This window comes from Paenibacillus agricola (genome assembly GCF_011440305.1).
Taxonomy (GTDB): Bacteria; Bacillota; Bacilli; order Paenibacillales; family NBRC-103111; genus Paenibacillus_S; species Paenibacillus_S agricola.
This window is the reverse complement of record NZ_JAAOIW010000011.1, coordinates 1-57,498: the sequence shown is the minus strand read 5'-3', so window position 1 is coordinate 57,498 and position 57,498 is coordinate 1. Positions and strand designations below refer to the sequence as shown.

At 40.5% G+C, this 57,498-nt stretch carries 67 protein-coding genes and 1 pseudogene (1 of these 68 only partly in view); 51 read left to right on the top strand and 17 right to left on the bottom strand.

What is annotated here, in order from left to right:
- Together G9U52_RS25515 and G9U52_RS25510 are read right to left on the bottom strand one after the other, a co-directional pair.
- Positions 1-655 carry the 5' portion of a helix-turn-helix domain-containing protein gene (locus G9U52_RS25515; RefSeq protein WP_311764926.1) on the bottom strand. It extends 452 nt beyond the left edge of the window, so only the first 655 of its 1,107 coding nucleotides appear in the window; the start codon lies at positions 653-655; the stop codon falls past the left edge of the window.
- Between the two features lie 93 nt (positions 656-748).
- Positions 749-1,330 carry a recombinase family protein gene (locus tag G9U52_RS25510; protein ID WP_166153490.1) on the bottom strand — a complete coding sequence of 194 codons (582 nt, stop codon included), beginning with the start codon at positions 1,328-1,330 and terminating at the stop codon, positions 749-751.
- Positions 1,331-1,520: 190 nt separating this feature from the next.
- Here G9U52_RS25510 and merR point away from each other — a divergent pair, with 190 nt between their 5' ends.
- The 6 genes and pseudogenes from merR (at position 1,521) to G9U52_RS25480 (ending at position 6,804) form a co-directional block, all read left to right on the top strand.
- A complete protein-coding gene (merR, locus tag G9U52_RS25505) occupies positions 1,521-1,946 on the top strand; it encodes a mercury resistance transcriptional regulator MerR (RefSeq protein WP_166153489.1) in 426 nt (141 codons plus the stop codon).
- Entirely contained in the window at positions 1,943-2,194 is a 252-nt protein-coding gene (locus G9U52_RS25500; RefSeq protein ID WP_166153488.1) for a transporter, read from the top strand. Before merR ends, G9U52_RS25500 begins: the two co-directional genes overlap by 4 nt.
- An 11-nt stretch (positions 2,195-2,205) precedes the next feature.
- A complete protein-coding gene (gene merT, locus G9U52_RS25495; protein ID WP_166153487.1) occupies positions 2,206-2,511 on the top strand; it encodes a mercuric transport protein MerT in 306 nt (101 codons plus the stop codon).
- Between the two features lie 16 nt (positions 2,512-2,527).
- Positions 2,528-2,860: a mercury resistance system substrate-binding protein MerP gene (gene merP, locus G9U52_RS25490; protein WP_166153486.1), complete on the top strand. Its 333-nt coding sequence runs from the start codon at positions 2,528-2,530 to the stop codon at positions 2,858-2,860.
- Between the two features lie 3 nt (positions 2,861-2,863).
- On the top strand, positions 2,864-4,504 hold the full coding sequence (gene merA, locus G9U52_RS25485; RefSeq protein WP_166153485.1) for a mercury(II) reductase: 1,641 nt from the start codon (positions 2,864-2,866) through the stop codon (positions 4,502-4,504).
- A 1,146-nt stretch (positions 4,505-5,650) separates the two neighbouring features.
- Positions 5,651-6,804 (top strand): annotated as a pseudogene (locus G9U52_RS25480) (IS3 family transposase).
- 131 nt (positions 6,805-6,935) lie between these two features.
- Here the strand turns inward: G9U52_RS25480 and G9U52_RS25475 are convergent.
- Genes G9U52_RS25475 through G9U52_RS25465 form a run of 3 tightly spaced genes read right to left on the bottom strand, consistent with a single transcriptional unit; the run spans position 6,936 to position 8,385 of the window.
- Complete coding sequence (locus G9U52_RS25475) at positions 6,936-7,298, bottom strand: hypothetical protein (RefSeq protein WP_166153484.1); 363 nt, start codon at positions 7,296-7,298, stop codon at positions 6,936-6,938.
- 19 nt (positions 7,299-7,317) lie between these two features.
- Positions 7,318-7,980 carry a hypothetical protein gene (locus tag G9U52_RS25470; RefSeq protein ID WP_166153483.1) on the bottom strand — a complete coding sequence of 221 codons (663 nt, stop codon included), beginning with the start codon at positions 7,978-7,980 and terminating at the stop codon, positions 7,318-7,320.
- 18 nt (positions 7,981-7,998) lie between these two features.
- A complete protein-coding gene (locus G9U52_RS25465; protein ID WP_166153482.1) occupies positions 7,999-8,385 on the bottom strand; it encodes a helix-turn-helix transcriptional regulator in 387 nt (128 codons plus the stop codon).
- A 916-nt stretch (positions 8,386-9,301) separates the two neighbouring features.
- Here G9U52_RS25465 and G9U52_RS25460 point away from each other — a divergent pair.
- From G9U52_RS25460 to G9U52_RS25415, 10 genes are all read left to right on the top strand, one after another.
- Positions 9,302-9,745, top strand: coding sequence for a cell wall hydrolase (locus tag G9U52_RS25460; protein ID WP_166153481.1), 444 nt, complete (start codon positions 9,302-9,304; stop codon positions 9,743-9,745).
- A gap of 504 nt (positions 9,746-10,249) precedes the next feature.
- Entirely contained in the window at positions 10,250-10,675 is a 426-nt protein-coding gene (locus G9U52_RS25455; RefSeq protein ID WP_166153480.1) for an arsenate reductase ArsC, read from the top strand.
- A gap of 14 nt (positions 10,676-10,689) precedes the next feature.
- A complete protein-coding gene (locus G9U52_RS25450; RefSeq protein ID WP_166153479.1) occupies positions 10,690-11,013 on the top strand; it encodes an ArsR/SmtB family transcription factor in 324 nt (107 codons plus the stop codon).
- 15 nt (positions 11,014-11,028) lie between these two features.
- The gene (locus G9U52_RS25445; RefSeq protein WP_166153478.1) at positions 11,029-12,321 is read left to right on the top strand and encodes an arsenic transporter; all 1,293 of its coding nucleotides are present in this window, start codon (positions 11,029-11,031) and stop codon (positions 12,319-12,321) included.
- 22 nt (positions 12,322-12,343) lie between these two features.
- A complete protein-coding gene (gene arsC / locus G9U52_RS25440) occupies positions 12,344-12,766 on the top strand; it encodes an arsenate reductase (thioredoxin) (protein ID WP_166153477.1) in 423 nt (140 codons plus the stop codon).
- A gap of 15 nt (positions 12,767-12,781) precedes the next feature.
- Positions 12,782-13,249: an ArsI/CadI family heavy metal resistance metalloenzyme gene (locus G9U52_RS25435; protein WP_375790288.1), complete on the top strand. Its 468-nt coding sequence runs from the start codon at positions 12,782-12,784 to the stop codon at positions 13,247-13,249.
- 3 nt (positions 13,250-13,252) lie between these two features.
- Entirely contained in the window at positions 13,253-13,699 is a 447-nt protein-coding gene (locus G9U52_RS25430) for a protein-tyrosine phosphatase family protein (protein ID WP_166153475.1), read from the top strand.
- Between the two features lie 150 nt (positions 13,700-13,849).
- Complete coding sequence (locus G9U52_RS25425; RefSeq protein ID WP_166153474.1) at positions 13,850-14,302, top strand: MarR family winged helix-turn-helix transcriptional regulator; 453 nt, start codon at positions 13,850-13,852, stop codon at positions 14,300-14,302.
- Positions 14,303-14,354: 52 nt separating this feature from the next.
- Positions 14,355-15,407, top strand: a complete 1,053-nt coding sequence (locus G9U52_RS25420) for a flavin-containing monooxygenase (RefSeq protein WP_166153473.1) — start codon at positions 14,355-14,357, stop codon at positions 15,405-15,407.
- A 77-nt stretch (positions 15,408-15,484) separates the two neighbouring features.
- Entirely contained in the window at positions 15,485-16,270 is a 786-nt protein-coding gene (locus G9U52_RS25415) for an arsenite methyltransferase (protein ID WP_166153472.1), read from the top strand.
- Positions 16,271-16,651: 381 nt separating this feature from the next.
- On the opposite strand, the gene G9U52_RS25410 is transcribed toward G9U52_RS25415, so the two are convergent.
- Together G9U52_RS25410 and G9U52_RS25405 are read right to left on the bottom strand one after the other, a co-directional pair.
- The gene (locus G9U52_RS25410) at positions 16,652-17,785 is read right to left on the bottom strand and encodes a hypothetical protein (RefSeq protein ID WP_166153471.1); all 1,134 of its coding nucleotides are present in this window, start codon (positions 17,783-17,785) and stop codon (positions 16,652-16,654) included.
- 389 nt (positions 17,786-18,174) lie between these two features.
- Positions 18,175-19,149 (bottom strand): hypothetical protein, encoded by a 975-nt coding sequence (locus G9U52_RS25405; protein ID WP_166153470.1) that lies wholly within the window; start codon positions 19,147-19,149, stop codon positions 18,175-18,177.
- A 438-nt stretch (positions 19,150-19,587) separates the two neighbouring features.
- Here G9U52_RS25405 and G9U52_RS39380 point away from each other — a divergent pair, with 438 nt between their 5' ends.
- The 14 genes from G9U52_RS39380 to G9U52_RS25350 all read left to right on the top strand — a co-directional run bounded on the left by G9U52_RS39380 (position 19,588) and on the right by G9U52_RS25350 (position 31,165).
- Positions 19,588-20,103 carry a hypothetical protein gene (locus G9U52_RS39380; protein ID WP_207953191.1) on the top strand — a complete coding sequence of 172 codons (516 nt, stop codon included), beginning with the start codon at positions 19,588-19,590 and terminating at the stop codon, positions 20,101-20,103.
- Complete coding sequence (locus G9U52_RS39375) at positions 20,100-20,369, top strand: GNAT family N-acetyltransferase (protein WP_207953190.1); 270 nt, start codon at positions 20,100-20,102, stop codon at positions 20,367-20,369. Before G9U52_RS39380 ends, G9U52_RS39375 begins: the two co-directional genes overlap by 4 nt.
- A 594-nt stretch (positions 20,370-20,963) precedes the next feature.
- The gene (locus G9U52_RS25395; RefSeq protein WP_166153469.1) at positions 20,964-21,623 is read left to right on the top strand and encodes an HD-GYP domain-containing protein; all 660 of its coding nucleotides are present in this window, start codon (positions 20,964-20,966) and stop codon (positions 21,621-21,623) included.
- A gap of 17 nt (positions 21,624-21,640) precedes the next feature.
- On the top strand, positions 21,641-21,859 hold the full coding sequence (locus G9U52_RS25390) for an aspartyl-phosphate phosphatase Spo0E family protein (RefSeq protein ID WP_166153468.1): 219 nt from the start codon (positions 21,641-21,643) through the stop codon (positions 21,857-21,859).
- A 17-nt stretch (positions 21,860-21,876) separates the two neighbouring features.
- Entirely contained in the window at positions 21,877-23,073 is a 1,197-nt protein-coding gene (locus G9U52_RS25385) for a RepB family plasmid replication initiator protein (RefSeq protein ID WP_166153467.1), read from the top strand.
- A gap of 1,138 nt (positions 23,074-24,211) precedes the next feature.
- Complete coding sequence (locus G9U52_RS25380; RefSeq protein ID WP_166153466.1) at positions 24,212-25,573, top strand: hypothetical protein; 1,362 nt, start codon at positions 24,212-24,214, stop codon at positions 25,571-25,573.
- A 565-nt stretch (positions 25,574-26,138) separates the two neighbouring features.
- Positions 26,139-26,537: a hypothetical protein gene (locus G9U52_RS25375; RefSeq protein WP_166153465.1), complete on the top strand. Its 399-nt coding sequence runs from the start codon at positions 26,139-26,141 to the stop codon at positions 26,535-26,537.
- A 292-nt stretch (positions 26,538-26,829) separates the two neighbouring features.
- Positions 26,830-26,958, top strand: a complete 129-nt coding sequence (locus tag G9U52_RS41005) for a hypothetical protein (RefSeq protein WP_279538744.1) — start codon at positions 26,830-26,832, stop codon at positions 26,956-26,958.
- A 372-nt stretch (positions 26,959-27,330) separates the two neighbouring features.
- Positions 27,331-27,576, top strand: coding sequence for a hypothetical protein (locus G9U52_RS25370; RefSeq protein WP_166153464.1), 246 nt, complete (start codon positions 27,331-27,333; stop codon positions 27,574-27,576).
- Positions 27,577-27,605: 29 nt separating this feature from the next.
- Complete coding sequence (locus G9U52_RS25365; RefSeq protein WP_166153463.1) at positions 27,606-27,827, top strand: hypothetical protein; 222 nt, start codon at positions 27,606-27,608, stop codon at positions 27,825-27,827.
- An 18-nt stretch (positions 27,828-27,845) separates the two neighbouring features.
- Positions 27,846-28,979: a Rad52/Rad22 family DNA repair protein gene (locus G9U52_RS25360; protein WP_166153462.1), complete on the top strand. Its 1,134-nt coding sequence runs from the start codon at positions 27,846-27,848 to the stop codon at positions 28,977-28,979.
- A gap of 87 nt (positions 28,980-29,066) precedes the next feature.
- Positions 29,067-29,897, top strand: coding sequence for a hypothetical protein (locus G9U52_RS25355; protein WP_166153461.1), 831 nt, complete (start codon positions 29,067-29,069; stop codon positions 29,895-29,897).
- 45 nt (positions 29,898-29,942) lie between these two features.
- Entirely contained in the window at positions 29,943-30,173 is a 231-nt protein-coding gene (locus G9U52_RS39370; RefSeq protein ID WP_207953189.1) for a hypothetical protein, read from the top strand.
- A gap of 170 nt (positions 30,174-30,343) precedes the next feature.
- The gene (locus tag G9U52_RS25350; protein ID WP_166153460.1) at positions 30,344-31,165 is read left to right on the top strand and encodes a hypothetical protein; all 822 of its coding nucleotides are present in this window, start codon (positions 30,344-30,346) and stop codon (positions 31,163-31,165) included.
- 198 nt (positions 31,166-31,363) lie between these two features.
- On the opposite strand, the gene G9U52_RS25345 is transcribed toward G9U52_RS25350, so the two are convergent.
- The gene (locus tag G9U52_RS25345) at positions 31,364-31,993 is read right to left on the bottom strand and encodes a hypothetical protein (protein WP_166153459.1); all 630 of its coding nucleotides are present in this window, start codon (positions 31,991-31,993) and stop codon (positions 31,364-31,366) included.
- A gap of 319 nt (positions 31,994-32,312) precedes the next feature.
- Between G9U52_RS25345 and G9U52_RS25340 the strand changes: the two genes are divergently transcribed.
- From G9U52_RS25340 to G9U52_RS25250, 19 genes are all read left to right on the top strand, one after another.
- Positions 32,313-32,711, top strand: a complete 399-nt coding sequence (locus G9U52_RS25340) for a hypothetical protein (protein ID WP_166153458.1) — start codon at positions 32,313-32,315, stop codon at positions 32,709-32,711.
- Positions 32,712-32,787: 76 nt separating this feature from the next.
- Positions 32,788-33,090, top strand: coding sequence for a PrgI family mobile element protein (locus tag G9U52_RS41805; RefSeq protein WP_375790287.1), 303 nt, complete (start codon positions 32,788-32,790; stop codon positions 33,088-33,090).
- Between the two features lie 3 nt (positions 33,091-33,093).
- Positions 33,094-33,948 carry a hypothetical protein gene (locus G9U52_RS25330; RefSeq protein WP_166153456.1) on the top strand — a complete coding sequence of 285 codons (855 nt, stop codon included), beginning with the start codon at positions 33,094-33,096 and terminating at the stop codon, positions 33,946-33,948.
- The gene (locus G9U52_RS25325) at positions 33,945-36,068 is read left to right on the top strand and encodes a VirB4 family type IV secretion system protein (protein WP_166153455.1); all 2,124 of its coding nucleotides are present in this window, start codon (positions 33,945-33,947) and stop codon (positions 36,066-36,068) included. Before G9U52_RS25330 ends, G9U52_RS25325 begins: the two co-directional genes overlap by 4 nt.
- Positions 36,065-38,275 carry a hypothetical protein gene (locus tag G9U52_RS25320; protein ID WP_166153454.1) on the top strand — a complete coding sequence of 737 codons (2,211 nt, stop codon included), beginning with the start codon at positions 36,065-36,067 and terminating at the stop codon, positions 38,273-38,275. Before G9U52_RS25325 ends, G9U52_RS25320 begins: the two co-directional genes overlap by 4 nt.
- 52 nt (positions 38,276-38,327) lie before the next feature.
- Positions 38,328-40,238 (top strand): glucosaminidase domain-containing protein, encoded by a 1,911-nt coding sequence (locus G9U52_RS25315; protein ID WP_166153453.1) that lies wholly within the window; start codon positions 38,328-38,330, stop codon positions 40,236-40,238.
- A gap of 6 nt (positions 40,239-40,244) precedes the next feature.
- Positions 40,245-40,802, top strand: a complete 558-nt coding sequence (locus G9U52_RS25310; protein ID WP_166153452.1) for a hypothetical protein — start codon at positions 40,245-40,247, stop codon at positions 40,800-40,802.
- A 75-nt stretch (positions 40,803-40,877) separates the two neighbouring features.
- Positions 40,878-41,132: a hypothetical protein gene (locus G9U52_RS25305; RefSeq protein WP_166153451.1), complete on the top strand. Its 255-nt coding sequence runs from the start codon at positions 40,878-40,880 to the stop codon at positions 41,130-41,132.
- Between the two features lie 221 nt (positions 41,133-41,353).
- Positions 41,354-42,355 carry a hypothetical protein gene (locus G9U52_RS25300; RefSeq protein ID WP_207953188.1) on the top strand — a complete coding sequence of 334 codons (1,002 nt, stop codon included), beginning with the start codon at positions 41,354-41,356 and terminating at the stop codon, positions 42,353-42,355.
- Positions 42,356-42,492: 137 nt separating this feature from the next.
- Positions 42,493-43,149 (top strand): WxL domain-containing protein, encoded by a 657-nt coding sequence (locus tag G9U52_RS25295; RefSeq protein WP_166153449.1) that lies wholly within the window; start codon positions 42,493-42,495, stop codon positions 43,147-43,149.
- Between the two features lie 61 nt (positions 43,150-43,210).
- Positions 43,211-43,429: a hypothetical protein gene (locus G9U52_RS25290; protein WP_166153448.1), complete on the top strand. Its 219-nt coding sequence runs from the start codon at positions 43,211-43,213 to the stop codon at positions 43,427-43,429.
- A 150-nt stretch (positions 43,430-43,579) separates the two neighbouring features.
- Positions 43,580-43,786: a hypothetical protein gene (locus G9U52_RS25285; protein ID WP_166153447.1), complete on the top strand. Its 207-nt coding sequence runs from the start codon at positions 43,580-43,582 to the stop codon at positions 43,784-43,786.
- A gap of 193 nt (positions 43,787-43,979) precedes the next feature.
- Positions 43,980-44,351: a hypothetical protein gene (locus tag G9U52_RS25280; protein ID WP_166153446.1), complete on the top strand. Its 372-nt coding sequence runs from the start codon at positions 43,980-43,982 to the stop codon at positions 44,349-44,351.
- A 9-nt stretch (positions 44,352-44,360) separates the two neighbouring features.
- On the top strand, positions 44,361-45,395 hold the full coding sequence (locus tag G9U52_RS25275; protein WP_166153445.1) for a hypothetical protein: 1,035 nt from the start codon (positions 44,361-44,363) through the stop codon (positions 45,393-45,395).
- 64 nt (positions 45,396-45,459) lie between these two features.
- A complete protein-coding gene (locus tag G9U52_RS25270) occupies positions 45,460-46,188 on the top strand; it encodes a hypothetical protein (protein ID WP_166153444.1) in 729 nt (242 codons plus the stop codon).
- A gap of 65 nt (positions 46,189-46,253) precedes the next feature.
- Positions 46,254-46,730: a hypothetical protein gene (locus tag G9U52_RS25265; protein ID WP_166153443.1), complete on the top strand. Its 477-nt coding sequence runs from the start codon at positions 46,254-46,256 to the stop codon at positions 46,728-46,730.
- Positions 46,731-47,355: 625 nt separating this feature from the next.
- Entirely contained in the window at positions 47,356-47,826 is a 471-nt protein-coding gene (locus tag G9U52_RS25260; RefSeq protein WP_166153442.1) for a DinB/UmuC family translesion DNA polymerase, read from the top strand.
- A 2-nt stretch (positions 47,827-47,828) separates the two neighbouring features.
- On the top strand, positions 47,829-48,311 hold the full coding sequence (locus G9U52_RS25255) for a YhjD family protein (RefSeq protein ID WP_166153441.1): 483 nt from the start codon (positions 47,829-47,831) through the stop codon (positions 48,309-48,311).
- A 5-nt stretch (positions 48,312-48,316) separates the two neighbouring features.
- Entirely contained in the window at positions 48,317-48,589 is a 273-nt protein-coding gene (locus G9U52_RS25250) for a YolD-like family protein (protein ID WP_207953187.1), read from the top strand.
- A 48-nt stretch (positions 48,590-48,637) separates the two neighbouring features.
- Here G9U52_RS25250 and G9U52_RS25245 read toward each other — a convergent pair whose 3' ends face one another.
- The 6 genes from G9U52_RS25245 to G9U52_RS25220 form a co-directional block, all read right to left on the bottom strand.
- Positions 48,638-48,829, bottom strand: a complete 192-nt coding sequence (locus tag G9U52_RS25245) for a hypothetical protein (protein WP_207953186.1) — start codon at positions 48,827-48,829, stop codon at positions 48,638-48,640.
- 223 nt (positions 48,830-49,052) lie between these two features.
- On the bottom strand, positions 49,053-50,036 hold the full coding sequence (locus G9U52_RS25240) for a tyrosine-type recombinase/integrase (protein WP_166153440.1): 984 nt from the start codon (positions 50,034-50,036) through the stop codon (positions 49,053-49,055).
- 1,319 nt (positions 50,037-51,355) lie between these two features.
- Positions 51,356-52,201, bottom strand: a complete 846-nt coding sequence (locus G9U52_RS25235; protein WP_166153439.1) for a phospholipase D-like domain-containing protein — start codon at positions 52,199-52,201, stop codon at positions 51,356-51,358.
- Between the two features lie 398 nt (positions 52,202-52,599).
- Entirely contained in the window at positions 52,600-53,196 is a 597-nt protein-coding gene (locus G9U52_RS25230) for a hypothetical protein (protein WP_166153438.1), read from the bottom strand.
- Positions 53,197-53,315: 119 nt separating this feature from the next.
- Entirely contained in the window at positions 53,316-53,585 is a 270-nt protein-coding gene (locus tag G9U52_RS25225) for a hypothetical protein (RefSeq protein ID WP_166153437.1), read from the bottom strand.
- Between the two features lie 452 nt (positions 53,586-54,037).
- Positions 54,038-54,355, bottom strand: a complete 318-nt coding sequence (locus G9U52_RS25220) for an MmcB family DNA repair protein (RefSeq protein ID WP_166153436.1) — start codon at positions 54,353-54,355, stop codon at positions 54,038-54,040.
- 114 nt (positions 54,356-54,469) lie between these two features.
- On the opposite strand from G9U52_RS25220, the gene G9U52_RS25215 reads away from it, so the two are divergent.
- Together G9U52_RS25215 and G9U52_RS25210 are read left to right on the top strand one after the other, a co-directional pair.
- Positions 54,470-55,222, top strand: a complete 753-nt coding sequence (locus tag G9U52_RS25215; RefSeq protein ID WP_311764925.1) for an RNA polymerase subunit sigma-70 — start codon at positions 54,470-54,472, stop codon at positions 55,220-55,222.
- 76 nt (positions 55,223-55,298) lie between these two features.
- Complete coding sequence (locus G9U52_RS25210; protein ID WP_166153435.1) at positions 55,299-55,724, top strand: SRPBCC family protein; 426 nt, start codon at positions 55,299-55,301, stop codon at positions 55,722-55,724.
- Positions 55,725-55,803: 79 nt separating this feature from the next.
- Here G9U52_RS25210 and G9U52_RS25205 read toward each other — a convergent pair whose 3' ends face one another.
- The 3 genes from G9U52_RS25205 to G9U52_RS25195 all read right to left on the bottom strand — a co-directional run.
- Positions 55,804-56,220: a VOC family protein gene (locus tag G9U52_RS25205; protein WP_166153434.1), complete on the bottom strand. Its 417-nt coding sequence runs from the start codon at positions 56,218-56,220 to the stop codon at positions 55,804-55,806.
- A 583-nt stretch (positions 56,221-56,803) separates the two neighbouring features.
- Positions 56,804-57,004: a hypothetical protein gene (locus G9U52_RS25200; RefSeq protein WP_166153433.1), complete on the bottom strand. Its 201-nt coding sequence runs from the start codon at positions 57,002-57,004 to the stop codon at positions 56,804-56,806.
- A gap of 226 nt (positions 57,005-57,230) precedes the next feature.
- On the bottom strand, positions 57,231-57,498 hold a 268-nt coding region (locus G9U52_RS25195; RefSeq protein WP_166153432.1), incomplete at its 5' end, for a hypothetical protein.

Here is a 57,498-nt window from a genome sequence, read left to right as displayed (position 1 = left end):
GTATATATTCCAGTTTTTCAATGATCTTAAGGAAAGCATCTGGGGAACAGGTGCCTGGTACTTCTCTTAGCCATGCCAGATACGTTTTGTTGCTCTCCGGCATTGGGGATAGGATGTTTTCAAGTTTATCGATCTGTTCCACTGATAAGGAAGAAATAAGCATTTTATATATTTTCTCCTCGGCCCGTTGCCTCACTTCCCACACAACCCGTTCGATTGTAGTCATCCCAGGTATAATGATTTTCTGTTTTCGCAATTCATCAAGGGCTACACGGATTAAATACATATAGTTACCATTTTCAAACGAAAAATTCAGCATGATATTGGATAAGAACCGATATTCACGGAGCGTGAAATTCCGGTACCCATAAGTTTGCCGAATCTCCTCCATATGTTCTCGTCTAGTCGGTTCCCGTTGGGCATAAAGGGGAAATACATCAGGCGCCACGCCAACCTGCTTGGAAATGTAGCTTATTACAGAATCCGGTATGTGTTTCAAATCAGATAAAGACCATCCTAGATAACGCAGGATGGCTAATTGAACGGCAAAGCCTAATCGGTTATGATCACGGCGATGTTTATTGATGATATCGAGATCGTGTTGCGAAAATGTATACGTACCTAAATCCCAATCGTCGTCTGAAGGGATTTGCATAAATTCTGCGCGCTGTGTAATGTTAATAATTCCTTTCCTCTCAACGGTTACACACCTTTCACTAAAATCAGAAGTTCAGTCAATAGGAGATTTTCAGGTCACCTGAAGACTTTGTGTAGTCTTATTCCGGTTTGTAAGTGTTTGATAGATTTTTACTTTAGATACACCGGTTCGTTCTGTTATTTCCTTAATGGTGTACTTTTCACTATCGTAAAGTGTAAGAGCCATGTCAATTTTGTTTTTATCCATTGGAGGACGACCGCCTTTCCTGCCTCTCGCACGTGCAGCCTGTAATCCAGCAATGGTTCGCTCTCGGATTGTCTCTGCTTCCATCTCCGCCAGTCCAGCCATGATAGCAAAGAAAAGTTTTCCGGCAGGTGTACTCGTATCAACACCAAGAGTAATGATCTGCAGTCCAATCCCTCTTTCCTGAAGGCCATGCGATAATTCGATTAGTTGCCGCGTGGTTCTTCCCAAACGATCCAGCTTCCAAATGACAAGCGTATCACCTGGTCTCAAATATTCTAGGCAACGGGTCAGCTCCACTCGATCACTTTTCTTCCCAGAAGCCTTCTCCTCAAATATTCGCTCGCAGCCAGCAGCTTTTAACGTGTCGATCTGTAGGTTCAGTGATTGATCAGCTGTCGAGACACGAGCATAACCAATTTTGGCCACATGAATATCTCCTTTTTGTCTATTAAACATAATTCAACAGGCTGATATATAATAAAACGCAGACGCGGCGGCACATCGTGGTTTTTGTGATTTAACTAGAGGGTAGCATATTCAACTTCTTGAAGGGAAATAATGATCCTTGACCATGTACCATGGTACATGGTTTATACTTTATTTAGAGGTGATGCAAATGAATTATCGCTCCGGAGATATTTCTAAATTGTGTAACGTTAACAAAGAAACATTAAGATATTACGAACGAAAAGGTTTGATTCATGAACCAGTAAGATCGGATGCTGGCTACAGGCTTTATCCGGAAGATACGATAAACCGAATCATGTTCATTAAACGGATACAGGAGCTTGGTTTTACATTGTCTGAAATTGATAAATTGCTTGGTGTTGTTGATAAAGACGATGTGAGATGTGCGGATATGAATGATTTCGTTGTTCAAAAGCTGGAAGATGTTCAGTCGAAAATTAGAGACTTTCAACGAATCGAAACGATGCTAAAAGATTTAAAAGACCGCTGTCCAGATGAAAAAGCGATACACGAATGCCCAATCATCGAAGCGCTCATTGACAATAATCAAAAGGAAAAGGAGGAAGTCCAATGAAAGAAAATGCGAAAAAAATAGGTTGGGGCTTTTTAGCTCTGCTTTCCTGTCCTTGCCATCTCGTTTTGATTCTCCCTTTACTTGCGGGAACTACGCTTGGAGTATATTTTGCTGTCCATCAAACAGCCGTCAGTGTTATTTTGGGAATCGTATTTGTGATTTCTCTTGTCATGATGTTTAAACGAGCCAGCAAACAAGCAAAAACCGATGAATCACACGATTGCTGCTCAGTTCCAGAGCGAAAATGAGGTGAATGATTTTGAGAGAAAAAATGACTAGCTTGGTAACGGTATTTTCAGCTTTTCTTATGTCCGGCTGTTGTCTCGGGCCCTTAATTCTCATTCCGCTTGGGTTATCAGGTTTTGCAGGAACGCTTGCAATTTTTTCAATCAAGTACCAACTGTTTCTTATGGTCATGACGTTATTATTTCTTGGTGTATCGTTTTATTTGGTTTATGGACGAAAATGCAAAAAGAAAAGTACGGTCATCACATTATGGATATCGACCGTTTTGGTTTTAGGAGCATTTTTATATTTATGGTTGGCTGAAAGTGGACTGTTATAAGAAAGAGGTGTGTTACGTGAGAGCAACAATGGGAATTATGATGTTATTAACTCTTTTATTATTGGGTACTGCTTGTGGTAACAATGAAAAAACGGTGGAAGCTGCAGCTGGTCAAAGTACACCACCCGTTGCAAATGGATCAGCGACGTTCACGGTGACGGGACTTGATTGCTGCCCGCCTTCAGTGATTCAAGATTTAATTTCAAAGGTCGAGGGGGTTAGCAAAGTAGACATTGAACCCATGGGAAACAAAGGGAAAGTCACGGTTTCCTTTTATGATAAAAAAACTGATTTAAAGCAGATTCAAACATCGGTTACAAAATATGGATTTGGCGTAAAAGGAGGATAAAAAATGAAAAAGTACCGTATACATGTGCAAGGCATGACTTGTACCGGCTGTGAAGAGCACGTTGCAACGGCACTTGAAAGCATTGGAGCTGCGTATATTGAGGCGAGCTTTCGCCGCAATGAAGCCACGTTTGAATTACCGGATGACGTTGCGATCGAAACAGCCCAAAAAGCCATCAACGAGTCAAAATATCAATCCGGAGATGTGGAAGTTATCGAATCCCATGATGCTCCGGTTCTCGGCGATGAGGGTGACTATGATTTTCTTATCATCGGTTCCGGTGGGGCAGCGTTTTCCGCCGCGATTCAAGCGGTCGAACATGGTGCAAAAGTGGCGATCATCGAGCGAGGAACGGTAGGCGGAACCTGCGTAAATGTGGGCTGCGTGCCATCGAAAACCCTGCTGCGTGCCGGTGAAATCAATCACTTAGCCAAAAATAACCCTTTCTTGGGGCTAACTACATCTGCAGGAACGGTGGATTTGGCAGAGCTAGTGAAACAAAAAAATGAACTTGTAACCGAAATGCGTGAACAAAAGTATGAACATTTGATTGGTGAGTACGGATTTGAACTCATTCGCGGAGAGGCAAAGTTCGTTGATGAAAAAACCATCGTGGTGGGTGGACGAAAGCTTACCGCGAAACGATTTTTAATTGCGACAGGAGCTTCACCATCGATTCCGGATATTCCAGGATTAAAAGACGCTAACTATTTAACAAGTACGTCACTGCTTAACCTTAAAGAATTGCCCAAAAGACTTGCTGTGATTGGTTCAGGTTATATTGCACTGGAATTAGGTCAGTTGTTTCATAATTTAGGGTCAGAAGTTACGCTGTTGCAAAGAAGTCCTCGGTTATTAAAAGAGTATGACCCTGAAATTTCCGAATCTGTGACAAAAGCAGTCACCGAGCAAGGGATGAATCTGATTACCGGTGTCACGTTTGAGCGCGTTGAAAATAATGGGGATTTGAAACAAATTCATATTTCAGTAAACGGCGAAAAGAAAGTCATCGAAGCCGAGCAGCTGCTTATAGCAACCGGCAGAAAACCAAATACCGAAGCACTGAATCTTCGTGCCGCGAACGTCATTATTGGTTCCAAAGGCGAAATCGTGGTTGATGATTTTTTAAAAACCTCAAATCCTAGGATTTACGCCGCAGGCGATGTGACGATGGGTTCGCAGTTTGTGTACGTGGCTGCCTATGAAGGACGCATCGCGGCGGATAATGCAGTTGGTGGGTTAGAGAAAAAAGTAAACCTTGAAACTGTTCCGGGGGTCACGTTCACTTCACCGGCGGTGGCGACAGTGGGACTTACAGAAGAGCAAGCCAAGGCAAAAGGATATGAGGTGCAGACTTCTGTTCTTCCTTTGGATTCGGTTCCTAGAGCACTTGTAAATCGCGAAACTACAGGCGTTTTTAAATTAGTTGCTGACTCCAAGTCGTTCAAGGTGCTTGGCGTTCATATTGTCGCCGAAAATGCAGGAGATGTGATTTACGCCGCCACACTTGCTGTAAAATTCGGTTTAACGGTTGAAGATTTACGCGACAGCCTAGCTCCATATTTAACTATGGCTGAAGGATTAAAACTGGTGGCTCTTACGTTTAATAAAGATATATCCAAATTATCCTGTTGCGCTGGATAAGGTATATTATCTGTGGTAATTCACATGGTTGGGGAGAACGATTCCAATAAACTACAGGCTGCCCAGGCAGCCTGTTTTTGCGCATATATGGCTATTGAATCTTATAAATATACCTTAGCGTACGTTTTCCGCGTTTTGTTGGCGGTACCCTAAAATGAACTTTCCACAAGTGAGTATTTATTACATTTATATCCATGTGTTTGCGGGTGGTGTCAGCTACGCTGGTATTACCCCTACATGCAGTAAAAACATCGTGTGGGTATAGTGTACCGTCCTTTCCTATTCTGGGGAACGTGATACGCTTCAAAAGTGGGCCGTGCAGAAGGGCGAGCAGGGTCTTGAAGCTTATCGCGAGGAGAAGAATGCCATAAGCATGGACGGAATTATTACCTCAATCGGTCAGAAATTGATCTAAACATGGTTAGGAGATATCAAACCTTTAAGGTCGCAACTCAACGGTCACGATAGTTCAATAAACTAACAGGCTGCCATGACAGCCTGTTTTTGTGCACTTATCGGCGAATGATCCAATAAATACACCTTAGAGTACGATATTCGCGTAATGTTGGCCGGACCCTGGCCGGATCCCTGTATTGACTAGAAATGCGCGATGGAAACCAAGCAGGTCGTGTTGAAAATTCAAATGCCAATCGGGAATTACAGCTGCCTGCGGCGCAGCTGGGGCTGGTCCAACTTTCCGATATCGTTTTACATGTAGACATCATCGGTGACATCTCAATAACAACCAGGACTCTTGCGGGATGTTGTGACGGGCACTCCGGATGATCGTGAGGATAAATTATTGTACATGATAGAAACGGACATTAACCATCAAATTTCATAACTTGGGTCCTTCTTAACTAAAGTTTGGTAAAACTATCGACCCATCCTTTTTACCATATATTCGTTATGAAAGTCTTTTACATCGGCCTCGGCGGGTGGTACTTGATTGGAATATATAAAAGCATGGCTGACTATAACCAATACATTTCGGACATTTTCGATCTCACCAATAGGTTGACCATCCATAAATTTAGTTAATTCTTGTCTCCATTCTCCCATAATCATTCACTGATGTTAGACTAGAAACTGGACACCGAGAAACGAGAATGCGACAATAAACTCAACAAAGTCGAGGTGTCCGAGATGAGAAAGAAATACGATAAAGAATTCAAAAGAGAAACGGTGAAAATGATTCAGGAACAGGGAAAGCCGGTGGCTCAGGTAGCGAGGGAGCTAGAGTTGTCCGACAATACCTTGTACCGCTGGATGAGCGAATTCAAGCAGGATTCCGGTAATGCTTTTCGTGGCAGTGGCAATTTAAAGGTCGAAGACAAGAACCAAGCTGACCTGCAGAAGCGGATCCGGCAGCTTGAAATGGAGAACGACATCTTAAAAAAAGCCATGCACATCTTCGCAAAAGACCAGAAATAGTCTACTTGTTTATCCACAACCACCGCTCGAATTATCCGGTTTTGGAGATGTGCAGAGTCTTAGAAGTATCCCGGAGTGGTTATTATGAATGGACGAAGCGATCAGAAAGTGCTCAAAAGAAGCTACGAAAAGAGCTAGAAACGCTTATTCGGCATGCCTTCCTCAACTCCAGATGTTTGTATGGGAGTCCTAAGATCAATCAAGTCCTGAAGCAGCAAGGTGTACAGGTAGCGGAGAAAACCGTAGCCCGCATCATGAAAGAACTAGGCTTGAAGTCGCGTACGGTCCGTAAATACAAAGCGACCACGAACTCGAACCACAGCCTTCCCGTCCATGAGAATGTGCTGAATCAAAAGTTCAAGGCAGAAGCCCCTAACCAAGTGTGGATGACAGACATCACCTATCTCCACACCGATGAAGGATGGGTCTATTTAGCCAGCGTGATGGACTTATATACCCGTAAGATTATCGGCTGAAAAGCCAGTGAACGAATGACCAAAGAGTTAGTCATACAAGCCTTAGACCAAGCCTACAGCCGCCAAAAACCGAACACAGGTGACGTGTTACACCATTCCGACCGTGGCAGCCAGTATGCCTCTGTGGACTACCAAGAGCGTTTGAAAACGTACGGGATCAAGTCCAGTATGAGCCGCAAAGGCAACTGCTACGATAATGCGTGTATCGAATCCTTTCATAACGTGCTGAAGAAAGAACTCATTTATTTAGAGAAATTCAAGACGCGTCAACAAGCCTACCGTGAACTTTTTGAATACATCGAATACTTCTACAACCGCAAACGAATCCATTCTTCTATTGTCTATTCAACGCCGGATCAGCAAGAACGTATGTACCGTAAGGCTGTGTAACTTTCTCGATTCTTTGTGTCCAATCTATTGACAGAGGTCCACACCATCACCTCCAACCAAGTATAGTTTATACCATTAATTATCACACAACCCTTTTAGATATTTTACCAAGTAACCCATGCTGGCATGGACTAAACAACAAAAAATCTGGATTGAGAGCGGAAGTAAAAAGCATTATCTACAAATATGAATTCATCATTAAAATCATTAATAATTTCATATGCGATACTATTTTCACTATGAATCTCTACTGGTGATTGGAAAATAATGCTATTAAAAAAATCGGCGCTGGTTTTAATTTCTATACGGTGGATTTGTATTTCGGATCGAAAAAAATAGGATCCCTCCACAAAAATGGTTTGGTCATCGTAGCTTATTATAATAGCTTCAGTAATAAGTGAATGATGATTATTAACGATCATAACAGGTGTTCTAAAGAGTACGCAACGTAACAATTCTGCATCGTTACTCACTGTTCTACCATAGTTTTGCAAGAAATCCACCTCACAACATTTATTTAGGTTCCCACGTAGGTTCAAACATTTTCCTTACCTTTTCTGGAAGTTGCCGTTTGTAATGATCGGGAATGTGAGGATAGCAATAGGTCATTTTTTGGCGGTTTAGTTTCGTAATTTGTCCTAAAGCACCCCATTCCTCGGATGATAGTTCATTCTGGCAGATTATGCAATGATGTGCTTCCCTTAACGCCGGCTGAAGAGTTTTTTGGTCAGGATCTTTTGAACCAGGTTCATTATTTATTAAATGCTTCAGAGCCGGGTTATTGCCCCAGTCGTTTTTTCGATAAGGGGCTAAATCACGCCATCCCATTTGCCACTTATCGACTGCATGGATAAAAGCGCGATTTACAGCCAGATCCAAGGCGGAAGATAGTTGATCTTCTAATAATGCTTTACCGGCTTCGAGCTTTTGTAGCCCAAAACCATCACGGAAATAATGCCCAATATGTACACGAACCACTGCCTTTACGTAATGGCCTGAGAGATTAATATCGGTGTCCCGCAGCTCAAGATTCCAGCGGCTGCTGGTAGCTTGCTCGATGCGGTCGGTATACACCTGATTAGGAATATAAGCCATACCCCCACCCTGAAATTGTACAGTACCTGGAGGGAATGCCATTTTAAGCTCGTTGACAATCTTCTCATAATCCAGATCCATGAACTACAACCTCTCTTTCTAATGGCTATCAAATTCCCGTATATAGGCATCGAATTGATGATAAACTTTAAGTGCTTTTTCTACACGCCCAGGTAGCTCATGCTGCATTTGCAAAAAATAAGTAATACCGCTGTCTGTAATCGAGTAATACCGGTTAAAACGTTTATCAGTATCCCACCAGCGATTGACATGTCCATTATCAAATAAGAACTGCAGCCGCGTTGTCAAATAGGCATTATTAACGCCGGTACCTTCAAGTTTCCGGAGGATGAATTGCTCCATTTGGTTGTTATACTGTTTACCCTGCTGCTGCAGGACGCCCAAGACCATAAAATCAATGACTTGCTGGACTTTAACGACACTACCCAAGGTTTCAAGCTTTTCTTCCGGATTTGTATTTCTCAAATTGTCCCACTCCTTATCCAGGTCGCCCAGGAGAATGATATAAGCCCAAGCACCGTATGTTTATCTCTATTATACACCATAACTACTTGTTAACGAAATACTTGTTTCCATCTCTTTAAATAGACTGGGTTGCAACATACGATGGTGGTTATTCATATTTAGACCATTCCGACGTCTTGGATCTTTACTAGGAATCTAGACTCCACTTCGAAACCTCTTATCGATTTATATACTTAACCCGTATCTATATTTTTGCTAAGTTTAGATCCAGTTACAGAATCTAATTCTTCAACTTAATCCGTACGTAGTTACAAAAAGGGGGGTTGGGGGGCGGGAAGGGCGCTACGCGCAAAACCAGTTGGAAAGGAAGGTCAATACCAAATGGTAACAAAATAGATAGGCAGAATTAGACGTATTACCTTGATATGAAAATCCTGCCCAACTACCATAAGGATAGGAAGAAGGTATAGTTACAGGATCAGCAAGCAGTCTGAGACGGAGTATCGTATCCAATGACATATAAATAGATGGAAACAAGTATTTTGTTAACAAGTGGATTGTCGCTATAGATCAAATTATGCTGCTGTTGATAGAAAATAAAATAGAAAACTGATGTTTCCAAGTTGCCCCTAACATCGGTTCCCACTTGCGGTGTGCCTGCAAGCATCTGTTTCGCGCTCCCGTTGCTCCGATCGCACCGCGCACTCCTTATCGACAGCATCCGGTTTGGCAAGCTGCAGCTGCCCGGAAAATAATAAAGTTTTAGACTAATAAAGCAGTAGACTGAGGGCATCGCTAAACTAAAGGGCATAAGATTGTGGTGGAACGGCTATTTATTATCGCTCACTATTTTGCCAGAGAATAAGTCCACTTCACCTAGAATATGATGTGTAGAGAAATCTAAAGAGGTGAGCCAATGGCAGTCGTAAAAGCTAGGAAACAGGATATTGATATGTTGGCTAGGTTGCTTCGAGCTGAAGCTGAGACCGAAGGCGAAATGGGCATGCTCCTTGTTGGAAATGTTGGCATTAACCGAATAAGAGCGAATTGTTCCGATTTTAAAGGAATCCGGATAATTCCCCAAATGGTCAACCAGCCGCATGCGTTCGAAGCATTGCAACATGGTATGTACTATCAAAACGCAAGAGAGAGGGAACGCCGTCTGGCGCAACGGACTGTGAATGGGGAGCGGAATTGGCCAAGCAAATTCTCCCTATGGTATTTCCGTCCAGGAACGTTCGAAAATCCCGGACCATGTCCACCAACTTGGTATAATCAGCCGTTCGTAGGACGATGGAAGAAGCACTGTTTTTATGAACCGACCCCGAAAGAATGTGAAAATGTATATAATACTTTTTAATTTTATAAACGTAAAGAGCTGAGGATCTCAACCTGGCTTGTCACAACCATGTGTCGGTTGACAAGAACTTTATCTCATTAAGTGCCGCGTAAATCGCGGCTTCTTTGGGTTTAGTGGAATAAAGTTGTTGTCACGGTCATTATTCGGAAACTATACCAATGTGACAGGCCGTCCGATGTCGGATGACAAGAACATTAGACTAACGATGCTTCTTTAATGGGGTAGTACCAGCGTAGCTGACACTACCCGCAAACGCCTGTAAAACACTGGTAAATACGTTCCGGAAAGTTCCTAAAAGAGTGAGTATCGGAACTAATAGATTAAAATTGTAGGGATAATCCCATCATTTGCCTCAAGATATGAAGGAAAAAGGCACATATTCTGTTTCCAAAAACATATTCGGAACTTACTACTTTTTCCTCAAAATCCATTTACAAATTCTTATCTTTATTAAATAATCAAATAATTATATACTCATTTACAAATGAATAGGAGTGTGAGAAAATGAGTAAAAAGAAGCATGTTTATTTTATATGTTACCAGAATCGTTGCCGCAGCCAAATGGCTGAAGCCTTTGCCAAATATTACGCGGGCGAGCATGTTGTCGCGGAAAGCGCCGGGCTTGAGGCAAGTGAAATTCATCCTTTAACCATTGAAGTCATGAAAGAGGTGGGTATCGATATTTCGCAGAATGCCTCTAAAAAACTGAACATGAAAACTTTTATGGCGGCGAATGCTATTGTTAAGCTATGTGAACAAGTTGCAGAAAAGTGTCCAGTTGTACCCTTCAATATCATCAACATGGAGTGGAACATCAAAGACCCTTTAGCTATTGAAGGGCGCACCATCGAAGACGTGAGAGTAGCGCGCGACGAGATCAGGGAGAAAGTCCTTGATCTATTAAAAGGGATGGATATCCCGGTCGCTTAAAAGGAGAATAACGCATGAGTCAGATTGAAGAGATGGCCGATGTATGCAAACTGCTAGGGGATAAAAACAGATTGACAATCGTTGCTTTGCTGAATGAGAAAGAGCTATGTGTGTGTGAAATTGTTGACATTTTGCAAACGAGCCAACCGAACATTAGCCAGCATATGCGTAAATTAAAAGACGGCGGGCTCGTTAAGGAAACCAAAAAAGGCCAGTGGGTGTATTATTCTTTGCGGATTCAAGACAAACCTTATGTCGCCGAAATTCTTAAACAAATTCCTTCCCAACAAGACAAGATCAATTCGTTGGTTTGTGAAGAAAATGAGTGTTGTACTTAATTCAGGAGGGTTTGTATGGTTGTTGTTGCATTTCTTATTTTTTTAGTGACCTTGATATTCGTTATCTGGCAGCCTAAGGGCCTAAATATCGGTTGGTCTGCCATGGGTGGAGCTGTCCTTGCCTTACTATGTGGGGTTGTAAGTTTTGGGGATGTGGGGGATGTTACACTCATTGTGTGGAATGCGACGTTGGCATTTGTTGCGATCATATTCATATCCCTCATCCTGGATGAGATCGGTTTTTTTGAATGGGCAGCACTGCATATGGCGCGGATGGCGAAGGGTAACGGCATTACAATGTTCATTTATGTCATCCTGCTTGGAGCTGCCGTTGCCGCGCTGTTCGCTAACGATGGAGCTGCGCTCATTTTAACGCCAATCGTTCTTGCCATGGTCAGGGCGCTGAAATTCGATGACCGGATGGTCCTGCCATTCATTATGGCTAGCGGTTTTATCGCCGATACGACATCGCTGCCTTTGGTTGTGAGCAACCTAGTCAATATCGTATCTGCCGATTACTTCGGCATCGGTTTCGTTGAGTACGCAAGCCGGATGGTCGTTCCCAGCATGGTCTCACTAGCCGCGAGTACCCTAGTCCTTTACCTGTTCTTTCGGAAAAGCATTCCGAAACACTATGATGTGCAGGATTTAAAACAGCCGTTAGCTGCGATTAAAGATATGAGGCTTTTTCGGTTATCCTGGATGATCCTAGCAGTGCTCCTACTGGGCTATTTTTTAAGTGAATTCATCCATGTTCCTGTTTCTATCATTGCCGGCATTGCGGCTCTGTTCTTTATTATTGCGGCTCGACGAAGCCCTGCCATTGAAACAGCACGGATCATTAAAAATGCCCCTTGGGCGGTCGTTGTATTCTCTATCGGCATGTATGTTGTTGTCTATGGGTTACGCAATGTCGGCCTTACGGATCAATTGGGTATCCTCATACAAGCGGTTGCGGATAGGGGACTGTTTGCAGCAACTCTGGGTATGGGTTTTATCGCTGCCCTATTGTCTTCCGTTATGAACAATATGCCAACGGTTATGATCGATGCATTAGCGATCAAAGGTACCAACACGGGCGGTGTGGTTCGGGAAGCCCTGATATATGCAAACGTGATCGGATCGGATCTTGGCCCCAAAATCACGCCCATAGGTTCGCTGGCTACATTGCTATGGCTTCATGTGCTAGCGGCTAAAGGCGTTAAAATTACATGGGGAACTTATTTTAAAATGGGTATCATCCTAACGGTTCCAACGTTATTCATTACGTTAACTGGGCTCTATGGTTGGCTTTGGTTAATCTCATAAATCATGAAAAGAGGCAACTTGTATGAACAAAAAATTAGTGTACTTTCTTTGCACTGGCAACTCATGCCGCAGCCAGATAGCCGATGGTTTTTTACAGGCTTTAGGCGGAGAGCATTATGAAGTGAAGAGTGCAGGATTGGAAGCACATGGTTTAAACCCCCGCGCTGTCCAGGTTATGAAAGAAACAGGCGTGGATATCAGTAAACAGACGTCCAATGTGATTGATCCGGAGATCTTAAATCGAGCAGATTTTGTGGTTACCTTGTGTGGGCATGCCGATGAGCACTGCCCGGTAATTACCAACAAACAGGTAGTGAAATGGCACTGGGGATTTGACGATCCGGCCAAAGCAACAGGAACCGAAGAGGAAATCATGGACAAATTCCGTGAAGTCCGGGACGCAATTAAGTCACGAATCGAGAAATTTATAGCCGAAGGAAAGTAAGAGGTGGTTGTGATGATTAAAAGAATGCATGTTGCCATAAATTGTACGGACTTGGAAAAATCCCTGGCTTTTTATCGCAATTTTTTTGGGGTAGATCCTACGAAAACCAAGGATAATTATGCGAAATTCGAATTGGAAGAACCAGCTTTGCACTTTTCCCTGAACGTCCGTCCTTTTGGAAAAGAAGGGGTATTGAACCACCTAGGTTTTCAAGTGAATGGTACCGAAGAAGTGTTGGCCATGGGCGAACGGTTGCGGCAGTCAGGCTTGCTCCTTATTGACGAGATGAATACCACCTGCTGCTATGCGGTCCAAGATAAAGTTTGGGTGTATGACCCCGATGGGAACGCTTGGGAGATTTTTTACACGAAAGAAGATTCGGAGTTCGAGTCAGCTGGGGAAGCCCAGGATTTATCTTTGTGCTGTGCGCCGCCATCGGCACCGGTTGCCATTGAGTTTGGGTCTTTCAAAAGAGGGGTGTAGCCGATGCCATCGGAGAGAACATACCAGGCCTTAATAGAAGGAAGGGTATACATGGGTGGAGCTGCCGATGTGGAATCGATGGTGAAGAACGAAGGTATCGAAGTCATCGTTGATCTTCGCGGAGAAGCTACGGAATGTGCCTATCTAGATGCAAATGTCGAATGGATACAAATTCCGTTAGGTGACCAAGCAAGCGTGCCTCAAGATGAAGGCTTTCAAAAGGCTATCGATACGGTTACAGAGGCCTATCACCGAAACAAGAAGGTTGCTTTTCATTGTGGTGGAGGAAAAGGCAGAACCGGTACGGTAGCAGCGGGGACATTGCTTGCATTGGGGCTATCCCACACCGTCGATGAAGCTGAAACGAAAGCAAAGCATATCCGGAACGTTATCGATATTAAACCTTCACAAAGGGAAAGCCTGTATATATTATTTCCAAATGACAAATAAGATATTAAAAAAGGAAGCCACTCATTCAGAGTGGTTTCTGTTTCGTTAAAGGCTTGCTTGATCAGCGGTAACGTATATTGGTCTATCTTCAAGTTAATATTTGCAAAATGCAATCATTTATTGTATAACTGGTTTATGAGGTGAAGCCTAATGGAAAATACTCGTGAAATATTTCAAATCATGACTAGGCGTTTTGGTTTTCTCAATAAAAACTGTTGCTGTTCGGCTGGTGGCTTCGATATTTCCTTAATCCATAGCCACATTCTCTATGAAATCGACCATCAGCATAAACCTTCCATCCAGCAGGTATCAGAGGCATTAGGCACCGATATAACGACCTTTAGCCGACAAGTCCAATCCTTAATCAAGATGAATTTAGTGAAAAAAACGCCCAGTCCTAATGACCGAAGAGTTTTCATTCTTTCTTTAACAACCGAAGGAAAATATGTGGCTACAACGATTGACCAACAAATGAATGCTTATCTCAATGAAATTTTTTCTCACATGAACGAATTTGAAAAAGAGACGGTTATTCGCTCTATTAAGTTGTTGAATGAAGCAATGGCGAAGTCTAGCCAATGCTGCACAACACCTTTGGGCTAGTTTCTTTTTATATAATACTTGTATATTACAAATAATATTTAAGGAGAATGGTATGAACAGAGTATGGGACACCATTGTTATTGGAGGCGGGCAGGCTGGGCTTGCTTCTGGGTACCACTTGCAAAAGAAAGGGTTGCAATTTTTGATTTTAGAAGCGCGCCAGCAGGCGGTCGGTTCTTGGCCCAACTATTATGATAGTCTCAAATTGTTCTCTCCCGCGCGTTTTTCATCTTTACCGGGGATGCGGATTTCAGCGTCTGCAGAAAGCTATCCGCTGAAAGAAGAAGTCATTCGTTACTTGGCAGCTTATTCGAAAAAGTTTCAATTACCGATTGTGGCCAATCAACAAGTGGAGCATGTCCAAAAAAATAATGGAGTGTTCGAGATTCGCTCCAGGACTGGGGAGTCCTATCTATCTAAAACGATCATAAATGCGTCGGGCTCCTTCCATAGCCCATATACCCCCACAATTAAGGGTCGGGATGAATTTCAGGGACAAATCCTGCATTCATCCAAGTACCGGAATCCAGATCCATTTGCAAATCAAAGGGTTGTAGTTGTCGGCCGTGGGAATTCGGCTGTTCAGATTGCAGTTGAGCTGTCTGAGGTAAGCCAAACCTCCTTAGCTGTTCTCCGGCCCGTTCAATTTATGAAACAAAGGGTATGGGGCCATGACCTGCACTTCTGGATAAAAATATTTGGTCTCGATACTTTTCCATTCTGGCGGTTTGGTAAGAATGCACCCAGCCCAAGTTCAGTAATTGATTTGGGCTTATACAAGGAACGTTTAGCGGCAGGCAAACCAGATCAACAACCTATGTTTCATTCACTGTTTTCCAACGGAGTAATTTGGCCGGACGGAAAGAAGGAAGCTGTGGACACGATTATCTTTGCCACGGGATATCGGCCAAATCTTGGGTACCTAAAGGATATAGGAGCGTTGGATCCCGAAGGGAGGCCATTACAAATAGCGGGCGTTAGCGCCAAAGTTCCAGGGATTTACTATGTGGGTTTGGAAGGGCAGCGTTCATTTGCTTCTGCAACATTGAGAGGAGTTGGTGCCGATGCGCTGTATGTAGTGCGGCAATTGATGCGTCATTTATAAAAATGGAATCTTCATTAGTTCCCAGATTACAGGAACATCAAGTTGTTTTTAAAATTTAATTAGAGGAGTGTTTATTCATGAATCAAATACAAGACGATCAAATTCGCCAAAATGTACGCAGCAGGTACAAAGAAATTGCTATACAACCAGCTGCCGCTAGTTCGGGCTGTTGCGAGAAGCCAGTGAATGTTGAAGAAATGTCCGCCCGACTCGGCTACTCTGAGGAAGAATTAACGATCGCTCCAGACGGCTCAAATCTTGGTCTTGGTTGTGGAAATCCGCAAACGATAGCCGCGCTGAGACCGGGAGAGGTTGTATTGGATCTTGGCAGTGGCGGTGGTTTTGATTGTTTCTTAGCATCCCGCCAAGTGGGAGAATCTGGCCGCATTATCGGGGTGGATATGACTCCGGAAATGATTAGCCGTGCACGGGGAAACGCCATCCAAGGTGGATATACAAATACTGATTATCGGTTGGGGGAAATTGAACATTTGCCAGTTGCGGATCAAACGGTGGATGTGATTATATCGAACTGTGTGATCAATCTGTCCCCAGCGAAGCAGCAAGTATTTGACGAAGCTTATCGTGTCTTGCGTTCCGGTGGGCGTCTTGCCATTTCAGATATTGTCACGACTGCTGAACTTCCAATAGAAATTAAGAACGATATGGACGTACTTTATTCAGGGTGTATCTCTGGTGCATCGTCTGTTGAGGCAATAAAAAATATGTTAACAGCAAGCGGATTTATCAATGTAGTGATTGAGCCGAAAGACGAATCAAAGTCGTTTATCAAAGATTGGGTTCCTGGAGCGAATATAGAGCAGTACATCGTGTCAGCGGTTATAGCAGGAATCAAGCCATAGAATAAATCTGTTAAATGTTGGATCTCAGCTTTTTAATAAGGCGAAGAATTAATTTCCATTTTAACCCATACGTTTGCGGGTAGTGTCAGCTACGCTGGTACTACCCCTTAATGCTACCATGAAAATTCATTTTTATCCTCTGTGGTGAAGTTCTGGTCTTGCGCTGCATGAATGGCTAACCTTATATTACGAACGGGTACGATAGTTCAATACACTAACAGGCTGCCATGACAGACAGCCTGTTAGTGCGCACGTATTGGCGAATGATCCAATAAATATACCTTAGCGTACGTTATCCGCGTTTTGTTGGCGGGGTCCCTTAATCAGCGCATAATGAGCGTATAGCCACATCAAATCACCACCCATAGGTATTTGTGAAATTTAACTTTTATCTGTTTTTGGTCTACCACTTTTGTTCGGTGAACGGAGTGTTAAAAACACCTGTTCAGATGTACTCTTAATACCTTTCCAAATTGTGTCTTCATTCAAAATATCGTCGCTTTCTTCGCTATAATGATCTGTAATTTCTTTCAAAGTCCAGTTTTGGATTTGGTATCGAACCAACCACTTGAAATGTTCTAAGCTTCTTTTCTCCTTACTTTTAACGTATCCATTGTTTTCAAGAAGCTTTTCCGATCGTTCCCTGTACATTCTTTTATAAGCAGAGAACCATTCATCTAATTGATTCTCAAAATCCTTCCATGTTTCACTTCTCGGATCCCACCCTTTTCCAGAAAACCAATCATGTGGTTCGTAATTTTCAAAATTTTCTCCGGCTGCCATTCTTTTTATTATGTTTGTTTTATTTGAATCAAAATTAAGTATCTCTTCGAAATGATAAAGTGTTGTTTCTTTGCTCTTTAATAAAGAGATGGATAAATCATTAGGGGCAAAGACAAAAGGGAGGGCATCATCAAAAAAAGAATTTCGTAATTTATTAGTATGACCAAGAGTCTCAGTAAGCACATCCTCGTCTAAATCGTCCTCTAAGTATAAAGAATCAATAAGTGAAATTACTTCCTCATATGGTTTGTTCCTAAAGGTGCTCCAATATTGCTCTAACGGCATCCCTACTTGTTTGGTAAATTTTTTTGCATCAGTTACTCTTTTCTTTCTTTCTGTTTCTAAGGTATCCTCAAAGTAACTTGATACCGCCCATAGTGCCAGTTGGGTATAGAACTCACTAGGACTAGTTAAGTTAAATCGTAATGTCCAGTCCAGTAATCCCTGTTGTAATTCTCTGAATCCTTTGAATTCTTCTGAGGTATTTGAATCTCTCACTAAGTGCCAATAGGATGGAGAATGGGTGGTATGGTCAAACCTCTTTGTTATAAACCATTTATAGGCAATTTCATATGAACCAAGAAGTTGTTCAAGTGCTTTAACGCACTCTGGAGCTAAATCCTCAATCAAATTGATAAAATGCGATAAAGTTTCGTATTGCTTGGTGCTTGTAATAACGGGGGAATTTTCTTCCTTGATTCGTTCTGGGTGATAATATAAACCATTCTTCATTTCTAAGTCGCCTCCTTGAATGATATCTTACAACTTCTTATCTTTATCTTAGGCGAAGTTATGTAAGAGAACCATGAAATGACTTGGATTTTCGTAAATCAATAATTTTAGCATACTTAATCGATATTTCCAGCACTCATTAGCTTCTCCGATAAAGAGATTACTTCCATCGAAGAAGTGTATAGTAAAACCAAAGTAATCAATAGCGAAGCACCTTTCTCTTTAATCAGAAAGGTGCTTTTTCAAGCTCATATACATTAGTTCTTGGCTTACTTCATTAAATATTTTGCTCCGATTACTGCGAAGCCGATGATTAAAAAAATAAACCAAGCAGGAGCTGAAAAGGCCTTACCGCCTCCTAAAGCTATTCCGACGTTACCCATTAAGTATCACCTCCTCTCGATGTGTTCTCTATTAATAGAGGAATAGCTGCAACGAGCTGTTCCCAGCTGTTCCCAGCTATTCCTGGTATCTGGGTTGGATAAGAACACCAAAAGAATTTGGCGAAATCCACCACTTAGCAGAATGAGAACTACGAATCTATAGAACCATGGACGGTCTGAGAAGACCTTAATATGTAAGTTCTCCTCAAATGTTTGTACGATCCCACCTATGAGGGGGATATCATAAATGTTATCGTTGTTTGGTACTAGGTCTGACCAATATTCTTTAAGTATGGTTATTAGCTCATACGTTTCGATATAATCTTGCTCATTGGATTTCTTTACAGCATTTCGCCATGTCTTCATCTGGAGCCAGTTGTTTGCATGAACAAGTATGGATTCATTAAGATACTCGGAATCGATTTTGGTTTGTTGATTAAAGTCTTGAAATACATCCAGGGAGATGGCTTCATTATCGAATATGCCAGAGATCATCTTACTCATGAGAGTGATTCGTGTAGCTGTTTCACACGCTGCTTTCTTCTGAGCTTCAATCGAGTGCTTAGAAGGTCGCCCGATAGTTTTTTTTGTGTTTACTTCATCGGCTGCAATATCGTCTATTATCTCTTTGTAACTAGGGTTAGCAGTGAAGTCAGCGATGACTTTGAATGAATCCATAACGCTAGAATGGAATTCTAGGAGCCTTGCTTTAAGCTTGTCCCATTGGATGGGATAGCCTTTCCAGAACAGAATGAAGATGTAATCCTTCTGGTGCTTGAATAGCTTGCTTAATTTAAGTTTATCAATTAACAGAATTGCTTCCAACGTACGTTCGTGGTAAAGGGTGGATACCCCTTTTGAATATCCTTGGCTATCCTTATTACCAACGATCAGTCCGTATTCAACATATCTTTCTATCATTCCACAACTAAGTGCTATCCCATGTTCCATAGTTTGTTGGAGGATTTCCTCTTTCAACATTTCTCTCACCTCTTGAACTGATTGTAGCCTTCCTAAATTATGAAAACAACGGGTACTGAATGCGGAAATGAATTCTGATTTCATAAATCTTAAAACTTCAATTGACTTAACATCATCAGCGCGGATTCTCTTACATATAATCCGATTAAGATCCGCGTAAATACGCGTAAATAGTGGTTTTTTTATTTTATCGGATCACATTCTTGTCATTTCTTATGTCAAGAATGTGATCCGATTGCTGATAAGATCATATAATAAATTTACTGAGGGACTAAGAACGGGCAGTTTAACGCAAAACAGGAGGTTGTTGTAACTTAGCAGCCGTTCTGTAAGGGTAGTTGAAATCGTTTAGAATTGTGTTGAGGACAGACAGACGTAATATAGTAAGAGGGAAACAAAATTTCCTAAAACAAAGGGAGGCAGGAGAACGTGTCGAACATGGACAAGGAGAACCAGGCTCTGGAGAAAGCGAAAATGGTGTATGAAACAGGCGAGATCATAAGAACCGATATCCTGGCGGGCCTGGATGCCGAGCGACGGTCGCTGGGCGTGCCGTCTGCCAGCGGTGACGTGTTCGTGGATCGCTCCACGGACGGATCGGACTGCCGGATCGTGTTCCCCAGCCTACCGCCGGAGGAAACCGATAACCTGATCCACCGGGAGCTGGATGCCGCCGTCTCCGGCGGCTATAGCCTGGAGTGGAAGTACTACGGTCACGATACGCCAATCGACCTGCCCGATCGGCTCGTCGCCGCCGGGTTCGAGGCCGAGGATGAGGAGGAAGTGTTGGTCCTGCCATTGGACGAGGCATCGCTGGCTGCCTTCGGTGACAGCGGCGAACACGAGATCAGGATCGTCCGAGAAGAGCCGACCTGGTGGACTACGCCGAGGTGTCCCGCGAGATTGGCAGGCACAACGTGGAGGAGGAGCGGCGCGCGCTGGCCCTTAAGTTGAAGGAGAATCCGGACGAGATGAGCATCCACATTGCCTACATTGACGGCGAGCCCGTCGCCTGTGGGCGGGTCTACTTCCGACCCGGAGGTCCCTACGCCGAACTAGCTGGGGGTCGCACCAAGACCACACACCGGAGACGGGGACTGTTCACCGCGCTGGTCGCCTCGCGGTTGCAGGAAGCCCGTGATCGCGGCCGGACGCACACCTTCGTCGACGCGCTACCGACCTCCGCGCCGATCCTGCGCAAGCAGGGCTTCCGATCGTGACTCGGACGCAGCCGTTCGTGTTGGAGCAACCGCGGTGAGCGCCGACGCTGATTGGGCAGAAAAGAGCAAGATGAAGATAACAAATACATCTTTTTTAGATGGATATATGATGTGAATGGAGTACCTTTTGAGCGAACGGGTACGATAGCCCAATGGGGTAGTCTACAACTTTAATCCGATATTGAGTCTAAAACTATTGATATTTTGGCAATTAAAATGACCGGGATTCCTTGATAGTTAAGGGGTTCCGTTCTAATACTTTATTATCACCGAACAGCAGCGCAGTCCCATTTCCGATTCCTCCTGCAGCTGATCCGCATTCCTGGTTGCACCCAGAATTGCGGCAGCTTCAAGCCTCGACGAACCATCTGGTAGCTCCTAGCTCCGAGAAAGTTTTTTTAAAATAATGCGGATAGATAATGATCCTTGTAGCATTTTGGATTGCAGAATGCATATTTTTTAGTAACTCTTTATGCATAAAAAGTTTACAAAATATTCACCCTGCGGTATGATAGAAAAAATGGATATTATTGAGAGCGAAAGACGCGAAATTACCCGTAACTGGGTCGTTTCGCGTCTTTTTTTTAGGAGGAAATGATGGAAAAAATGCTAATAGATTCCCGCTTCTTATTTCAACGATTAGCCTCTAAATACAAGAACCAAGTAGAGTGGGAAAAAGGAAGGGCTCTATTTCTTTCACTTGAATATCGCTGCCAAGAGACAGCTGAACACTCCGTAGTGGTTGCATTTATTGCCTACCATCTTGCAATACAAATTATTGGTGAAACACAGACAGGGGAGAGGATGTTCCTGGCGGGGCTGCTTCACGATATCGGTAAACTCAAAATACCGGACACCATACTTAAATCTGATCGAATAATCACAGGTGAAGAACACAAAACAATTGTTGACCATGTTCAAAGTGGTTATGAGGCACTCAAAAAGCTTGACTTCGGCTCGGATATCCTCCAGTTCTGTATAACACATCATGAAAGACTAGATGGGAGCGGATATCCTCATGGAATTTCTGAAAAAAGTATCATCGGTAGAATTGCTCCCATTTCGGATGTTTATTCAGCGTTAAAATTACCCCGCATATATCGGCCAAACAGTTTAAGTGATGAAAATATCTTAAAATATTTAATTGAAAATAACCACCAATTTGAAGGAGATTACATTCATGAGTTATTAAAATTTCTTACCAACTGGAGTTCAAACCATAATATTTCCGAAAAAACTTTCGGCATAGTTTGAGTGGGCGGAGGAACATTATGACGCAAACAACATTGCATGAAAATTTAACAACCAAAATTGAATCCACCAGGAAGGAACTTAATGCTCTTGGTCTAGCTTATAACTTCAATTTTCAACATAGAGATGTTTTGCAAAAATCCGAGGAGCTCGATCTGTTGATCGTACAGCTTTATAAAATTGCATCCCCTCTTACTGGACTATCAAGGTACGAACAATATACAATAGAGGGAGAGTGAAGGGGGTGAGTGTAGAAATGGCACAAAAGATTCAAGACATCCTAACCAATGATATTCCATTTCTAGTTAACCGAAAGAAAAACTTCAAATCTAATGATATGTCTGAAGATGAAATTATGCGAGCAATGGATAGTGATATCTCCAGATTAGCTAAGAGTCTTATTCGATGTAATCTACATGAGCTTAAGTCTATGTTTGAAAAAATAAGTAAGCAAGAAACAGAACTATTGCGAGAATCATTTAATCTGCAGAGCTCGAAAAAAGCTGTGCCAGATGAAACCTACATTGAGCTTAGCAAAGCTCAGATTTTAGCTAGCGCTATTGGCCAAGCTATAACATTGAAGCGGGAACTAAACCGACAATCAAGTGATCATCCACTTGATAACAATATAATAACCGGCGGACTCTTTGTTGCTGCATCACCAAAACCTAAAACACTTAAAAAGTATGAAAAAATAGATGTTGATACATTTGGCTCAAGATCTTATATAGAAATCGATAGGAAAAAGATAGCATATAAGAACACACGCGGCGTTGTGTTGAGCCAGTATGATGGTAGAGTTTTCCTAAGTGTTACAAAGAATTGGCTACTCCAAGGCCGACCACAAACCGTGGAACTAGAATTAAAAGACATTGCCCGTGAAATGAATACAACCCCATCTGGTGGGGAGTACAAAACGATTAGGAATAGCCTTGATAATATTTTTGCCACTGAAATTATAATGAAGGAATATTACGACCCAGAAATAGATGGTATTTATTCAACCAAAGATTTTTTTCACATTGTAAGTAATTTGAGATGGATAGCTCGAACCCAAGAGGAAGATGGAAAGGAACGTAAAGTTTCAATAACTTTTCATGATAGGATTTATAACAATATGCTTGCAGGTAATTATGTTTTTTTGAATATGATTATTTATACGGAACTACCAACAGCTTTTGCTAAAATTTGCTACCAGCATATAATTAAAGCAGCAGTAAATAATGTCCGAACTCTTGATATTGATGATCTGCTTGATATCATACAAATTGATACCGGTAACCGTGCACGAGCTGCACAAGATGTGCAACTCGCCCTTACCTACCTACAAGACCAGGATGTAATTACTTCCTTCCAAATACGAGCTCAAGGGGCAAAGAAGCAGAAATTTGTTGACTTTGAACCAAGCAATTGGATCCTTCAACAAAACAAAACTACTCTTTTTCTTTCATAAATATTGCTAAAAAAACAGTCGATACTTGGCTGTTTTTATTATTATACAACGTACTCCTAAAAATCTATACAACGTACTCCTAAAAATCTATGCAACGTACTCCTAAAAATCTATGCAACGTACTCCTAAAAATCTATACAACGTACTCCTAAAAATCTATACAACGTACTCCTAAAAATCTATACAACGTACTCCTAAAAATCTATACAACGTACTCCTAAAAATCTATACAACGTACTCCTAAAAATCTATACAACGTACTCCTAGAATCTATACAATGTACTTCTAAAATCTATACAATGTACTCCTAAAATCTATACAATGTACTCCTAAATTATTAGATTGATCTTTATATACCTGCTGTCTCTTGTTACCAGGGGTAGTACCAGCGTAGTTGACACCACCCGCAAACAATTGGATAAAATTGGGAATTTAATAATGACTCGTGACCCTGGTTGTGTATTAAATCTTAATTATTCAAAACGAATTTCATAGTGTTTTTCCGTTTACTAATCGATCTCTGTCGACCGCATGTGGCGGTTTTTCTAACCACCCGTTTTCAATCATGATATTGGTTCATTTTTCTGGGCGAAGCCGAACGAATCGAATGAATGTAATGTAACTCTTAAAATCATTTTTTTTTAAAATGAAAAAAAAAAATTCTTGAGGTATACAACCTACTCCCAATTGAATGTACAACCTACTCCTATAAAAATACAACCTACTCCTATAACTATACAATGTACTCCTAAAATGCTGATAAGTGTACAATGTACTCCTAAAATACTATACAACGTACTCCGATTGCCTAAATTTTCATATCATGGTATTGTCGAATAAGTAAGAATGTAGTCTTTCTATATTCTTACATAGCAAAAAAGCCCCCATACCACTGGGAGCTTTAATCTAGTGAGTGTACCACCACTCAAAACAATCCTTTTCATTACATTCTCGAGATTATCAGGTCCCCACCAGAAATCTCAAATATCAAATATCAAATATCACTGCCTCGAAATTCCAAAAAAATGGAATTTGCGAAGGTCTGCTTTTGTTTTGTCTTATACAGCTATTATACCTTTTCTAGAAGGTGTTATCAAACCTTTTTTACATAAAAGACAGAAGGGAGGTGTTCAATTGAATGGTTCTTGAAAAGCTTGAATCCAAACCAAATGCAAACCGTTACATGCAATTAAATAATAGAGCGGCTGGACCAACTTTTCCTATTTCAGTTGATTACACCTTCCTTTCTGATTTGCTCAACCTTGAGAAATCATATGCAAATGATAAAACAATTATGTTCCGTGGTAATAGTCATCCTTTACGTATGTTTCATGTCACCAGCATGTCCATCCGTTTAATGATGACAATTTTCCGGAGATTTAATACTGAAGGCACCTTAGTAGGCATGCCTATACATCGTTTGTATTGTCTTATGAATGAAGAATACGAAGATATGGCATCAAAAGAGCAATTTTATGCAGAGGTTCATAAATTTATTCAACTTGGGCTTCTTTCCATCACAAGGGATGGAATTGTTTATGAATGGAAAATAGAGTCATTCAAAAGAGACACGGGTCGTTTTGTTCTCTTTAACCCACTTGTATTCAAGGATTCTTTTACTAGTTTGGAGCTGGGCGCTCAAAAGCTTTATCTATATATCGTTTCGCGTAACGGTGATAAAGTAAATGCCGAGTTTAAAGAGTTCATTGGTCCAAATTCATGGATCTATACGCTTACCCACAAATCAAGACCTGCCCAAGTCCGCGAGCTCCTAAACTCACTTGCCGCGTTGGAACCAGTTGCTGGGCAACCACTGCTACTAAAAAGCACTGTAGAAAAAGATTCTCTCGGTCGTTGGTCAGTGAGCTGCGTAGTTAATCCAGCTTATCTCATAAAACATATTGAAGGAGCCCAGTACCGCCTTGTACCACCAGCAAAAATTCCGTACTCCAAAACCGTATCCCGTTTGCGGATCTTACTAAGATACCATAAGATAGCGGAAATCGTAGATTACGAGAATGGAAAATTATTTTTACGATTGGCCAAACTCTTACATAATGCCAGCTTAAAAACTCTACGATTTGCCGTGACTAGAATTAAAGAGATGCTAACAAACAGTGGTTTTACGATAATGGGGGATATTGTACATTCACTTCAAACCGAAATTCAAGATCGTGCTTTTATCATATTTATGGATATAGCTAAAGAAACTGGAATTTACCGTTATCTTGGCATGGGAGAGGAAGGTTCACTAGATGATGTTCGACCTCTCCAGTTCTATAGAGCAATCAAGGATACTTTTAATGTCAAAGAATTTAAAAAACAATGCCTAAGAGCGATGCCAATCTTAAGAAAAAGATACGGTGATGAACTCAGATCTAATATTATACAAATGCATCGTCCACCTCGATCAGAGCTGGCTATCCATTATGAAACCTTTTTCTTAGAAGACTTCTTGATGGACCTTTTCCAACAAAACCAAAAAGCGTTGCTTGCCTAGCGAGCTCCCTGCAATAATAGGGGGCTATTCGTTATGGTAAATTGTTACGTACATAAATTGAAATTGGACGCATCGTTTAATATGCTATACTTTAAATGCTGAAAACAGTAGAAATTTCATTAGTTCATAACATAAGTGTTAAAAATTCAGAATTTATAAGCTTTATCTATTTGAAGTACTGCTCAACAATTGTTATTTTTTCAGATATAGATTGTGGATTGTTAATAAAATTTGATAGATAATGGATTACCAGCTGTAGTTTGGTTTCTATTCAATTCAATATGTGCTGTTTTTTTCTGATTAATTAACGCGTTTTTCAAAGTGTCTAAATTAATTACATCAAAAATGAGCCTGTCTAAAAAAATAATTTCAAATATTTATAAACCCTTGCCTACTCTAGCTTTGGAGGCTATTTAAGTTTTTCTAAAAGATCTTTATTTACTAGCTACTATTCTTTATAAGATAAATTATTAAGATAGCTCTTCTATCATCTAAATTCTATTAACAAAAAATCATTAAAAGAACAAATAAAAAAAATAAATCAAATCTTATTATAGGATGATGCATGCTATCGGATGATGGTCTGCCCGTAGGAAGCAGGCAGCGAATTAGGGCAAAGCAACCGTCGAGCTTCCGGCAGCACAGCGAGCTATGCCAACGTTCGGCAGGCGTCGGCACATTAAGGCGAAGCCGCCTGCCGAACCACCAGCAGAACAGCGAGCTACATCTGGCACGTGCACGCACGCAGCGCATTAGGGCCAAAGAAACCGTCGAGCTTCCGGCAGCACAACGGTTACGCCCAGTCTGGATGAAGGCAGGCAGCTGCGCATTGAAGGCACAGCCGCCCGCCGGGCCCCTGACAGAACAGGGAGCTATACCTGGCACGTTTGCCCGCATTAGGGCAATGCTGGCGCCTGCAAGATGCCTCTTACCAGTTTTCTATGGCAATGAGTGCGCTGGTTGAAAAAGCCGGCACAAGCACCCAATCTATTTCCTAGCTTGCGGCAGCCGGATCCGTAGACACATGTAATAAGTTGGAGGGGGTTGTTCCCAAACGCGCTGCTATGTTCATTTCTGGGTTCGGAAGCAGTCGATTCAAGCTGCCAATGATGTATTTACTCGGAGCGGTAATCGAGACAGTCTTGTAAATGGAATGACTTCATGCGTAACTCTGACAAGCACCACTACGTAAGTCGCGAAGCTGATCGGTATTATTGTCGGATTGATGTTGGACTGCGGTAATAAGCAAACAAATCTTGAACATTAACGATCGAAAGGAACCTGCTGCGCATAACTGGGACGTTAGCCTTGGACTGCTGCTGCTTTCGTTCATTCGACCAGTTGCTGCAGCACATATTCTCAGTCTTGCCGTTAATCCGTCATAAAGTATATAATTATTGGCACTGGTAGCTAAATCGGAAGCCTGGCTTGCTGGATCGGAGTCATTAGCGTCCATTGTCCAGATTTTTTGTTCTGAACAATTCATTGAACAATAAATATTGATGTGATATGATAAATCTATTAATTTTAATTTTGCTCTTTTTTGAGCTTGTCCCTTGAAGATAAAAGCCCTACGGGCGGTATGATTTTTTGGAATAGGTCTGTTCTATTTCAAAGAGGATATCGCACTGTATGGGCTTTTTTTTGTTGCAGTGCTTTCAAGCCAAATGAATTGTGAGAATACTTTCTCCATTCATTTGGCTTTTAGCAATTAATATAAGTTAGATTTAAAATATGAAAATGAGGAGCAGTGGTGTATGGAACAAGTAATTGTCAATGGAATTGTGATCAACCTACTTGAATTCGCTGAGATTCAGAGTATGAAGATGGTTGGGACGGTTGATTTTATTGAAGAAATATTCGTAGGTGAAACCGAGTATAAGTGTGAAGGAGTATATAAGCTTTTTTACTCCCACAATAGCAAGATGTTTTATGCAGCTTGGAATAGGTACATGTCATGGCGTGACTATGAATTATCACGTTCTAAAGTGGCATTAATATGAAGAATATGCGGTTAATTGGGAGAGAGGATATGGGCGGATCTTACGCTTACATTATTAATGCAGACTTTACACAAGATGAGCTGGATGTGTATGAATTAGTAGCTCCTTTAATTTATGTAATCGTCAGTCCAGTTCTTAATACAGTGATAATGCATGATGAAGGATTACCCATTTATGGTAGTGAAATCATGTTGGACGAGGACAACGACATCTTACAATTTATGAAATCTGTTTGTACTGAAGATTTATAAAACGAGGAGGAAAATATATTGAACATTACAGAAAATACTTTTGACATTTTAAACGCCCCTTTTCATTATGATGATTATTCCGTAAACCATGATGGCTATGTTTTCGTTAGCCCGCAAGCCACTTCAGATCGGTTAAATCAAATTTTCACTCCACAAGGATGGAAACTGGAAGTAATTGAACAAATTGTTGATATGCAGTATTTTACGGTATCAATATTAGGTAAAATAGCGATTCGAAGTGGAGATGAATGGATCGAAAAGAGTCAATTTGGAGATGCAACAATGGTCATCCAAAGAGGGAAAGCTGAACCAATCCCCCAGGCTATTCTTAATGCCAAAAAAATTGCTCTTTCTGATTGTTTAAAGAAATGTGCGTCTCTAATCGGGATTGCATCGGATATCTACCGTGGGAAATTAATGGTTCTTGGAAACAAAACAAGTGAATATTTGCAAATGGCTGGAAAGTTTAGGTTGGATACAAATAAAAAGCAGTTTAAGAATGGCATCGTATTGTTACCCGACCATTACAAGTCGTATTATGAGAAAAATAATTGGAATGGAATCTTTGCGAGTGACCTTCAGAGTCTTTCAAGTGCGAAAGGAAACTTTCCAAAGGTAAACCTTGTCGAGACAAAAAATTCGACCGAAGAGGAATTGGAAAGATTAAAAAACAAATACAAAGAAGGAATTGGTTCATTAGATGGTTTCGACACATGGATGAAACATTTGGCAAATAAAGGGATGGATCTTTCACAAATGGATTTTGTTTTACAAGAAGCAATTAACAAAAGGTCTAAGACTCATGAGGAAGAGTTGAATAAAGGGCGAGAAACAGATGAAAATAATAACCTGGAACGTACGTCAAGTAATAATGATTCGAGTCAAAGCGTTCATTCTGGAGAACAAAAAATAAATGGACACATATCTTCTCATATGAATGGAATTCTTAAAGATTGTTTCATAGAAGGAGAAGGACAACCCTACTTTAAACTTTTATTTGATTTTAAAGGAATCGCAACAGAAGTATATGCAGTGGGACCACTGATGGAAGAAGTTGAGAAATTGGAGATAAGACAAGGTGATAAATACCACGTTTCAACTAGGGAAGCAAAAGGTAGAAATCTGCTTAGAGAAATTCGTATGGCAGGCTAATTGATATTTCAAATGTGATATTTAATAGATAATCTTGCCGACTCCTCGATTCCAATCGAGGAGTTTCTACTATGAGGAGGACATATATTGAAAAATACTAAAATACAATCTCGCGGCGCTGCAAAAATCATGGAAGCATTCTTTAGAAAAGGCCACTATCCCGAAATGAAGCGTTTGGAAAGAAGGACAAGTTTTATTAAAGAAGTAATTAAAACTTACCAGGACGAAATGGATGTAAAACGAAATGATTACCATGGAGTAATCGGTAAATTTGTTGCATGTAATGTATATGAAACAGATCACCTCAGATTAAATGATTATCTTAATGATATCGGAATCTTAGCTCATGTAGGAACTATTGATTTGTCACGCCTTAAGGATTGCCAGCATGATTATGAAAATGCTGAAAGATTCAAAATTATGGGACAACCTTATGTGAAATTTAATCCCAATATGTCAGGTCGAGTAGCTGCAGAAGATTTAACCTATTTAGATCAAGATCCCTATGTTCTCATTGATGAATGGCGCCGATTAAATGGTATGTTAAATACTATAGAGAAGCTCTATGAAGATGCAAAAAAGAAAATGATGAAAAGCCGTTTACTAAAAAAGGAGAAAAAATTATCCCTGCCTTTCGGATCGGTATCCCTGCTGGATAGGAAATCATCATATGATATTAAATCTATCTACCAACATTTTGGCGAATCGTTTCTCATACAATATGGAAAAGTGGATATGGAACAAGTGGATGAATTCATTGCAATGGGTTTTTTAAGAAAGAAAGAACTCGATCAGTTTCGAAGAATCGTAGACATTCAACTACGTTTTGTTCTCCTTGAAAAGGATGAGGAAACAAAGATGTATGAATTTTTCCATAGACGCTTACAGAGAATGGCTAAGAAATCTATCGCTGGATGAAATTCTATGATAAAATGAAAATGCCCATGTTCCCAATGGATAAAGGTGATGATGCAATTGGTATCCTTATTTAGTGAATCATCTGTAATGCTAGCAATGCGCCAATACAAACAGAATGGACCTTACTTTATGATTAAATTGAAGCGCAACACAGGTGATATCATAAGCTGCTATCGAATTAATGAGATGCCGAGTAATTGGCCATCACCATTTATTGAGGAAATAAAAGAAACAGCTGATCGATTTATTGTTAATCGCAGTAAAAAAGTGAATTAAAAGAGAAGGTTACTCAAACACTTTGTTAGAGTAACCTTTCTTAAAAAAATTATATTAGTGGTTATTATAAATTATCCCACTAAAGTCATAATCCGCTAATGCGGGTTGATGGCTTTTTTTTATTGGATATAGGAATACAATGGCTTGTTTTGTTAGGAGGGTACACAGAATTGAAAAACAGAACAAAAAGTGAAAACAATCTTTTTTTTGAGATAAATAACAACAATGAACTGGTTATTCATTCTGATGAGGTAAATACTAGAGAACGCCAAAATTCTATTCATGTGTTGCGGTCTCTGGAGAAGCCAGTGACCGAGTCGATTCTGTTTTCTGAACGAAAAATAGATAACATAGTTAATCGGGGATCTGACTGTAACGTAAGAAATGACTTTTTGGCACAATCATATAATTCTACCGGCGTACAGCAGCATGAACATGAAATCCGAGGCGAACAGTTAAAATTAGGTGAATATTTTTTTGTCTCTTGGACATCATCAATTTCCCCATACCAATTTATTGGCACGACGGGAGGCAAGACTGGATCTGATTACCTTATTGGTAAATGTGGTACTTATGATGAACGGACCTTTCTTAAAAAAGATGAGATTGTCAGATTAGAAAAAGTGAACTTTAATATAGTGAAACCACCATTAGAGATGACGAACAGTGAAGCTCTTCAAGCAGTCTTTCATTTTATTATTGAAAATACATTTGGACTTAAGGAGGCTATAACATCAGCAGGTAAAGTAAAAGCCATTGGGATATTAAAGAATGCTGTAAAAAGAGGTTACGGGGCTTTTACTGATGGATTGTTATTTGCTGTTAGGCAAGAAAATGGACCTGATAAAAATGTTGAGCTCTTCATAGGCAAACAAGGCAACCATTTCCCATTCAAAATCACCAATTACCGAGATTTATTAGGACGTTATTTTTACGGTGATGATTCAGTTCCGGACGTAGCACCCCCCGGAGAAAGAAAAAGTATTGATTAATCTTCATGATCCAGTATCAGTGATTTTGAATGATGGGCAAATCATTAGTATGAGATACTTAGGTAATATGGGCAGCAATATTTGGGGTCGAAGCGAGAAAGGCGAACTGATAAAAATACCAAAGTGTGATGTGGAAAGGGTATTAAATACATCGAAATAAAAATAACCCCTAATTGAATTTAGGGGTATTTACCACATTTATGCACCTGCCTGATTCAGATATTGCAAGTCAATTCTTACTTTTGTAACAGCGCGCCGAACCGGGACACCTATGTATACCCAAGCCATAGCGGTTTTTATATCGGTTTCTTCAGCCAAATTATTTTGAATAAAATTTATATCGGTCATATCTAGCCTATCTAAAAAAAAGGCTAGTTCAGTTTTTGAATATTGATCCACAATTAATGACTTTGCCATCATGTAATTTTTATGTGATGGCTCTTTTTTTAATTTCAGCATATATATAGGGTTCCTTCGTTGATTCAATTCCCAAATCGTAGCTAGAAACATATATAGGAATGCACTTGTAAGAATAATCCCAATGAAAATTCCGATTCCTATGTTACGTACCACATTCTCATCGATTAGCCAGTGTTCCCCTATCAAGCCTAAGCCGGCTAAAAATTTTGAAAATACCGGGCTTATAAAATAAATCGGATAATAAAGAGTAATCAAAATAGCAATTGTTGTTGACATAACTAGCCAAACACGTGGAACATACATCATAAAGCCATAAAAAATGATTGATGCAAAAACTAAAATAACAGGAATATCTGATTTATAATTTAATTGTGACTGTATGAATTCAATAATTGGATCTAACATCATAAACACCTTCCTTCGTTGAATTAACTAATCCCACATTAGTTTATGACCATTATATAGGTTTCCATAAAATAGTTCAATATCATAATATAATCCTAATATTGCTTTACGATAATTCATTGTTGCCAGATATAACAAGATTCGCTAAAATAAGAGGTAGAACCAAATATTGAATGGGCATTTTTTTTGTTCAATATCAATCATAAATAAGAGCGGAAGACGCAAAACTAAACCTTATGGGTTTAGTTTTGCGTCTTTTTTTGCGAGGAGGTGCAGATGTTTCCGCTCATTAACAAAAATTATATTTGGAGGGCTGCGGCGAATGGTTAAATTTAAAAGGTTTTTTAAAGAGGGTACTTCTTATTTTTTGGTGCTGGCAATGATGTTTTCATTTCTGTCGCTTGGTGCTTTTGTGGGCGTTGATCAGGTTCATGCAGTAACTGATTTTAAGACCGGTGCAACAGTAGGTACCGGAGGTACAGGGCAAGTAACGGAAATCACAACAACGCTTAAAGAATGGATTTTGGTTCTTAGGATTATTGGAGCTGTAATTGCTGTTGCAGGTGCCGTTATTGGAGCCATTATGTTTTCAGTATCTTTAGGTAATGCACAAAATCGGGCAAAAGGTACTGGAGCCATGTTAGCTGCAATTGTTGGAATCATTATCATTGCGAAAGCACCTTCCCTTGCAGATTACTTTATTGCGAAAGCAGCAACATAATTTTTTTGTTAAAAGACCTCTACCACTTGTAGAGGTCTTTAATAAATGAGGGGTGACAACTACAGTGAGAGCAATAATGCCATTTGATACTGAAAAAGAACGAAGACCGATTAAACTGTATGACTGGAGTTTTTCATGGCGACAAACAGCCTATTTTGGAGGAGCTCTATTGACACTTATTCAATCTTGCCAATTTGCATATGTGGATTCATTGGACTTCATCATTAATATCATTTTTATGGTGATGTGCATCCCACTATCCTTACCTTTTCTTTATTTTGCAATGATCAAAAGTCCGTTAACCGGGCATTACATGGATCGGCATTTATGGTATAAACTTAGACACAAAAAATCGCAGAGTGGAGTTTGGAGAGGATAAAAAATGTGGGACATCATTATGTATTTGGGAATTGGATTAGTTGTTTACTTTCTCTATCGTGGATTAAATAATAAGCCAATCATACCTGGATTATCTGGAAGGAAAAAAAAGGATAGCAACAAGCGGCAGGCTGCTACTCAAGTCAAAGAAATAAAAGGTTCCTTCAATGATCTGATAGGAGTAAAACAAGTTTTTGGAAATCTTTTTGAATTGCATTCTGATAATAAAGATGTTCGAAAATTTGTCGGTTCCGTTCGATGCGAACCGATCAATTACGCTCTTCGTTCCTATGATGAGCAAGCAGAGACAGATCGAGCATATGAGCATCTTTTAGCCAGCCTTTCGTTGGGGCCGGGTCGTGAAGTTAAAATTGCGCCTCATGTACATTCTCGCCCAATTGAATTAGTCGACCAGATGAAATTATATTACGACAATTTTCCGAATCTAGACCCCATCGCTCAGCGTTATGCTCAATCTATGTTTTTTCCCTTTATGGAAACATGGCAAAAGGCTGTCGAAGAATACGATTATGCTCGTTATTTTCTTGTTATGTTGGATTATACAGAGAAGTTGATTGGAGATATGGATGAAGAATCCATCCTGATAAAGGTAAGAAATGAGTTTGGCCGCCTTGGTAGTAATATAATGAGCAATTATGGGAAAATGGGCGGATATTCGGAAGTTTGCCAACAGCGGCAACTGTATGAGGCTTTGTATTTCGCCACACATAAGAAAACAGCTAGCATTAAAAATTTTCGTAGATTATTTGAAAGAGAAAACACGCTATCTCAATTTGCTCTAAGTGATTATTCAAGAGATTCTTACCGTTATCTTGAGGAAGAGGAGAACGAAGAATGAAATTTAAGCTTCCATTCAAGTTCAAGTGGTCCACTAAGAAGAAGAATGAACAACAAGATACACAAGAACAGGATAAAAAAATAGATAATGCAGATGAGAGATTTGATGTAAAGAAATCTTCGTTTTTTGATCTTATTCGATTAAATGGACATGAAATTCCGGCAAATATTCGTGATATTGGTTATCAAAGCGAAGGTTCAGTAGGTGAATATCCATTCCGCTCATTTCTACTAGAATTTGGCCCCACAAATCTTACGACAGGATCTTTAGATACGCTGTATCGTGCTGGCGCAGTTAATGTCACATTTTACATTACTAAGCTTACAAAGAGCCAGGCTGTACGAATTTATAAGTCTGCAGCTACAGATGAAGGAGCTCGTCTCGTAAACATGTTAAAAAGCGGCAACGATCTAGAAGCTGCTGACGCCGAGAAATCGATGCAGCAAGCGAGAAGATTGCTAGAAGAAATATCCGATGGCTATAATGATGGTTTTCTGGGCTCATGTGTAGCAACCGTTTATGCGCCAGATGAAAAGACTCTCGACAATATAGGGATGATTATACAAGACGATTTGATAGGCATGGATCATAATCTTCGAGTTTTGTATGACCGACAGAGGGATGGCTGGCTATCAACCTTGCCAACTGGCAATAATCGGTTAAATGAAAGGGGTGACCGTAGGTTTTTTGATAGATCTGCGCTAGTAGCAGCATCACCGTTCTATTCCAGCAAGATTCCCTTCACAGGTGGCGTTCCCCTTGGCGTCAATAAGCATGTATACACGATGGAATTTCTTAATGTTTTTGCCCCATACCTAGACTCTTACACATCGCTAATAGTGGGTGCTTCTGGTTCTGGAAAAAGTTTTAGTAGTAAGCACATTACTGCTACTCAGGTTCTCTTAGGTTACCGGATATTCTCCATTGACCCTGATGGTGAAAACGGACCTATTTGCCGTCTTATGGGTGGTAGAGAGGTAGAGATCCGCGAAGGAAGTACCGTATGTATTAATGTCTGTGCGATTACAGAAGAAGAAGTGGAAATCACATTGGCTAATGGCCGGCGTGTTAATAAAGTCATCGTACCCATTGGCTCTAAAATCGGGCAACTATTGAAGTTCTATGACAAGTTGGCTGGGGGACTTTCATCTGAAGAAAAATCGATTGTTAAAAAGGCAATTGTTGATGTTTTTAGTGATTTCGGAATTACTGAAAATCCAGAGACGCTTTATGAAGATGAGAAAATGGCTTTTAAGCTTGAATCAGGCGGGATTGACTATCGTAAAAAGAGAAAGCAAGAAATTACTTTGAAAGATATTTACAAACGGATAATGAGAAACTGCACTATTAATCCGAATTATGAATTATTAACGTATGAGGCTTTATCAGATGAATTTGCAAATCGTTTGCTTAAGGTCTTGCGTGGTTTTCTTAATGATTATCCTGATGGCAAACTCCTGGACGGGCAAAACAACTTCGGAGACGGAAAACCCGTCGACAATATGTTGGATGAGGTTTGTTGGATCAATTTTAATATTAAGCCAATTGAAGGAAGCGACATATATGATCTCATGAATTACGTGATTACTACCCTGGGTTGGGAATATTTTATTAAGCGTCCATCTTTAAGAAAACACCGCAAACGTTTGAAGCTCGAAGAGGCTTGGCGTCAAAAAAGGATACCCGGGGGAATGGAATTCGTGGAAGACATGGGGAGGCGGAGCCGTAAGTATAACGCGGGGATCGATATTATCACACAGGATCTTATGCCTTTCCTCGACGATCCCAATGGTATTGCTGTCGTTAAGAACGCAACATCAGCTTTATTCCTGAGATTAGGACAAATTTCTTCAGAAGAAAAACACACACTAAAATCTATTTTCAACTTCTCAGAGGGTGAACTGGATATTATTTGCCGGAGACCCCCAGAATCGTCAAAAGATGATAGTAAAGGTGAAGGTATTTTGCGGGTCGGAGGGAGTTCAGCATACATCAAGGTTACTGTTTCCGATGAAATGCGTAAATTTATTGATACAGATCCGGATTATCTTCAAAAGCACGGGCTTTTACCGGATATGGATATAGACGGTAATTTAGATTCAGGTGGTGTAGAAATATGATAGCAAACAGGAAGTTAATTTTCGTACTTCTCCTTATTGTTTTTCTGGGAGGAGTACTAATTCCTCCTACGACAGTAATGGCAGGTCCGCTCACCGGTATGTATCAGCATCATTACTTGGAAACGGATCCTTGGTATGCGAAACCTATTCTATGGGTGCTTGATAAAATCTTGTCTGTATTTGGAGGCATCCATGATCCTGGTGACCATGTGTTTTATCAATCGTGCTTTAAAGATGAGGTCGGATGTGAGAATAAAAAACTTGGGATGTATACAGAAGCCAATTATAACCATGTCATTCGCAGGGGCTTTGCTCTATTTTCTATTGCCATGGCATTTATCGTTACGGCTGCAGTGATTAAAGCTGGGATGCTATATTCGATGACTCCTCTTTCATCAACTCTAAAAATTGAAACAACAGAGACACTGATCAAATGTATGGTTGGAATCATTCTGGTTGGAAATTTCTTTACTATTTCAGGTACCCTGTTCAAAGGAAATAGCATGATCGTAAGTTTAATTTATCAAGACATTAAGCAACCCATTGATCTGTCTTCTTATGGTCCTGATTTAAATGGATCTATGACTTCCAGAATACCCGAAGGCGATCGGATCGTACTTCGGGATTTCGCTACAGAACAGAGCGGCTTAGGGAAATTAATCGTATCATTTGCAACGCGTGGTGTAGCGATTTGGTGGGAGGTGTTTTATTTACAGCGGTTTTTAGTCATATCACTGTTGCTTGTCCTGGCTCCATTTTGGATTGCGATGATGTTTTACCCAATGCTTCAGGGGATCACTATGGCTGCTTTTAAAGAATTGTGGTCGCAGATCGTTGCACAAGCTATACATGCAGGTCTATTTTGGCTCTTTTTCAATTTATTTGATACGAATCTTGGCTGGTTCCACGTAACAGTTGCCATGGCATTATTTATTCCTATATCTGAATCTGTACGTTTTATTTTCGGAGCAACGAGTCAAACGGGATCAAAACTTGCCATGATTGGAACAGCTGCTGGGATGGGTGCTTTCCTTCACATGGGAAAAGCTGCTCAAGATGTTATGGGTGGATTTTCCACCGTAAAAAACAGTGCTTCTGCTAGTAAAGGTGGCGGCGCAGAATCAGGAAGTCGAGGATCCTCGGCTGGTGGAGGTGGCCAATCTGTCATGTCGCAAGTGGGTGGCATGGTAGGTATGGGTGGAGGTTCTTCGAAAAGCCCTGGAGGATCAAATCCTCCTTCATCAAACGCGTTCGCTTCCCGTTTACGAACCGGAGGGGCAATTTTGGGTGGTATAGGAAAAGGCAGTATGCGTTTTGCGGGTGCAGCGATGGGTACTGGACTTGGACCCGCTGGACAATTCGTATTAGGGGAAGCGGGTGCAGCTGTAGGGGAAGCGGTAGGTTATCGGGGAGGGGCAGGTATTGCGGCTGCCGGTCAAGGAATGCAGTCTTGGATGCGAAATACGAAAGAACATTTTGGTGAATCCAGTGATCAAAATAATTCAGAAAGTGGAGAATCTTCCCAAAGATATCAAAATGCTGATCCTGTAACTAAAGCTTTCGTTAAAAGTGCACCTGTCGTCACTTCTGCTGTAAGCTCAGCCTTTAAAGGTATGAAAGGGGGGGTTGCAGAGAAAAACGACCCTGCTCTGCGTCGTGCCGGTGCTGAGCGTGCGTACGGCGCTATAGGTGAAATTGTAGGAGGAAGAGGTGGCTATGAAATAGGAGAGGGATTTGCCCAAAAATTACATGCAGGTAAGCCTCTATCGGCTGGTAGTTTCCAACCTAATCAGAAAATTTATACGGTCGAGACACAAGATGGTAGCTTCTTAGCGTCCGAAGAAAAAGGTCAATATATCAGAATGTCAAATATCGGAAAGGGTAATTCGTCTCTAAACAAAGGACAGGTTGTTGTTAAACCGTATACAGCCCATAAAGAGCATGGCCAACCTTTTTCTATCAAGCCAATGATGCAAGCATCGGACACTCGTCCAGGTACTTTGGAAGAGGTACCGCCTATGACCTTCGATTCTGAGGGACAATCGATGGTGCATCAGGGTAAAACCGTAAATCCAAATGATTACTTAGAAAAAGGGCGCTCCGCTAATAGCGTAGATCTTCGCAGGCGAAATATTAACATTTCTTCATTAAGCAATCCATCCATGCATTCTCATTCAAAATCAACAAGTCCTAGACAAACAACCTAAAACGATTATGCCTAGAGAAGGAGGTGAATACCCTGCTTGAATGCAGGGCTATATGGATGGCATGAATGGATTTCCGCAAGGGAATATGCAGAAAGTGGCAAGTGGTGTCGGCAATCATTTCAAAGATAAATTAAAACAGGTGGTAAAAAGATTAATAAAAGAGGTGCTGAAAAAACTTGCGAAATTACTTTTTCAACTACTTCTAAAATTAATCGCCAAAGCCATAGCAGCATTAGTAGCTCTTTTTGGCATTCCTGTTTTGATTTGCATTGTTGTGATCATTGTTGTTGGAGGAGCACTCGTATATGTTCGATGGATTGGCGGGGATGATGCAGCAACGATTCAAAGATTTACAGCTGCTTATAATGCAGCAATCGTTAAAACATCAGCCTTGGAAGAATATCGACCGCCGCTAATCGTGGTACAAATGATCGATAATATGCGAATAATAAAGTTGGGATTAGATCCGGAAGATATCGATCCCAGCTCCGTAGCAAACGCACTTAAGCCCGATCTGGTATATCAAAATTTTGTTAATACGCAAACAATTGTGAATAACTATACTGATTCGGAAGGGAATTCGCGTTCAAATACGAGTACGAATCGTACAACCGTCAGCCTCTTGGTGGAGGCCCACGCCTGGAACCGTGATGAAGTGTTTACTTATTCCCAGAATACTAAAACAGAGTCATATCCATCAACCTACATTACAACGACAACTTGGGTAAGAAATGCTCTTTCATGTTCTAATACCAATACAGGCTATTCACCCGCTCCCTCATTAACTGGTATTGGTACAAAAACCCATCCTTTTTTTAAGCAATATGGTCCAATCGCGCAAGAGGAATCTCGAAAGAGCGGAGTCCCTGCAAGTGTGACACTGGCTCAGGCAGTTGAGGAAGGGGGATGGGGAACAAGTGAGTTAGCTTCTAAGTATTTTAATTTCTTTGGTATTAAGAAGCACAATTGGACCGGTAATACTGTATCGATGTGGACTAATGAAGTGATAAATGGAATTACCCAAAGAGTTCTAGCAGAGTTCAGAGCTTACCCTAATGCAATTGCAGGTTTTGCAGACCATACCAAATTTCTATTAGATAATTCAAGATATGCTGCAGCCCTTTCTATGAATAACCCTTACGAATTTGCGAATGAGATACATAGAGCCGGTTATGCAACAAATCCAAATTACAGCACAAATTTGAAAAACCTCATGCATGATTATAACTTGCTACAATACGATAAGGATGGTGGAAAGAATCCGGAAACGGGACTTCCTTGGGAGGATGTTGGCTATATACCAGGGAGCAGTACGGTGGTACTAGCGAATTGTGGGATTCCTAATTTCAATAAATTTGATGCTGTATTAATGAAATATAATTTAAATACGGATGATGTTGAATTGGTTTCTGCAGGAATCCAAGAAAATGATCCTACTCGACTCATGCTATATGGTTACAATGGAAATTACGGAATTTCAGTGGGAGGCCCATTAGTTGGTTCAGAAGATGGATCATATGTTGATATGCCCCCAGTTTTACCTGGACAAATGATATGGCCAACGACAGCTACTATCATAACGTCAAATTTTGGTATGAGAGTTAATCCAACAAATGGAGTGCTAAAACAACATAAAGGCATGGACATTGCACCTGCCAATTCAGACACAAGAGAATTTCCTAACATTGCAGCTATGGATGGCATTGTTATATTAGCTGGTGATGCTTCTGATGGATACGGGTATAAAGTGGTTATAGACCATGGCGGTGGTCTAGAAACTCTATATGCTCATATGAAAGCTGGAAGTCTTAAGGTGTCAAAAGGTCAACAAGTTAAAGCTGGAACCGTTTTAGGAACGATGGGACAAACAGGTGATGTTACTGGCCGCCACCTTCATTTCGAGGTCCATTATAATGGTAATCCAGTAAATCCAGCTGCATATGTCACTAGGAACGTGGGGTAGTTAATATTGCGAATTATTAAGATTGTTGTAATTCTTTGGTTAACTGTATTAGTCTGCATTTTTACATTGCCCAAACTTTTTCATAATCCACCAGATAAAAAAATACCTCTACCCATATTGCTTGAAGAATCAAAAGTATCACCACAGGTCATCGCAATGGTTAGAGAGTCTGGAGAGAACGATGGCCCACTGATCGGTAAATCAACGGCCACTCGAGAGAGGTTACAAGATGTTGTAAGATCATTTTTAAGCCTCATTAATGAAGGGCGACTAGAAGAAGCGGGAGCCATGATAGATTCCAATTATCTGTTTGATTTAATGGAAAGGGATAAACCAGTAAACCAGCTAAACTATATTCAGGAATATGTTCATTTGTTCAATATCGGAGAAATGAAGCTTGCTAAGATTACACCACCTGCAGAGATAAGCCGTAACATGAGCTGTAAGGTAGAGATTGAATTACAAGATGGTAAAATATTAAAATTGACGATCGGACTTTCTGAAATGACGAGTGCCCATGATCAGCAAAAACAATGGTATTTCAGGGAGATTAATCGATCATAAGAGACAGCCTTATAATGGTAGCCCAATTAATACAACAATAATTCTCCTCACTATTATCGGCGGATTGGAGGGCGAATGAAGAAGGAATTAGAAGAAGCGGGATATTTTGTGCACACAGATATTGATATTGCCTTTGGACCATTTGATAAATATTGTGCCAAAAAGGGCAAGTATTTAGAAGGTTGGATGTACATGTACCATGATTGTTATGGCATCCATTACTATAAGCATTCGTGTACTCGAAACTATATTGAAATATCAATTAATGGATTAAGAGCAGATTCTATATTATTCCGTTTTTGGATTTGGTTAAGGGCGAGCTGTCGATAATTAATACTTATATTTCTCGGTTTTGAATCTTTGCAGTTTTTAGATTATATAGTATGATAAGAATATAGTTCAATATGTGAGCGGAAGACGCGAATTTGCCCTTTATAAGGGTGATTCGCGTTTTTTTTTGAGTTTTTTTGTAAAAAAACTAACGATATGAACTTAAACATTTAGATTTTAGAGAAGGAAGGATCATAAGTATGTCTAGGTTTTTGAAAGTAATGATCAGTACCGCAGTGATGTCAATGACATTAAGTACTATAGCGCATGCAGGGTTTAATATTGCTCCTTCCGATTCTACTACTGATTCTTACCAAACAAAAATGTCACCAGGAGAAACTAAGATTTTTAAGTTTAAGGTATTTAATCAGGGTAAAGAACGAGATGAAGGAGTTGTGTATCTTTCAGACCAGCTAACCGCCCCTGCTGGTGGTTTAATGTATGGAAAGCCTGGTGACGTTAGGAAGCTTGCAGGTGCTTGGGCGAGTGGTGATGTGGTAAATGCAACTTTAGAGCCGGGTGAAGTTAGAGAAATTGCATACTCCGTTACTGTGCCAAGCGAAACCAAGCCGGGCCAATATATACTGCTCGCTGTGGCATTACGAAAGAATGTGGGTACGGTTAATACCAAAGCAGAAATAAATGGACAAATGGTAGGTGTCAGTGGTCCAGCAAATACAGAAGAAGGTAAACAAATTGTCATAGAAATTGATAAGAATAACGCTACACACAAAATTAGTATTGATCAGTTCGCCTATGATTATGATACGACTGGCAAGCCAACATACCTATTAAGTTTAAGCAATAAAGGAACCATTTTAGAACACCCGACCTTTTCAGTAATTACCAAGGATAGTAAAGGAGCTGAAGTGGAGCGGGTTAGCAATGATAAGGGCCTTTCCTTTTATCATGGAACTTCTGAGTTCCAATCTTTAACTGGTAATAAGTTGCTTGCACCAGGAACATACACCGCAGAAGCTGTAGTTAGCTATTCAGAACGTACAGAGAAACAGCAGTTTACATTTAGTGTTAGTAAACAAGAAGTGAGTAAAGCTAAAGAAGATCTGGTAGAAAACAAAATCGATGTTACGGGTGTTGTCGATGAACCAAATACTTTTCAGTGGATCATGCAATCTGGGATCATTTTGTTATTAGTCATAGTTCTCATCTTATTGTTTTCAAAGAAAAGAAAAAAGAAAGAAACATATCCTAATGTAGAGTAGTTTATGGTTTATCTCTATATGATTTTGATATTTGAATGCATAGTTCTTTCCCTCTCCAGCAAGCTGATGTAAAGCAAACGCAATTCTGAATAGAATGTTTCGTTATAAAAAGCCAACATAAGGAGGAAATATTGTTAATGAAGAAAAAAATCATTAGTTCTCTTTTAGCAAGTATTATCTTTGCAGCAGCAACTACAACGGTATTCGCAGATACTACATCTCAAATCAGCACGAGTTTTACTGGGGGCAGCTTATCTGTAACACCAGAGACATTAGTACTTCCTGCAGCTGTAATTTCCGCTTCTACAGTGGTTACCACTGAAAAAAATATACATCCGTTAATCAATGATTCTAGAGGTACGGGTGGAGGCTGGTCACTATCGATAGCTGTAAGTGACTTTGAAAGTGTAGCTTTACCAGACAAAACTAACAGTGCTGGAGGATCCACGATGACGGTTGGGTTCTCGTCCGGGTACTTAGATGCCTCGGTCTGGAGTGTATATCGGAACGCTGATGCAGGACAAGCCGAAGATGCTACCCATGGTCCAAAGAAAGTCGGTGATTCATTGGTAACCTTGGGCACAGGCCCGACTCAGATGATTGTCGCAGATGCTGGATATGGAATGGGAGAGTACCAAACAGATATTAATTTCATTTTACGTCTACCGAAATCCGGAAAAGTGAAAACTCTGTCAGCACCAGGAACTAGCAATTATTCTGTAGGTAGTGACGTTGGTTTGTTGGATGGATCCTACACTGCAACGTTTACATACACCTTGGGAACAGGTATTTAGTTCTGCCGGAGAGGGGAAGAACTATGCATTCAAGTGAACAACATTGTTGGGAGAAATAGTTATGAAAGAAGTGCTGCATTGTAATATTGATATTGGGTATTCAGATAAACTAAATCACACGAAAGGCTGTTGCTATGTAGTGTTGGAAATTTTTGAAGGTGGGTTTGTCATAGAAAATGATAATGGTAAGAAAAGAAAAATTTATTTAGAACGAATTGGTGGTAAAGATAAAGAGTTTTCATTGTTGAAAAAACATTTTCTTTTAACATTATTTGTTTAGTTATAGCTATAAAATTTGGATCTTCGGATTATGTGGTGATTGTTAACGTCCACATAAATCATTATTTCAAGAAAATGGATATCATCACATGTAAATGCGAGGTGTTTAAAAATGTACGTTTTAGTTATGGAGATATACGAAATAAGGAGGATGTTATTTTGGAAAAGAACGAGATACTGGTCATCTGATATAGCTATTATTGAAGCAGATTCAGATGAATTGGCTAACGCGATCGCTCTGCAATCAGCGAATAATTTTGCTAAGGTTTCTGGAAGAAAATATAAAATTGCTCATGTAAAATCGCTTTTAAAAATGAGAGTAGTAAGAGAAGATTATCAAACAAATACCTTCATGTAATCAATTCCACCATAAAATCCGAATAATCTAAATTTTAAATGATTGATCGTTCTCCTATGACCCTATAAGGCTACGTAACATCTTGAATTACCGGAAGACGTTGAAGACGACGGCACCACCGATTATACTGACGACGAAATTGAAAATCTAATTAAATAACTAATTATAGTTACATAAGGAGAGGTTTATCCAAATGCATATATACGCAACTCATTCTAACTCTTTTGACTTTAAAGAGGAATTTTATAACCCTCTAGTTCAATTAACTTCACTGATCCCTAATATAAAAGAGATTGTACTACCGCATAAGGATTCAGCAGAACAATTTGATACTCTAAGGTACTTTAAGAACTCCTGCGCTCTCGTTATAGCCGAAGCAAGTTATCCGTCTACAGGTTCTGGAATAGAATTAGGTTGGGCTAGTCTACTAAATATTAAGATAGTCGTCGTACATCATATATCAAAGAAACCTTCATCTTCTTATAAAGTCATTTCTGACGATTTTATTGTCTATGAAAACAGCGAAGACTTAACTAACAAGCTGTATAATTTCATATTAAGGTAGGTAGATAACGTGGAAAAACAGACAAAATTAGTTAAACTAACTCCGATTGTAGATAAACGTATCTCAGAGATTAAACTACGACAAGCTGCTGTTTCGGAACGTAATCTAGTCTTTGACGGTGACGATGAGTGTAGCTATCTAGGTGATACCTTGATATCAATTTCAGGTGTATATGAGGGTATTGAAGAAGATTTAAATTTTATTAATAACTCCCAATCAGATATATCCTATCTCCTAAAGAGGTTAGAGAAGACCGAAAAAGCGTTAGCTACGGCGAATGGAGAGATAGCTAAAAGAGGCGAGAACCTTAACGCTAATGTTATGTACCTAAAAGGTAATAATGGCGGCGACTATGTTAAGCTCGTTCAAAACGATAACCTAAAAAGAATGGAAAATAATTTGATAGCAATTAATGAAGGAATGAGCGAGGCAATAATGCTGCATCCTCGAACCGAAGTTCTGAAAAGCAATCTTTTGGTTGTTGGTGACATTAGTAGCGAGAGGACATTCGTATTGATGGATTTGATAAATTCTCTCCTGATAAAGGGAGGGAGTATTCTAATTATTGATACATACGGGGAATTTAATATGTATACAAGAAAAATGGGGGGGCGAACCATTCCTATACAAGATTTCGAGATAGAAGTGACTTCACCAGGGATTACCTGCGTCACGTTCCCAACTCGATACAATGAGCATTATTATAACTTATTGATAAGCCTTTTGACAGATTTACTGAATTCAGATCCTATAACAGGCTATGATTATATTGTGTTCAATGGCGAGCCTATTCTATTTGAATTAGATCTTTTGCAATTTATGAAATGGGTGTCGCAGGCAAATGAAGAAAATATTAACGTCATTATTATGACCATTGAATTTCATCGAATTTTTGAAAGTTACTATAAACAATTATCCCCGATGTTCCCCTATGTATTGGCATTCGGCTCCCATGAATCTACTGATCCGCAGATCCGAGAATACCTTAATCCAGGTGAAGCATTGTTGATAAATAAAGGAAATCGAGAGCTGATAAAATTTTAAGATTGGGTAGGGGTAGGGGTAGGGGTGGAAGTGGAGTTAGCGGAAAATCAGGAGGATCTCAATAATGAGCGGTATTAAAAAAGATATGAAGGATTTGATTACTAAAGCTGTTTTTTTCATCTTTCTACTATCCCTATTTTTTAATAATAGTGTTGTCGAAGCTGACAACTCGGGCATTGTAAATACTTCAGTGTATGATGCAGTTTATCGAGCAGCTGCTCATCGTTCAGTAAATAATTCAGTATATCAACGTGTATATGACAGAGAAGGTTTTGGCCATAAACTAATCCTTCCCACTGTTTTGGAAAGTGTCTACTCAGAAGAATTGAAAGCAAAACTGGATTTAAGAAAAACAAATATTCAAGAAAATATTACTTTTATCCCAAAAGAGGTATTTGGTGATGTAAATTTTTCAGGGTCATTGGTGATACCGACACACAATTTAACTAATCAGATAAATCTGAATTTTGATCAATTCAAATCTGAGGAGATTATTGATCCCACTACACAATTATCTACCATGAAACTAAATCTACCGATACAGTATATAGAAGTGAAATCAGCTGCTGACACACGAACCAAAATTAAAACGAGTGATAATTATTCAGTTATTATAGATATTGATTTTAAAGAGCCCGTAATGATATTAGAATACACAATACATTTCAAAAATAATGCGGAGGTTATCCATAACGATAATTCCAGCAAATATCAATTAGGACAACAAGTGGGCATATATAGGACCGAATACAGCGCGCAAGTACTGATAGAAACAGAGTTGCTCCAGAAGTAGACAATAGCTTTTTCTTTGAAGCTTGGCGATAAGAATTACACTAAAAAAATTAGGGGGATTTACTAATGAAAGTGAAATCAATTTCTTTGCTAATGGCTCTGCTGTTTCTTTCGGTCTCCTTTGCTGGTTCGGCAATCGCGACCGACCACAAGGAAACGAAGATTGTTTTATCCGGCGTCAACGAAAATCATACAGTAACTCTGTATAATAATGATTACATTACAGGTGTTTCAATCCGGTGCAAAATGGTTGGAGATTCTCTCTACATTTTAACAGACAATGCATTACCGCTTGTTGATAAATGGTCTTATAGAGAAGAAATAAATACATCAAAAGTAGTAATTAACAATGGTAGTCACAATGAGGTCACGATTTCGACAGGCAATCGCAATTATATTGATCTCGAAGGAGCGGCACAAGGACTGACCGATACAATAAAGACGGAACTGCAAAAAGGGTATTTTCCCTTGCGGTTTGTTTATGAGTTAGGCGGTTACAAGCTCAATTATGATCCTTCTCAAAATAGCATTACCTTTCAGTGAAACGCAATCAATTTGACAAAATGAATGGGGACATTCGTGTTCAATGGTACAACGGAGCGAAAACGAGTTGGATAAGTGCAGATTACTTCACTAGCATTGAACACCATTGTAACGCCATAAAATCAGAAAATACCTAAAAAAAAGGCAGTCCAAAACTTTAACCAAGTTTGGGCTGCCTTTTATTAAATATATACAATAAGTAAGTAATTCAAGGAGATCTCATGTTCGGACATAATGAAGTTTTTGATTAAGAGAGCGCATGCCGCCGGCTCAAGCAGTCTAATGCTTTATTTTCTGCATCAGTTTCTTCCGGATGCGGACGGGCATCGATCAGCGTCAAGAAAGCAGTGGTACATGCAGCAGCAGCTCACAAATCGCTACCTAATCCCTTATTTATAATGATTTTATCCCAATACCTCTCCGTATAAATAATAACCTAATAAATACCTATAGAAATTAGAACATTTGTTCTGTATATTGGGTATAATAAGAATGAATGTTCGTGAAGGTGTTTAGGGAAACAATCTCAAAAAGTGCATACAATGCTTTGCAAATAAAGAACTCAGGACATTTATAAATGAAAATATTCTGGAAATATAATACAACCATTTAAGGAGCTGGTCCGATGAAGAATAAGCAATCAGTCATAATGCTAGAATACAAGGATAGACCGGTTGTAGTGGCTGGGGCTAAATCGTATGGAGTCACTACTGCTGAGCGTGAGCGCTATATGGAATCTACCGTAACCGTGGGGTGTATGTGTAGTCCGTTCGATGCTCCTACAGGTTTCTCAAGGCAGATGATCATGCCAGATCCAACGAATATCACAAACACGGTATACGAGGCTGCCCGTAAGTTGTTTTATCAGTTTTGGGACGGCATGCCGGTGCGTAGAGCTGGCGTGACGATCAGCTGGTTAGTGGAGGACGCAGAATATCAAATCACAATGTTAGAAGACCAGGAAAGGCAGCGAACAATGGAAAAGGCGATAGACTACATCAAGGATCGATTCGGCAGCGCAGCAATTGCCAGAGTTTCATCCTTCGGTGCCGCGGGGCAAGCACAGCGTAGAGCTCTTAAAATTGGAGGTATCTAAAAATGAGCAAAAAACTCGAAGGCAACGGTCGCTGGGAGTCGTCAAGAATGATGTTACCGCAGCATAAAGAGGCATTAATAAAAAGACATGATCCAGCACCGGAAGTTGTCCAGGTGCAGAAGCCAACCGCCGAGGAACATGAGATGATTCTCAATTCAATCCTTCTACCGATGATGCTGACCATGATAGAGAAGAATGGGAAAGAATTCGAAGTATCTACCAATATGCTCAGACGATATTACATAGCTGCGACTCAGATACTGATGCATCGTATTCATACTGAAATGGTAAAAAATAAAAATGAGCTCAAGGCTAGGAAAATAAGGGTTTTTGAAGACATCCGTCCCGATGAGGATCTCAATTACAAGTTTATATGTCGGGGTTATGAGTACCCATTCGCGATAATGAGGGATGTAGTTAAAGCTAAGATCAGTGTTATGATGGGCAACTACGTAAAAGCTTTGTTAAACAATATGAAGGAGTGATTGAAATGGCCAAACTAGCTAAAACCATTGGAAAGAATTCAATTGCTAAAAGACCAACACGGGATGAATTTGAACTGGAAGAGTTAAGCGAAAAGTTAGTAGAAGCGAAACAGGAGGATCAAGAAGTGCTATTAACTGTCTGGGGGCAGACAGAGCAAGTAAGAGGGCGGATCAGGGAGATGGATGCCCGAACTAGAACAGTTCATATCAGCAGGTATGGAGATGTAACAAAAGTGCCGTTCTTGGATATTTGGAAAGTAGAAAGCCCAGGGGCGTAATCCCTTGGGCTTTTTCTGAACCGGATTGTAGCTATATAGATTAGTTGGTTATTCACTTTGTAAAGGCGGATATTCGACTTTTAGTTCATCCAGTGAATTAAACTTGGGTGTTTCAAATACGATCATAGCCGGCTTTTTGTCAGTTGCATCTTTCAGGATATGACCGTAGTATTTTCCATTTTTCTCAAACGTAACCATCGTCCGATTTTTTTCTAACAAGGCATATCGTTCAATAATCATATATATGCTCCTTATCTATGATCTTCACAAATACCGCCGGGTAGATCGGGCTGGAGTCCCTAGAGGAGATGAGAAGCCAGGTAGTGCCCTAGTTGTTATAAAACATTTCATTTGTTATATTCTCTCTGGAGACAGCATTGCGGTGACAGTTAGTCTTGAATTACTGTAAAGAAAATAAAGTTATAAAGCAGCTCTCATCACATGATAATTCAAGAAAGTCGAATTAGGTTGATTCTAATGGATTAGACGAGACAATTTTCCGCATTTTCTCTGTATTTATCTTCGTATAGATAGTTGTTGTCTTAGGATCAGAATGCCCTAAAAGCTCAGCAATGGCCAATAGATCAGCTCCTTCACCATCGTTATATAGAACAGTTGCACAAGTATGACGAAGTTTATGGGGTGTTACTTTATTATTATTTGCCCGAACATCAGCTTCTTTTGCAATTTCCTCAATTATTAATTCAATAGACCTTCGTGTCAGCCTTTGCCCCCGCTTTTCCGAAATAAAAAGAGCGGATTCATCGACTTTATTTCGTTTTTTTAAAATATCATATCGAATCGGTCTATAATTATCAAGGGCTCGGATTATTTTCGGTGTAATAACTAGCCTTCTTTCTTTATTCCCTTTTCCAATGATTGTTAGAGTTCCCTCATCATTGTTAAAATGCAGAAGATCAATATTAACCAGCTCGGATACCCTTAAACCAAGTAATAAGAACATTGTAGTGATCAAATAGTCTCGTTCTTTGGATTTACGTTGCGCAGCAGCCTGCTCAAACTTCATTGCATCTTGTAAAGAGAGACTCTTTGGCAGTCTTACACCTAATTTAGGGTTCTCGATGTATTGTGATACATCATATTGAAGATACTGTTGTCTTACTGCCCATTTAAAAAATTGTTTGATTGCGGATATAATACGTGCTCTTGTTGTTGCTTCGAACAAATCTCCCGCTTTTGGATGCTTTTTATTTGATGTTGAGTTGTTTATGATGTTCGGATGTCGTAAAGTACCTAGATATAATTGAAGATCATTTGCTGTTACATTCTCGATATAAATTACATTCCGGGCTGCCTTCAGCCAATTCGCCAAACTTACCAAAGTGTGATTGTAGACTTCTACAGTGCCCTTAGAATAGTTTTTGTTCACCTCAAGATAAATAGTGAAGGAATCAATGAGATCATCAATGCTAAGTAGATTTGTCATAATATCACCTCTTTCATTTGTGAATTTTCATTTTACTACACAAAATTGTTATTTTGTGTAGTAAAATGAAAATGCCTGCTTCCATTATATTTAATTAAAAAGTAAGCGTCAATGTCGGATGTATCGTTTCCTGTCGGACGACAACATTGCCCACCATCCAAATTATATTATAGGTCTATTCACCCATTTTTTTAACAGTTTTTATTTTCTGTCGAATGGCAATCAACCGTATTTATCCGTAAACGGCAAATTACGACGAATTATAACCTTTTTTTGAAAATATCGTTAATTGAAATATTCGACAAAGGGTTTTTAAGAGATTGACATAACACCATATATTGGGGTAAATTCTTTTTAGCTCAATGGATCTCCACAACTTATAGATGAGGAGTGGATCCATGTGATAACCCTAAGCTTGCTTGATTTGGCAACAATTATATTCTCCGTTTCATCGCTTCTTATTGGCCTTCTTACTTTAGTTACGCACATTATTAAATTAACGAAATAAGGAACCCTACCCCTCGCTAGCAACGTCAGGTGGATTCCTTATAGAACCGGTAAAACGATTTTAGGTAAAAGGGAGATCCGAGCTAGAAACAAACAAGTGATGTTAGCGCATCGCTTGTTTTTTCTTTTTATGGACCTTTATGAACCATAATGGACCATAGCTTTTACCAACTAAACGCATTCTAACATACCAATTCCGTATAGACAATACGTAATTCAACCCAATTTTTTAATTTTAGCGCCGCCGCGGCGCACCGTGGGAACATATCGAGCTACTTTGATAATCCTTTATTATGGAATAATTTGCTCTGTTGATACATTGCATCAATGCTGGTCAACCACATTCCGCTCCGGATCAGCCAGACAAGGATACCTGCATTTTCTTATTCCTAAGCAACGGGATCCTGTTCATCTACCTGCAGCGCTTCCAATAAATCCTACTACCACGTAACACTGTTCATCTGCTCGGCTTCGTCATACGTGTACGCCATCGTGTCCGAATGTAACTCCTGTCGCTCCGATCTGCTAAGGTTGTCGGGAATCAGACAATGTTCTTGTCACCAATCGGGAATCGGATCAAGTTCTTGTCATCCCCAATTGACAAGAACTTGATCCGATAACTAAAAGAGCCCACGGTTTCCGTGGACTTCATTCAGACAATGTTCTTGTCACCCGACATTTCCCCCTGTCTAATTATCCCGGCCAACTGCCGCGTTGTTCTCTGCAAATTAAAAGCCGCTGTTTGGAACCAGCAGCGCGAAACCTTAAACCTTTGATACATAAAAACACTGTTCAGCGTATTTTAGAAACTGCTAATCTTTCAAAATCCCGATTTTTTTCATTAATTCATTTCTGCCGATACTCTCATACTGTTCTTTAACATAGTTAGAAACCTGGATTAAATATGGATGTATCACGCGAATATAACTCATGAAATCTTGGTAAATAGTCTCGGAAATCTGTGTTCCATCATGAATACTCATATATATTGGCCACCAGTCAAACTCTGAAGGAACTGGGTAGCCCAGTATTTCTACATATCTCTCTATATCATCAATAAAGCGCAGATCACCGATTATAAAGTTCTCTGTATTATTGGATAATTCTTCTTTACTTTTTACGTTGCCTAATTTTTCAACAGCTTTCAATATCATTGGAAAAAAATCAAAGGGGTCGGAAACCTCTGGAACATTTGTAAACTCACTCTTGTCGAGCAATTCTTCACAGTAATATTTTCTTATCTCTGAAATAATTTTTTTATCTGTAAAAATGACGCCGCACTCATAATTATTATTACTGCCAAAACTAAAGTTAGCAGAGCCTATAAAGGCAAAATCATCAGCAATAAAGAGTTTTGAGTGGTTAGAAACTAACTCAGCACACAAAACGAAATTTTTAAATATTTCTTCAACTTCTAACTTGTCCTTTTCGGAATAAGTCATTTTTGAATAAAGTAAACTTATATCAATCCCAAGGTCAGCAAGTTTAGAAAGCTCCCTGTAAAAAGTTTTCTCGTATTTACTCTGAAAATTAAAATTGTAAGTTGCAATGAAAATTGCTTTTGTTTCCTTTTTGCATTGATCAAGTACTTCACCCCAAAAATTTGCTTCTTTGAAAAATACCACTTTACCTTCGTGAAATGGGATTTCTTTCTTCATTTTATTTTCTCAGCCCCCAAACTTCTTGGATTTGCTCTGTTGGTTTTATTTTACATTCATAATAATTGGCTGTCATCTATGGCGATATACTAAAAATGACTAAGTTCAGATGAGGGACTGCGCCGGCTCTCCCCTCTCAGTTCGCTCCTGGATAACCGGAACTGCGACGCGGACAGCCGGCGCGCGACGCCTCGCGTTCGTGCTTCCGCAGCACTTCCAGCCTGTCTGGCTCATCATCCGTATCGTCTGCTCCTCAACTTTGTAACTGTAACTCACCATGTCCACACTCCCTTATTAATTGCTACTTACTTTTTGAAATGAACAGCACCAGCTACTACGCCATATGTAAGCAATCATCGCTTTAGCAATTTCGCCTTCTCTTGTTATGATTTGGAGTGCTAACTGAATGATCTCTTCATCATAGCAACCCTAGCCTCATTATGCCGTTGTCGAGCTTCATTAGGTAGTGCGTTTATCGATTCAATCATGGGTTCAGAAGAAATTATTAGAACTTTAAAGAGTGGCTGTACATAGTATGTTGACACATAACTGACGATGTCCTCTTCTAGATCTGATGTACGCTTACAATAATTCGAGTAGCTAATGTTAATCATATTGATTTGTTTAAGTTTTGTCCAAACGGCTTTTTTGTTACGAGGTACTTCTTCAAAAATTGACATCCACCTATCTAAATATTGAGTCCGAAGGTACTCCGTAAGCTGTGTGCGTGCTTTCTGTTCAATGGTGTCTCCCTCTCTCTTCGTTCGTTCAAAGACCTCATAATCATCTTTTCTTACCCATCGTTGTATAGACTCCGTCATGCCTGATCGATGTACATCATATGAATACGCTACAAAGTTCGTTTGGCATTCAATGCAATGAAGAGTTGCGTTCTCTTCAGTACGGTTCCAATCGTCCGATCGAGTTTCTCTAAGAACGTATCCTAAATCGCAGCCGCAAGCTGATTTTTCTCTATTAGTTGTTTCCCAACTCATATAATATTCCCCTTTGTCCACTACAAGTAAAGGTCGCCTCTAATTCCATAATAGCCCGATGTTACAACCTTAAGTATTTGGTCCGATCTCGGTTGCTTCGGAAATAGCTATAGCCTTTATTAAATAAAGAATTTAATTTGTTCCACTTTTTGGACGGCTTTCGGATCTGTAAGGAGTTTCTTATCATCTAGCTGGTTTGAATTGGCCGTAATTGTAATAGATTCTTGAACACTATTGGAAGGCATTGAAATAAGCGCAAGAAAGTGTTCTTCATGACAAATGGAACAAACGTATCTGGTTCCTGGCACTCGCTCGGTGGCCAGGGCATAACGAGTTTCCAAATCTACTCCTTCCTTAATTGCACATGGTCCACAAATCTTACTTTTCATTGTACCACTCCCCTGGTGATTGATTTTTCACCATCAAATCTGCAATGTTGTTATTATCTACCTATAACATAGTCTACTACTATATTATTTTCTTTGCACCGTCATCATCACACAAAATGAAGTTACGTAATATTTATTATGTAACCTTTTTAATTCTTTCAAGGTCCAACTCTCTGAGGATTCTGGTACGCCCACCTGCTTTGCTCTGTCTGATGTTGGGGGTCTGATGACATATGGTTAAGTAAAACTTTATTCAATTCACCTCAGAAATGTTGTCTAGGACGACATGGATTACAAATCTGTTAAAAACACTACCCCATCTCAACAGCTTCTTCATAACAAACGGGTATGCAATCTCACTTGTTCCCGGTTATAGTGCCCGAAAATATACTTCTTTGATAGTGTGCGCGAAATGTGGAAGATTAGTTCTTCTCTATTTTTCGCTGAATGGTTTAAGTTGATAGTACAGCAATTTCAAGCGATTTCCCACGTTTAGATGGGAGAAGTAAACCGGCAACAGCCTTTTCCTTTAGTTCTTTCTTCTCATAAGACCAATCAGCTACATAGGGAGGCATACAAAAATACAATGAATCACAGACATCCAGGTAACTTGTCCATTTATCATCCGCAATCAAGTCATTTCGGGATACTTTTACTTCAATGATGACAATCTGATTATCTTTGTTAAACCCGATCACATCCATGCGTCGACCGTTATTTAGAACCAGTTCGGAAACCGCAACATAACCTTGGTCATATAACCAGCGCATCGCTTTTTGCTGCAGCTCACCGGATAGCTCCAGTATTCAGGTCCTGGCGTGAGGTATTGCGAATATTTCTAAAGTATAGACAAGGGTTAATTTATTGGTTATTGAATTATTAGCTTGGACAAGTTGAGACAATCCAAACGCCGCTCGCTTCCCGTTGACCTGTTCGACCCGGCCGTCGCCATCGTCGAGCCGCGCGACACGCTGCCGGACTCTGCCTGGATCTGGCCGTCTCCCGACTTTGGGGGCAATCCGGAGGATCGGCTCGTCCGCAGAGATACCCTTCAACTGTGCTTCATCGCTCTCCTGCAGACCTTGCCTCCGCGGCAGCGCGCGGTACTCCTTTTGAAGGATGTATTTGAATGGTCCTCCAAGCAGATCGCGGAAACGTTGGCGATGTCGCCGGCAGCGGTGAACAGCGCCTTGCAAAGAGCCCGAGAGACGATGGACCGGGCGCAGCTTCGCTCGGATGAGCTCAGCAGTATGGACGTTCAACCGGAGCAGCAGCTGCTGTCCCGGTATGTGGAGGCCTTCGAGCAATTCGATATTGCTGCGCTCGTCGCGTTGTTCCACGAGGAAGGCTGCATGTCAATGCCGCCCTTCGAGATGTGGATCCGCGGCAAGGAAGATTTGTCCGCCTTCTATTCGCTTACTCGCTGGCATTGCGAAGGTTCGCGATTTGTGCCCATTACGGTGAATGGCGGTTATCCGGCGTTGGCCCAGTATATGCCGGGCAAAGAGGGCTCTGGCCTGGTACCCTGGGGCATCCACGTCATCGAAACCAAAGAAAATCAAATCCTGCACGTTCAAAACTTCATTCATACGCCATTATTTTCGCGATTTGGGCTGCCTGAGCGAATTGACCAATGAATTTCGTCATTGGCTTACGTCTATATCATTGAGAATAACCAAACGACGAATATCATGAGAGAGGTGTCTATTTAAAATGGAAACGAGTCAACCGACGAAAGTAACCGTGCAAGCCGTCATTCAAGCCCCTGTCGAGAAGGTATGGCGCTATTGGACCGAGCCGGATCACATCACGAAGTGGAATCAAGCGTCCGAGGACTGGCATGCGCCGAGAGCCGAAAACGATCTGCGGGTCGGCGGCAAGTTTCTGACACGGATGGAAGCGAAGGATGGCAGCATGGGCTTTGATTTAGGCGGCGTCTACGATGTCGTGAATCGGCATGAGGCGATCGGCTACACCATGGAAGACGGAAGAAGAGTGGATATTGCTTTCGTCGATCAAGGGAATGAGACGAAGGTCATTGAAACGTTCGACGCGGAAAGCTCCAATCCCGTCGATTTCCAGCAAGCAGGCTGGCAAGCGATCATGGACAATTTCAAAGCCTATACCGAACAAAACTAATCATCGCGAAGAAGACGCCGGGGAAGATGCCCGGCGTCTTTCTTTTTGAACCCTAGTACGAGCGTGCTCTCCGTTAGCCTTAACCTTGTGCCGCATCCATGTTCATGTAGTTAATGGCCCACAGATGGCCGTCCAAGTCCACGAAGCCCCAATGATACATGGACCCATGATCTTCAGGTTCAGCGTGCAATTTCCCGCCCAAGGAGACCGCGGTATTCACGATTTCATCGACCTTTTCCCGGCTCTCGAAGGCCAATGCGATCGTCATCTGCGCATACTTGCTCGTATCGACGGATTCCTTCTCCGTGAGCGTATTAAAGAATGCTTGATTGATCAGCATGACCTGCAGGTTGTCGCCGATCACGATGGCTACCGAATTCTCGTTCTCGGGGAATTGCGGGTTGAGCTCGAATCCGAGTCCGGTGAAGAACGCTCTCGATTGTTCTACGTTTTTTACAGGCAGGTTGAAGCTCGTGAATGCGGACGTTAATGCCATTTTCAAAACACCTCTTCGTCAAATTAGTTTGTGTTCATTTATGCCTTCGTTTATATAGACGACAGCCGATCCGGGAATTCATCGGTCTCATGGATTCGGAAGCGTAAATTTTGAAAAATAACTTGGTATTGAGTTCAGATACCCGCCATTCCCGTAAGGTTGCTTATTCTTATTGTGCAGGGATAAAGATTGAACCTCTCTAAAAAGGAATTCGTCTGAATATATGACAGTTAAAGGGTGGGTATCGAGTGACGGAATGAGGAACGGTATGGAAATTAATGATAAAACCGAAGTACGAAAGAAAAAGTTCGAAACCGTCGCCATTTCAGTATTAGGTTAAATATCTTTTTCATGCTTACATTTCTCCTGTTCTCTTCACTAATCGTACGTTTGGCTTATCTACAGTTCGTCGAGGGTCCGAGTCTCTAGGAACGCTAGACAAGCATGATCACGAAGGGCGTATCCATCCCGCCCATCCGCGGCAATATTTACGATTCGGCGGGACAGCAGATCGCATATTCGATCTCAACTCAGTCCCTATACTTTACTTTCAAAACAGGTTTAGATCCAATACTCTAAAAAATTAGGATTTCACAATCAATGGCGTGTAAATTAGGCGCGTAAAACCATTCACTTCTACTCTGTAAGGAATTCGAACAGGCCCATCACCCTTTAAATCCATCAATCTCGCTTTGGCTTCCTCATAGGAATTATGGATTTCAATGACATTGCTATACGCCAAAGTAACTCGCTGCTTCCGATCCATCCGGATCCGTTTCTCCAAAACCATCCCCCCTCTCCATATGAGCTCTCGAACGAAAAAAAGAGAAGAACTAGGAAACAGGCCCTCCGCAGGCCGGTTTTCAAGAGTCCTTCTCTTGTTCTGATCGTATTTGGTTTTCACATTAATATCGTAAATGACTATTCAATAATTTGCAACTAAAATACGTATTGCAATACCAGCTGAATTTATCTTCTTTGAATTTTTAGCGTGGGAGCCCACCGCCCTGCTATCGCGTCCAAGAAGGAGCATGGGAGCCCGCCGCCCTGCTATCGCGTCCAGAAGCAGCATGGGAGCCTGCCGCCCTGCTATCGTGTCCGGGAGCAGCATGGGAGCCCACCGCCCTGCTATCGCGTCCAAGAAGGAGCATGATCGTTTGCTTGTATAGATGCGTTTGTGCGCCAGTTTGCGCATGTAGATGCGCATCCCCTGCTTCAAGCATAAAAGCCTCGTACACATCATTCATATAGGCATAGGACGGAAAGAAGAACAAATAA

Excerpts from the sequence above, each read along its gene's own strand:
- G9U52_RS25405 (WP_166153470.1), bottom strand. The coding sequence starts at position 19,149 with ATGTTGAAAGAGGAAATCCTCCAACAAACTATGGAACATGGGATAGCA.
- G9U52_RS25260 (WP_166153442.1), top strand. The coding sequence starts at position 47,356 with ATGAAGAATAAGCAATCAGTCATAATGCTAGAATACAAGGATAGACCG.
- G9U52_RS25375 (WP_166153465.1), top strand. The coding sequence starts at position 26,139 with ATGCTATCGGATGATGGTCTGCCCGTAGGAAGCAGGCAGCGAATTAGG.
- G9U52_RS25500 (WP_166153488.1), top strand. The coding sequence starts at position 1,943 with ATGAAAGAAAATGCGAAAAAAATAGGTTGGGGCTTTTTAGCTCTGCTT.
- G9U52_RS25445 (WP_166153478.1), top strand. The coding sequence starts at position 11,029 with ATGGTTGTTGTTGCATTTCTTATTTTTTTAGTGACCTTGATATTCGTT.
- G9U52_RS25395 (WP_166153469.1), top strand. The coding sequence starts at position 20,964 with ATGATGGAAAAAATGCTAATAGATTCCCGCTTCTTATTTCAACGATTA.
- G9U52_RS25300 (WP_207953188.1), top strand. The coding sequence starts at position 41,354 with ATGATCAGTACCGCAGTGATGTCAATGACATTAAGTACTATAGCGCAT.
- G9U52_RS25270 (WP_166153444.1), top strand. The coding sequence starts at position 45,460 with ATGAGCGGTATTAAAAAAGATATGAAGGATTTGATTACTAAAGCTGTT.
- G9U52_RS25415 (WP_166153472.1), top strand. The coding sequence starts at position 15,485 with ATGAATCAAATACAAGACGATCAAATTCGCCAAAATGTACGCAGCAGG.
- G9U52_RS25365 (WP_166153463.1), top strand. The coding sequence starts at position 27,606 with ATGGGCGGATCTTACGCTTACATTATTAATGCAGACTTTACACAAGAT.
- G9U52_RS25385 (WP_166153467.1), top strand. The coding sequence starts at position 21,877 with ATGGCACAAAAGATTCAAGACATCCTAACCAATGATATTCCATTTCTA.
- G9U52_RS25245 (WP_207953186.1), bottom strand. The coding sequence starts at position 48,829 with ATGATTATTGAACGATATGCCTTGTTAGAAAAAAATCGGACGATGGTT.
- G9U52_RS25225 (WP_166153437.1), bottom strand. The coding sequence starts at position 53,585 with ATGAAAAGTAAGATTTGTGGACCATGTGCAATTAAGGAAGGAGTAGAT.
- G9U52_RS25240 (WP_166153440.1), bottom strand. The coding sequence starts at position 50,036 with ATGACAAATCTACTTAGCATTGATGATCTCATTGATTCCTTCACTATT.
- G9U52_RS39380 (WP_207953191.1), top strand. The coding sequence starts at position 19,588 with ATGGACAAGGAGAACCAGGCTCTGGAGAAAGCGAAAATGGTGTATGAA.
- G9U52_RS25255 (WP_166153441.1), top strand. The coding sequence starts at position 47,829 with ATGAGCAAAAAACTCGAAGGCAACGGTCGCTGGGAGTCGTCAAGAATG.
- G9U52_RS25285 (WP_166153447.1), top strand. The coding sequence starts at position 43,580 with ATGTTATTTTGGAAAAGAACGAGATACTGGTCATCTGATATAGCTATT.
- G9U52_RS25265 (WP_166153443.1), top strand. The coding sequence starts at position 46,254 with ATGAAAGTGAAATCAATTTCTTTGCTAATGGCTCTGCTGTTTCTTTCG.
- G9U52_RS25460 (WP_166153481.1), top strand. The coding sequence starts at position 9,302 with ATGGCAGTCGTAAAAGCTAGGAAACAGGATATTGATATGTTGGCTAGG.
- arsC (WP_166153477.1), top strand. The coding sequence starts at position 12,344 with ATGAACAAAAAATTAGTGTACTTTCTTTGCACTGGCAACTCATGCCGC.
- G9U52_RS25455 (WP_166153480.1), top strand. The coding sequence starts at position 10,250 with ATGAGTAAAAAGAAGCATGTTTATTTTATATGTTACCAGAATCGTTGC.
- G9U52_RS25230 (WP_166153438.1), bottom strand. The coding sequence starts at position 53,196 with ATGAGTTGGGAAACAACTAATAGAGAAAAATCAGCTTGCGGCTGCGAT.
- G9U52_RS25370 (WP_166153464.1), top strand. The coding sequence starts at position 27,331 with ATGGAACAAGTAATTGTCAATGGAATTGTGATCAACCTACTTGAATTC.
- G9U52_RS25220 (WP_166153436.1), bottom strand. The coding sequence starts at position 54,355 with ATGCGCTGGTTATATGACCAAGGTTATGTTGCGGTTTCCGAACTGGTT.
- G9U52_RS41805 (WP_375790287.1), top strand. The coding sequence starts at position 32,788 with ATGCCATTTGATACTGAAAAAGAACGAAGACCGATTAAACTGTATGAC.
- G9U52_RS25210 (WP_166153435.1), top strand. The coding sequence starts at position 55,299 with ATGGAAACGAGTCAACCGACGAAAGTAACCGTGCAAGCCGTCATTCAA.
- G9U52_RS25470 (WP_166153483.1), bottom strand. The coding sequence starts at position 7,980 with ATGGATCTGGATTATGAGAAGATTGTCAACGAGCTTAAAATGGCATTC.
- G9U52_RS25325 (WP_166153455.1), top strand. The coding sequence starts at position 33,945 with ATGAAATTTAAGCTTCCATTCAAGTTCAAGTGGTCCACTAAGAAGAAG.
- G9U52_RS25330 (WP_166153456.1), top strand. The coding sequence starts at position 33,094 with ATGTGGGACATCATTATGTATTTGGGAATTGGATTAGTTGTTTACTTT.
- G9U52_RS25250 (WP_207953187.1), top strand. The coding sequence starts at position 48,317 with ATGGCCAAACTAGCTAAAACCATTGGAAAGAATTCAATTGCTAAAAGA.
- G9U52_RS25430 (WP_166153475.1), top strand. The coding sequence starts at position 13,253 with ATGCCATCGGAGAGAACATACCAGGCCTTAATAGAAGGAAGGGTATAC.
- G9U52_RS25425 (WP_166153474.1), top strand. The coding sequence starts at position 13,850 with ATGGAAAATACTCGTGAAATATTTCAAATCATGACTAGGCGTTTTGGT.
- G9U52_RS25305 (WP_166153451.1), top strand. The coding sequence starts at position 40,878 with ATGAAGAAGGAATTAGAAGAAGCGGGATATTTTGTGCACACAGATATT.
- G9U52_RS25390 (WP_166153468.1), top strand. The coding sequence starts at position 21,641 with ATGACGCAAACAACATTGCATGAAAATTTAACAACCAAAATTGAATCC.
- G9U52_RS25345 (WP_166153459.1), bottom strand. The coding sequence starts at position 31,993 with ATGATGTTAGATCCAATTATTGAATTCATACAGTCACAATTAAATTAT.
- G9U52_RS25450 (WP_166153479.1), top strand. The coding sequence starts at position 10,690 with ATGAGTCAGATTGAAGAGATGGCCGATGTATGCAAACTGCTAGGGGAT.
- G9U52_RS25420 (WP_166153473.1), top strand. The coding sequence starts at position 14,355 with ATGAACAGAGTATGGGACACCATTGTTATTGGAGGCGGGCAGGCTGGG.
- G9U52_RS25315 (WP_166153453.1), top strand. The coding sequence starts at position 38,328 with ATGGATGGCATGAATGGATTTCCGCAAGGGAATATGCAGAAAGTGGCA.
- G9U52_RS25290 (WP_166153448.1), top strand. The coding sequence starts at position 43,211 with ATGAAAGAAGTGCTGCATTGTAATATTGATATTGGGTATTCAGATAAA.
- G9U52_RS25235 (WP_166153439.1), bottom strand. The coding sequence starts at position 52,201 with ATGAAGAAAGAAATCCCATTTCACGAAGGTAAAGTGGTATTTTTCAAA.
- G9U52_RS25380 (WP_166153466.1), top strand. The coding sequence starts at position 24,212 with ATGGTTCTTGAAAAGCTTGAATCCAAACCAAATGCAAACCGTTACATG.
- merR (WP_166153489.1), top strand. The coding sequence starts at position 1,521 with ATGAATTATCGCTCCGGAGATATTTCTAAATTGTGTAACGTTAACAAA.
- G9U52_RS25280 (WP_166153446.1), top strand. The coding sequence starts at position 43,980 with ATGCATATATACGCAACTCATTCTAACTCTTTTGACTTTAAAGAGGAA.
- G9U52_RS25320 (WP_166153454.1), top strand. The coding sequence starts at position 36,065 with ATGATAGCAAACAGGAAGTTAATTTTCGTACTTCTCCTTATTGTTTTT.
- G9U52_RS25410 (WP_166153471.1), bottom strand. The coding sequence starts at position 17,785 with ATGAAGAATGGTTTATATTATCACCCAGAACGAATCAAGGAAGAAAAT.
- G9U52_RS25295 (WP_166153449.1), top strand. The coding sequence starts at position 42,493 with ATGAAGAAAAAAATCATTAGTTCTCTTTTAGCAAGTATTATCTTTGCA.
- G9U52_RS25340 (WP_166153458.1), top strand. The coding sequence starts at position 32,313 with ATGGTTAAATTTAAAAGGTTTTTTAAAGAGGGTACTTCTTATTTTTTG.
- merA (WP_166153485.1), top strand. The coding sequence starts at position 2,864 with ATGAAAAAGTACCGTATACATGTGCAAGGCATGACTTGTACCGGCTGT.
- G9U52_RS25205 (WP_166153434.1), bottom strand. The coding sequence starts at position 56,220 with ATGGCATTAACGTCCGCATTCACGAGCTTCAACCTGCCTGTAAAAAAC.